Genomic DNA, 57,671 nt, shown 5'->3' with positions numbered 1-57,671 from the left:
AAGAGATTAGAGCGTCCCGGCTGATAGCCACATTGTCACGGCCAATAACTCGGGCTATGCGTTTGGTAGTGTAAAACTGCGCTATCAACTCTACGTACTGAGTGAACACCTCTATAAGCGCTTCTGAAATCAAATCAGACACTGTATTCAAGCGTGTACCAGATGCAGCGATAAGCGTCTTGGCTTGTTCTCCACTCGTGACCTTACTATTGGCCTGACCATTAGCGGAATCGAATACCCCTGGTATCTTCTGCAGCATCTCATCGTAATAGTTCAAACTGTTGAACACGGTATTAGGCACATTCACGCCCTGTAATTCCTTGACCGCGTTCATACGTCCTGCGGCTACAGGTAGCATCGCTGACGGCAATCCTCGCTGTTCTTGCCATGTGCGTGGTTTAGGAATTGCCCCCTCTTCATACACGATAGCGCTGCCGCCTTGTTTCGCCATCGTCTCGATTATGATCTCAGCATATTTATTTTTGAATATCTGCGGCTTAATCATATCGCGCATAAAGCCCTTGCCCCACGGATTGCCTTCCTGTGGGTACAGGGTGCGAGCTACAAACGGGTATTGACCGTGATCATATACGTATGCCTTATGCTCCAGGAACACGCCGGATGTCGATACGTAGATGCAATGTACGCCTTCCATGCTGCCTTGAGCCTTGGCAAGGTATTCAGATGGATCAATACCCTGCAGTAACTTCTCATTGGCTTGTTCTGTAAAAAGTTCCTTGTCCTCTTTACTCACTAGCTTCGGAAGTCCACGGTACCAGTACTCTATCAGTCCAGTCGTCTTATCACTAACCTGGGTATTAAGTGACGAATCACCAGTAGAATCATAAGCGTCCGTACTGAATATCTCAACTTCGGACGACACATTATCGGGCTGAACCTTGGCTCCCTGTACCTTCCACCGCTTTTTAAAGTATTCCAGCGGCTTGCGAACATGGATTATGATCGCTGACATATCCTGCAGATAAATGAAATCGTTGACCCTCGGATCCGGAAAGAATGTTCCCAGGTCAACTGGGAGTATATCGTTTCGCCCTTGGTATCGATTCAAACCTCTGCCACCTTCGACTGTCGGGTCAAAGATCGTCTTATAAATCAACGGCCCGTGAATCACACAGCGCCGTACAGCTCGAGTATGCTTGTGTCGGAATTTGATCTGCCGTAACTCATATGGCATAAAGTCATTCAAATCCCTAGCCTTATCCTCGTCACTGGGCTCCATGGCGCTGTAATCCGGAGTGGGCATCCAGCCGGTCAACTTGCCGACAATTGACTCCACCTGGCTAAACACAACGTTCTCCACGGCATCAGGCCGGAGCTTCGATACAGCCTCTGTCCGGAGACCGCGCCAATGATCGCCCATGTAAAAGCGCTGCTCCTGCTGCCAGATCGCCTCCATCGGCTGGCGGGCGGCTTTGAATACCTGGTAATCTTGGTGGACGGTATCCCATATCTGCTGTTGTTCTGGCGTATTTGGGCTTGTACTATCTTGCTTGTCTGTGGTGGCGTCGGAGAAAATACCTTTGATCTTATCGATTACACTCATGCTCCATCACCGCCTAAATCCGGGGATAACACCCTTTTTCATGTCTTGTAAGTCCTCGTCGTCCACGTCCGGAACATTCGGATCATCGTACCAACTTAAAGGCTTCCTACTCTCCACATTAGTGTGAGGATCATCTCTCGCCCGAGTCATAGACACGTATTCGGTGTAATTACGGGACATCAGTTTATCGGTTAGCTCTCTGATCGTCTTATCTTTATCACGCATCATCAAACACAAAAAACAGATGACTCCAAAGACCAATACAGCTAACACAATTTCCGTCATTGTGGCCCCTCCTTATGTAATTCGTCTGATAACCTTGTTCTTCCACATTCAGTACACTTCCATATAGACCTTTTGAACCCGCGATGTATAATCTCATCGCCGTGAATATTCCTTACAAAACTATATTTGTGTTTACAAAATAGCTTCTTAAATATCATGTTCAGCTCTCCCTTAACTTGCATATTTATTCGTCTTGCGACTCTTCGGCCAAAATCAAAAAGCCCACAACCACGCGGTTTATGAGCTGCTGCATAATCTATGCATAATTTACTTGCCTTTTAAAATTACATAAACCATTATGTACTAATGGTTGCGGCGTTTGGACATATTCACAAAACCTTGTCTTTTGTACACATGTCTTGCATACCTTATGCATTACCAGAAGCCCTGAACATCTGGCATATCGTCGTCATCGTCTTCGTCAAAGTCGCCGGATCTGTTAGGAAGAGATTCAGGGTTCGCTCCCCATGCCTCCTCACCTTTCGCTGGAGTCGGCTGACTCATCACCCAATATCTAAGCGCGTCCGGAATATGGTCAAGGCTGTGAGCAGCTACGTCTTCCACTTTCCGCTCATCATGCATCATGGCTGGGATCGCCTCGATTGCTTTCACACAGGTATCAAATATTTTTAACTTGGCTGTCTTGTAGGATTGTCCAGTTACGTGATCGATCGCATCATACACCTTGAGCCATTCACGCAGCCGTTTCCAACCATTGACGCGCTCTTTCTTCGCCTGGATAAGCGGAACATCTTTCTGCGCAAATATCTCGGCAGGCGTGATATTCTCTGTCTTAGCTTTATTCCAAAAGCTAGTATCAGCGACATTGTACTCAAACCTCTCTTTAACCGGGGTATTCAACCGAACCAGCTCAACCTGCTCTGATGTTAGTAGTTTAGATTGTGAGAGCTCCCTATACAGATAGCCAGTCCCATCAGGTGCTAATGCGATCCATAAGCATACAAACGGATCCGTGTATCCTTCGTCCAGCGCCCGATACCTTTTCCAGTCGCGCGGGATGTCGAAAGGCTTGACTACATGAATCGAGCGAGAAAACTCACCGAAATACTGGCCTGCGAATACATCCCAATCCCCTTCGAGCAGCTGCTTCCGCTCTACATCCGACAGCGCCATTAATCGCGCCAAATAGCCCGGATCCTCTTGGAGCAGGGATTGGTTGTCGAATACGTTAGCTGGAATAAACATTCTGCTACGAATGATCGGATCGCCGGCTTTCCTACCGGGGACGCCTTCTGGCCAGTAGAGTTGATTTCCATCATCATCCGTCTCTGGAACATGGTACAGTGTTTCTGGCGGTCCTAGTGAGACAAAACGCTTCTTAACCCAGGTATGCCCAAGCCCGCCCGGGTTCGTCGTACTGCGCACGCTTTTCGGATACCCGTTGGATCCACGGCAACGGGACAACATGTATTTGTACCAGGCTTCTTCAAATTGCGTGAGCTCCTCCCAGCGGATCACGTCATATTCAGCACCCTGATAGTTCATATAGTTGCTATCATTGTCCCAATATGCCAGCTCGATCACGCTGCCATTGATGAAGGTCCACTCATGAGATGAGGTGTTATACTTGCCCAGCTCCTTCGGATATACCTTCAAGGTCCGATTAATGATAGACCGCTGAAGATCGGGAAATGTTCTCCGGAAGATAACCTGCCTACTTCCAGGATACTGCATAGCGTATTTCAAAGCATCGAATATCGTGCCCTCTGACTTACCGCCACCTGCAGCCCCTCCATAAAGGATTTCATCGGCTTCGGCCTGGTGGAAAACCTGCTGACGTGGCTGCGGCTTATACGGAATAACCACTGTATTACTCATGATTTAGTCATCCCCGAATCAAAAATAACTTGAAGTGGACCGCCGCCCTCTCCACCAATCTCCAGCTTATCCTTAAACATACCGAGGTGACGGGCGATATTCTCAAGCGCCTTGTCTTGATCGTGGAACTTTATCTCAAGCCCTGCAGCCGTTGTCTTCGCTCCTGCGTACAACGCCTTAGCCTGCGGGCTCAAATCCCGTGTATCGTTAACATGAAGCTGCCCGTGCCCCTCTCCATGGCATTGAGGGCACTTAGGATGTGGACGTATCAACGGATCGAATCCATATCCACCAGCATCAGATGGAAGCTCAACATGCTTCTTCTTTTTGCTCTTTTCCGCTTCAGCCCGTGCTATCTTAACGGCTGCCTCATATTCCGCCTCGTTGATCCACTGGTACTGGTGATCAATACCAAAGCAATAACGGCAGCAGACACGGCGAAAATGGATAATCTCGTTTGGATCCGCGAAGGCAATATCCTTCCAGCGCTGCAAAACCTGTTCTGCTGATATCTCCACCTTAGCAGCTCGCTCATCCATTGCCTTCTGGATGGCTTTCTGAACCTTAACATTACTTAACAATCGGCTTGCCTGTTGCTCGGCCGTTTTCGGACTATAACCTGCTCTGATCGCTGCCTGCTTGGCATTGAGATCGACCAGGTATTCCTTGACGAATAATTGCTGCTTGGCCGTCAATGCCATCGCACTCAACTCCTCTCAGAGAAAAAATAAAAAAGCCGCCTATTGGCGACTAAGCTTACTCGATATTTATTTGTGCTGAATATGTATTTCCGTCATTTGTTTCTGTCACCTTAATGTCGCTTGTGGTGACTTTCGGCTTCCAATTCGGATTTTCTTTAAGTTGTTTCTCATAATACTTGTTCACTTCGCCCGCCGACTTCTTTATTGCTTTTGAAATTTCGTTCAAATCGCTCACCTCAAAGATATAATATCATAAAATTACCGACACCCGTTAAGATGCCGGCCAATGAAGGGGGAGAATACAAAAAAAAGGTGAATAATCCGAACGGCAGGATTTGAACCCACACTACTTGCTCCCAAGGCAAGCGTGCTACCCAAGCTACACCACATCCGGTTAATTGAATATGCGGGCAATGATTTCCACCTTGCAAGGCGCTGCACAGTACGGCTCATTTAGCGCCTATCATGCCTACGTTTTAGCGTCTACTGGTCTATCTGACCCTTTACTTAGGACACATCCCTTATAAAGTCTATTCCGCCACCGCATTTAATCTAAGAGACGCAACCGCCGAACCGTATAAAACCATTGACAGCTGCGTCTCTACACTTATCTCACACTATCATTTTAACAGGGGTTGACATGGCAAAAACGGTCATCCAAGGGTCAACAATGCGTCAACCTGTATAAATCTTTGAAAACTCTTCTACGGCCTGAGCCCTCCAACGATCAAAAGTCTTACGAGAAATATGCAGTTCCTCAGCGGCATCAAGGACAGGTATCCCGTCAATAAATCGTAACTTCAACAACTTGGCGTACTCTGGCTTGTACTGCTCTAAGGCCTTAAGAGCTATATCCATATTCTTCACTTCTGCCTGCAGATCCTGAAACTCAGCCAATCGTTCAAGTATCTCGTCAATATTATCTCTGACCTCGTACCCTCTTGCCGCAATAACCTTCTGAATTTTATCTTTCAGTTCCTGAAGTAGCTCACTATCCTCGTCATCCATAACATTCACAGGAACGGCTCGCTTCTGTGCTTTAATTCCAGCTGGATAACGTGTCATATAAGCATTTGCTGTCTGCTCCAACTTCTGCTCATGCTTACTCAAGTACATATAGCTTGGCATTCTCCGAAGACGTGCATGCAAATCTTGAAGCTGATCATCTTCGTTCAGACGTGATACTGTAATGCCTGCCCCGACGCTGTAAGTTGATAAAGCCTGTAATATTGCTTGCTTTTGTCTATAGCTAGAAAGCTGCTCAATTGCCCGTTGTTCGTTCATCCTCTGTCCCTCCTTTGCTGCCGTGCTTAGCTATCCGTACTGCTGCTATCTGCCTGATCATATTGTCGATCACGATCAATGCAATGAAAACTAATAAGGCCGTTAAATACGGATGTTGTACCGCATATTGAGTCATTTTTTCTTCACCCCTTCTTCGCCTTTGCATTTATGTTTATCGAAATATGATAGGGAATAACGTTTCCGGCACTTTTTACAAACTTTAAGCCTATACTGGTATGGTCTAGGATTCTTGTACATAGGCTTCACGCTGCTTTCTTCATGCATAACGTTTTGTTCTCCCTTCCATCCTCCACCATTTCGCCTTTCGCCCATGCCTCAGGCTATATTCTTCAGCAGCCTCCTGAATCAAAGAGAGAGACACTCCTGGTTCGTGGTAGATGATCTGCAATAACTCTGTATCCGTAGCCTGCTTCCAATTCATTTCGGCTTCACCTGCTTCTCATAGACTTCTTCCAACCATTCAGTCATCATGATCATTTGCTTCATAGCCAGCCGGTGGTCGTTATATTTCTTGCACAGAGCTCCAGCAGAGTCAGCGACCCATTGCCAAAACTCCGGTTTGTCCATGCCGTATTGCATAGCTGCTTGATTGGCCTGTCCGATCCACGCCTGTACATCCGCGAAGAATGCTCCGTAATCCATAGGCTACAGCTCCTCGATCCGGATGTAGATGCCAGGAAACGCAGCCCAGAACTTTTCAGCAATCAAACTGACTATTAATGCATCGTCCTTCCAGAAACCACAGGCTGTCATACAATCAAGCAGTAGCTTCTGACTGTTATCAATATCTGGCTTAGTATGCTTGTATTGCCCATCAGCAGCTTTGCCAGTGAGCGGGAAGCACCACTTCACGATTAACCGGACTCGATGAATATATGGCTTCGGCGGTACATGCTGTCCCAGGTGTGCCATCAGCTTCGCTCGAGCAGCCTTCAACTCTTCTGGTTCATAAAAGACAGGCTTATTATTTACAACTGCTACTTGCTTCTGCTGGTGTGTGATCGTCGGGACCTTCTTCATCGGCATAAAAAATTCAGTCATCCAAAACCATCTCCTCGTACAAGTTACACCGTAAACAATCATTTTCAGCAAATTCTTGAGGGTGCTTTGCTCCTTTACACAACGGATAAGGATCTTCGTTTTCTCTATAGCAACTAGGCTTCAACTTTTCATTACGTTCTTTTGATCGGCCCCAAATCTTCACCGTTTCTCACCTTCCATTTTTTTGCTTTTACTTTTGCGGCGGTTGCCTCATAAATTTAGGGGAAGGGGGAGGGGGATTTTTATACCCCCTCCCTTATTCCTTATATATTTATATATAGTGGTCTCCGCCATCGGCGGCGGCAATCATACCGTATCAAAATCCCCGCAACTTATTGCAGAATTGCAAAGACCATATTTCGCAAATTGCGGCAATCATTAAATAGTGATACTTGCAACATTTTGCAACGACCATAAAATCATGATTGCCGCCGCGATTATTCATCTTCTTTATCTTCCTTTTTGACTATGCGGAAACCGATTGATCGATCAATTTCATAACCGTATTTCTTGACCCAGTCTCTCACAGTACGTTCAGCTACCTCTTTTCCGGTCGAAGAATACCATGCAATGACATCCAATACCGTAGGTGGTTCCCCGAAATTGCAGTTATTCACTACTTCCTCAAATTCCTCGGCCTTGCTCCGGCGCTCCTGCTTTGCTCTATCCTTCCGTTTGTTGGTCGCCTTTTGCCACGGTGGTGTTGAAGATTCCCCTTCCGGATCGATGTCCTTCAAACTGCCGACATCATCCACCTTATGGATCGGATACTGGAACCACATGTTGACCGGCTCGAACTTGGCATACTCCCGTAATGTGCCCTCCACTCGCCATGCAGAGCGTCCTTTCACTGCCTTAAGTACCTGCTCTATGGTCGGCATGATGTTAGTCATGACCTGTGGCATAGCTCGCTTTGCGTGATCCTCCATCGTTTTGGCGCTGAGCTCGTCATCCTGTGAAACATGCTCCTGCAGATATGCAGGGTTATGCTGCTGGAACAACTGCTTGTACATGGCGCATATCGCCTTGTTCTCTTCCTGCTTCAGCAATGCTTCCGTTACATCCAACTCTACTAAGTCGATCAGCGCGTCCGGATCCCGGGCAAATACACCTGAACCAGAAGCACGATCCATTGACTTCTTATTGCCTTGCGAACCTTTACTGTGATGATGACAATAGATAACACTCGCGCCTAGTTCTGTGGCTACCTTATCGAACTGGTTCGTAAAGTGTGCCATTTGGTCAGCGCTGTTTTCGTCACCAGTAAGAACCTTGTAGATCGGGTCAATAATAACTGCGATGTACCCCTTCTTCGCTGAACGCCTGATCAGTTTAGGAGCTAGCTTGTCCATAGGGACTGTCTTACCACGAAGGTTCCAAATATCGATATTTCCGATATTCTGCGGCGGAAGCCCTAGCGCTTGATACACGTCTTTGAAACGGTGTAATGCGCTGGCCCGATCAAGCTCCAAGTTGACATACAACACTTTGCCCTGTGTACATTGCCAGCCTAGCCATTTGCTACCTTCTGCTATGGCTATACAAAGCTCAATCAACGCGAAGGACTTGCCTGCCTTGGATGGTCCGGCCATGAGCATCTTATGCCCCTGCCGTAGTACGCCCTCGATCAATGACGGGGCCAATGTCGGCATATTATCCCAAAAATCTGTTAGGCTCTCCGGATCCGGAAGATCGTCATTAATCCCCTCAATCCATTCATGCCATTCCGCCCAGCTTGTTTTGCCAATGTTCGTATCCACAATGAACTGCTTCTTGCCGTTTCGCTCGATGCCGGGCATACGAGAAAGCCGGGACGGATTACGATTCTGATTGTCTATATTCAGGCCGTTCTTTTTGCAGACATTGTATAGGTAGTCCACCCGTTTCCGATATTCGTCATAGTTGGCTGCTTCCACTCTTACAATGGCGTGGAGACTCTTACCACCGCTGTACACCATGACTGCGATCGGCAGCTCCAACTCACGCATGATGGCGTTCTGCTTCTCGATATCCATCGTGTCAGATTCAACCAAGGCATATCGAAATTCAGACACGTTCTCATTTTTTACACCTTTACCGTCTAGGGGATTGAACCTGATCCACGCACCTGCAGCTGGATCATAATCACCTAACACGCTACCGATATCACCGTCACATTGGTTAAGCAGCTGGATAAGTTCCCCGGCCGTCCGGTCCCATGCCCCTTTAGTGGGCAGATACTTGCCTTCATCGTTTTGCCAAGTGTCCACGACATAACCAACTTGCTCTGACGATTCGAACAATGTCTCAAGATAGGTTGTCAGCTGCTGCACTGGATTCCAAGCAGCCGGCTCATGAATCTCCTTGCCCTCGATCCAGTTTCGATCTACAACAACATAATCACCGCCGGAAATCTCGTCATCCCAGCTGAGCTCCCGATCTTCACGATCAGCAGACCGCGGCATCCATCCGTTGTCCTTCGCCATTTGGGTAATCGTGGCCCCGGTAACCGGATTGGCTGTACCCTCGAAGCTCGTCCACTTCTTGAAGCACTCGCCCGGATGGTAGCGTCCTCCGTCCCGTTTGCTCCAGTCGTCCCAATCACTAGCCGTGTAACCTTCATATTTCAGCGCCATGCCGACGTTGACCCATTCCTGGTAACTTAAGAAGGCGGGGTCAATGTAATCAAGCAATGCTATAAGATCGAGTTTATGTTCCATACTCATTGACCTTCCCAATTCCAAAGTCCCTGCTGCCCCTTGGCCGGGATAGGCTCAGTTATCCGTCGTACCGTGCGCAATTCCCAAGCGTAGCGCCCTTCCTCATACCAGCCAAAGGCGAATTCGTCTCCCTCAACGTGCATTGCTATTTCGCCATTCTGATTTACTGAGCCAGCAAAACTGTCTCTGGCAACTGTTATCTGATGCACTTCTTCCAAATTGCACACGGTCACTATTGCGCCAGTAGGAAGGTTATTCGCAGTGTATCCCTGCCGTTCCAGCGCTCTGCTGATCTCCGGCTGCATGCAAGCTTCCTTATCGATCTTCTTACCAGCATGTATTGCAATCAGCCCTCTATATTTCGTAGGCCAGCTCCGTGTCTCAAATCGTTTCTCGCCAAGTGCAATCAACGTCGCCCAAGGCTGATGAATTGTAATAGCCTTCATATTTATTCACTCCCCGTACTGTCCTAAATCGAACGCCTTTTTATTCCAGTTATAGCTTCAATATATCCAGCCAATTCAAGTTGTCGCTGTGCTTTCCGGAATACATAATCGATATTTTCGCCTGCTTTGATGGTTCCGTCAGCTTCAAGATGCTTATTCGGAATCCAGACATTCTGGTTAGTGCCACCAAGCGTAAAACGTTTTGCAGCGTATCCTTCATAATTTCGCTTGATCAGTTCGAGGCGGATCCCTTTATATGTCTGTATCATAAGCTATTCCCCGCGATACTCTTTCGGATTGACGCCATCCGGCACGCGCCATCCATTACCAGCGATCCGATCGATCAAGCGCTTGGCTGTTTCAAATGACCATGTACCAACATGCTCGAAGCCTCGCTGTTCCAAGAAACGGATCTGCTTCGGTGTGGTTAGACCTTCAGAACGGCGCTTGTCCAATCTCTCCAGCAGCTTCGTTGCCTTACCTGCGTTGTCGATTTCATCAGGCATAATTCCGAGTTTCTCGAGCGTCTTAACTTGCGCATCACTTGGTGGCGCCATTTCCCAACCAAATGAAGGTACATAGCTGGATAAGTCTTCTGCCTGAATACTCATTTCGAATTGCAGCGGATCCACTAGCTTACGCTTCCGACGCTTCATTTCTTCGAGTTGCTTGGCTAAGGCTTCCTCACGCTGCGCAATCACATCTTCTGCAGCCTGCTTCTCTACGGCTTCAAGATCCAGCGGAATGCCTGCCTCCTCGATCTGTTTGGTCATGGCCTGAGCGATTTCCTCATTCTCTGCGATCAGATGGGCCGGATGACACAACTCGTGCCGTTCTGTATGCCACAAGAAATCTAATAATAGTAATTCAGTTTTTCCAGGGTATAGCCGGGTACCGCGCCCGACCATCTGGCTGTATAAGCTGCGGACTTTTGTCGGCCTCAGTACGACGACACAATCCACGCTTGGGCAATCCCAACCCTCTGTGAGCAGCATGGAATTGCAAAGTACGTTATATTTACCCTTGTCAAAGTCTTCAAGGACTTCTGCTCTGTCCTGTGATTCCCCATTTACCTCGGCAGCTCTAAATCCGACCGCATTTAATATAGAAGTAAACTTTTGACTGGTTTTTACTAATGGGAGGAATACAACAATCTTCCGATCCTTTGCTACCTTCCACATTTCTGCGGCGATAGAATCAAGATACGGGTCCAAGGCGGTGCCCAGGTCACTGCTTTTGAAGTCTCCAGCCTGCTGCCCTACAGCGGACAAGTCCAGCTTAAGAGGAATTGTCATGGCCTTGATCGGGCTCAGGAATCCTTCCTTGATCGCCTTCGGTAGCGTGTATTCATACGCCAAGCTCTCGAAATAGCTGCCCAGGTTACGCATGTCGCCCCGATCAGGAGTAGCTGTCACGCCCAGAACATTCGCCTCTTTGAAATACTGCAGCACCCGTTGATAGCTGTCTGATATGCAATGATGCGCCTCGTCGATGATGATTGTATCGAAATGGTCGACTGCAAACTGCCGCAACCGCTTGTCTCGCATCATCGTTTGTACACTGCCAACCACAACCCGGAACCAACTGCCAAGAGATGTCTGTTCTGCTTTTTCTGTAGCACATCCTAATCCGGTAGATTTGGCTAACTTGTCGGCTGCCTGATCCAGCAGCTCTCCGCGATGGGCCAGGACGAGCACACGCTCGCCCAGCCTAACCCGGTCTTCAATTACTTTGCTGAATACAATTGTTTTACCGCAACCAGTCGGAAGGACAAGCAATGTCCGCTGTACGCCCTTTTCCCACTCCGACTGGATATTTTCACGCGCTTCCTGTTGATATTGTCTAAGTTCCATAGCCGCCTCCTAAAACTGACCAGGCGTGAAGCCTCCGCCTTGCTGCTGAGCGCCGGGGAATGGGGCCTGAAATTGTTGTTGCTGATTATATTGCTGCTGTTGCTGTGGTTGTTGGTTCAACTCTTCGTAGGAATAGAATGATTTCACTTGATTGTTAGTTTTCTCTTGACCGTCATTGCCCATGAACTTGTTAATCTCTAGTTTTAACCGCCCCTTGGAACCAACAACAGTTTGCCAATTCATGCGTAGCGGCTCACCTTTCTTCTTCTGTCCGATACCTGCGAAAAAATTAGATAGCAAACCTTCTGTTTTTGTATGAAGAAATAGATTATGGAAGATTACTACATTGCCGTGTTCTGGGGAATGTACTGTAATCTCAAGCTTAGCTTGGTTACAAGCTGGCATTTTGGCACTGCCTGCAAATCGCCCGCGTTCAAATTTCGTAACCGTGAAATTATAGTCACCTGCAGGAAGGAGTATAAAGTCTCCGCCATCCTTCTGAATCTCGTCATCCCAGCTAAGTTCTCGTTCGATGTTGTTTTGAGTAGTCATGTATAATTCCTCCTGAATGATTTATTAAAACGGTACATTTTCCCGTATTTCACAAATAATTGCGTAAACTTGATTCCATGCCGCTACCAGTACTCCTTCAACAAAATCCAGTGGATAATCTGCAACTGGCATATCCGCCGGAAGATACTGTCTCTTGGCTACCGCCGCCTGAATTTCTGCCTCGGTCACCTGATTTTGAATCATCAGATCACGTAGAGGGCCATAAATATTAGGATTAAGATCAGACTTTTGTTCCGATGAAGTTATCGGCGGTTGTGTCGGCACGCTTGCTGGAGACGCGGTTTCCATAGGTGGAGCAGTTTGAATAGGCGGTGGAGTCTGTGACGGTTGTGTAGGCGCCTGCTGCACTGGCTGATTGAAGATATGAGCAATATGGCTGTAATCCAATGGCAATTCGTCCGGAAGGCCGTGGCGGTTTTTCGCATCCCAAGCGGGGTGATGTGTGGTGTACATGGTCCGCGCCCCACCTTGAGCCTTATTCTTCTTGCCTTCTTTGTCAGTTGCTACGCTGAACGTTTTATAATTAATGAAGAGGACAATATCAGCCCATTCCTTGACGAGTGGAGCTGTTCTGGAACCTGTCTTAGCCCCCAACTTGAGTTGATAACGATCGTATGCCCCCATCTCGTCCGGCTGCTCAAATTTAATAATTTGCGCATGGGCGGTTAGAATAACGTGGATACCTGCCTCTACTACATCGCTTAGAAGATTCAAGAACCGCCCGATCTCCTCCGCAACATAGATATATCCCTTGCCGTACCCAAAGTCCTCGACACCGTTTTTGTTGTGAGCAGCACATACGCTATCAACGCAAAGCATTTCTGCCCAATCAACTGTGTCAATAACGAGTGAACCGAAACGAGCTGGGCCTTGCTGCTTTACCCATTGAGCCTGCTGCTTGAGCATTTCCCAGCTTGACGGTTTCGGCAGGCGTTGAACATTCAACTGCTTTGTCGAACCCTCTGTATCGATGAACACAGGATTTGGAAACTGAGCGGCCAGTGAAGATTTACCAATACCCTCTGGACCATACAGCACAACTTTTTGGGCAGTCTGAACCGTACCGCTAATAATCTCAAACATTAAAATTCACCCGCTTTCCAAGACGGTGCCTGAGCGTTCCATCCTTCGCCAGGATCGATCTCACCCGGAGGCTGCTGGAGTTGAATACCTTCCTGTCCTGCGACATAGCCGTCCTCGATAATGATGCTGCACTCCTCGCCTGTGCTGACACGGGTTGCAATCGCCTGTAAGCCTTCCTGCTCCAACCAATCTCCGAACTCACGGAGGCTATCCATATCCATCTGCTCAAGCTTGTCCAGCAGGATAAATCCGCAATCCGGTTTGAGCTTCCGCACGATGGCAGCGGCGACCTTGAGTTGATCGGCACCGCTCATGTTGTCCCAGCGCTGGCCGTTATAGAGCAGCTCTCCATCTTCTACAGACAGTCCTGGCAGCGGAAGATCCGCGTTGGTCAAAAGATCCGTTTTCTGCTGGCGTACTGCGTTGATTTCAGAAGTCAGCGTGTCGTATTGCTGGCGGTAATCTCCTGCGTCCGTTTCCGCTTTGTCCTTGTCCAGATTCGCTCGGACCTTCCGGTTGATCTCGTCGATCTGGCGAATGTTGGCTTCCAATTCTGCAGTAGATTCGTCGTGCAAGTCGATGGCGTCTTTCTGAGCAACGGCCAAGTCTGCCTCAAGTTGTTGAGACTTCAAGATGGCATCGTCAAGCAATCTCTTTAACCGCTCGACCTCTTCCTTTTGGCTGAAATGCGCTGCCTGAATCTGTTCCAGTTGCTGACGCTTCCGCTGATTTTCCCCGTTACGCGCTAGAATCTCCTGCTGCTGCCGGATCAGCTCCGAAGCGGAAATAGGCTCCTTCGGTGCATCTGGGAAATACGGTTTTTCCTTGGCAAACTTGGCCTTTTGGTCTGCTATCTGGCCGATAGCGTGCCGTCGGTTGTAAACCTCCTGCTCCTTCTGCTCCAACTCATGAAGCTGGTTACCAACGCCAATGATCTGCAGCAGAATGTTGGCCTTCTCTTTGCTTGTGGCGTTCAAGAACTTAGGAAGGTTGATTGCCAACTCTTCCACGAAACTATCCAGGAGCTGCTGTCCTGCTTTTTGCCCACTCGGATCGATGACCTTGAGGTCACTGTTTTTGCCCTTGCGCTCCACGACTAATCCGTTAGATAGAGTCAGCCGTAAGAACGGCGGCACTACTGATCCTTCCCGTTCAGCTTGGGAAGGGCGATACTTATTACCGCCCAAGGCCCATGCAATGCCATCCAGAACACTTGTCTTGCCTTGCCTGTTCTTGCCGCCGACTAATGTCAGTCCGCTTGCTGTCGGCTCAATCTTGACCGCTTTGACGCGTTTTACATTTTCGATTTCTAGCCTATTGATTTTAATCATTGCTTTCTCCGTCCTTTTTCCTTCTTATTGGAATGGCGTTTTATAATAGAATCGATATTATCAGTCATCGAGAAGATGATAGTTCCATTGCTAGATCTCAATTTATGCCAAGTCCGGGCTACTCCCCAGATATCTAAGACTTCTGCAGTTTCACCCGATTTCAACTTGACCACATCGCCTTTGAAGCAGATCATTACACCTGAATCCCGGTGATTTCCTCGAACACATCGGCGTCAAAGTTAGGAATGCTCTGAACAATGATCTTTTCATGATTGGATAGCGATTCCCAGAGATTAGCCCATGCCTGCTGATAATCAATCCGATTCCCTTCATCGTCAGTCACGCGAAGTCGCCGGCAGATATACCCAACTTCGCTATATCTGAATTCATCACGGCTAATAGGGCTTGGTTTATTGAATAGAAGGAATTCAGGTTCAATAGAACAAAATACACCGGAAGAATAATTGCATGAATTGAAATCGCCGCTGTTGTAGTAGCCGCTGTTGCTGTCGCCGCTGTTGTAGTAGCCGCTGTTGCTGTCGCCGCTGTTGTAGTAGCCGCTGTTGCGGTTGCCGCTGTTGCTGTCGCCGCTGTTGTAGTAGCCGCTGTTGCGGTTGCCGCTGTTGTAGTAGCCGCTGTTGCCTAATCCTGTATTCCCTCGGCCAAGGTTAACCATCTCCAGAACCTCATGCCAACTCAGTTCACGAACAATGCGGATTTTATTGGTTACAGACTTGTCGTCGCCACTTTCTACCTCTCCAAGCGCTTCGACCTCAGCAACCTTGTTGTCAATATTGAAATCGTAGTAATTGAAGCAGTTAGCCAGCTTCTCGCAAAAGTGAAATCCTTCATCGCAAAGCTCCATATGACCTTCATGTGTGAATGTTTTACCTACTTCGTACTGAAAGCCACGGCATGTCCAATCCGGATTGAACACTTTAAAACCCTTGACAATATTGTTTTCCATTGATTTTCTCCTTCTGTCAGTGTTACACTGACCATAGAATAGTTTGTTTTTTGCAGCTTCTAGCGGCTCCTACCCCGCAGGAAGCTGTTTTTCATTTAAGCGAGATTTCGTATTAATGTATTGATTTTCAAAACATCTTCGCAATTGCTCCGACTGTGCTGTGTCGGCCAGCTGCCGCAGATTACAGCAAACTCTCAAACGTTGCTTGCGACCCAAGTTCCTCACCTCCTTTCAAGCTAAGTAAGCGGTCCAAACACCGGATTGGTGCAGCCCTACGAACTTTTCAAATGTAATCCCGTAGCGAACATTTATAGATTGATGAACATAATAAGTACCAAGCTTGTCCAGCAAGTTATCTGGTATCAGCATCGTCGTTCACCTCCCTTCAAGGGTTTTATAGATCTTTGTCGAATATTAATATCAACAATTATTTTGTTGAGGTGAGTTTTTTGAATAATTCGATCGCAAAACTGATAAGGATGCAAGAACAAATAAGAGTTGCGATGTTACCAGCGATTAAAGCTCAAGAACAAATTTCCTCAGTTATTTCACCAGCCTTGAACCAAATTAACTTAGTTCAAGATTCGCTCCTTCCGTTGATTGAAACAATTAACAAAATTCAAGAGGATCAATTACGAGCTGCTAAAAAAGCTATTAAGCTTGCACATCTAAACTTAGAGACATTAAGTCCCACACTTGAAGCGCTAACTAAAGCTACAAATCATTTAACCAAGGTCCCTGATGCTGTGATTCCTAAAATTGATGAATTGTTTGATTCGTTTGAACCAATACTTGAAGCTGAAGAAATCGAAAAGCAGAACCAAAATATCAACATTACAATTAACTACAACACAACAACGACATCAGAAAAGTGGACATGGGATCGTATCTTATATCTCGTTCTTGCAGTTTTGCAGTTCATTTACCCGTTCTATTCGGAATACAAAGATTCTGTAGAGAAGAAGGAAGAAAAGGAAATCAGAATTCAGCAGCATAACGAAATAATTGAAAAATTCAATGAGCTAATATACACTATTCAACCTCTAATTTCTGAACATAACTCCGAAGAAGATGCTCCAGATCTTGATAATCCTGAACGATGATTTCAAATTGCTCAATCGACTGCTCATAACGTTGATTGAGTTTATTTTTTTCATAGACTGACCAGTAATTTAGTAGGATGACGATTGCAAATGCGATTATGAAAACTAGGTTGATCCGTCTATTTAACTTGTTGTATTTGTTCATTCTGCCCTCCTTGGATTTGAATGTAAAAGACATGAACCGGTCCGGATAACTCCTTTATCTGTTGCTGTGTCATGAAATCAGTTGATAGATTCACTCCGGGCGTTTCGCGATGCATGAAGTCAAGACGTTGTACAAACTTGCCTTTGTGATTGGCTTCATATCCCATGGTTATTCTCCTTCCGCATCATCTTCACGAGTCTGTCCAGCTATCACCGTCTTAGCTCCAAGCATTTTCATAAGGCATGTAGCCCCACAAACCAGATCGTGACCGATCTTAAAGACTGGCTGTCCGAAGAAAATCTCTGAATTGCATTCCGGATTAGCGCAATAGTCGATGACTTCAGTAGAAATGTGATTAGGCTGTTTGGTCATTGGTTCAATACCTCCCCAGGACGATAGTTTCTCGCTTCTTCTTCTCGCTTCCACCTATCAAGACTTACAGTACTAAACAAGTAGCGTGGACTCTTACTCCCTTCGGCTCCTACGGTGCGATGTGGAATCTTCTTTGCCTTGCAGAATTGCCGTAATGTATACTCCGACATGTGTAGATAATCCAGTGCTTGTGTAAATGTAAGTGTCCGATCCTCAGAAGCTGGAATTCGTTCCATGATTCGCTTTTCAGCCTCGGCTACATGAATGGCCACGATGTCAGCGATTGCTTTTTCAAGAGCCGTCATGAAGCCTCACACTCCCTCTCAATTACTGGAAGAATGCCCTCCCGCTTAAGTAGATCGTAGATAAACAGTCGGCCCTTCTGGGTCCACTTCGTACTCACCCGGGACTTGTCCGCATCTATTACATGGGTCGTTGTCTGGGTATATCCTTTGTCCTGATGCTTCGCATACAGAAGCCAGATGTCTCCTTGCTTATACTGAATGCCAAGCTCGTAAAGCTTCTTGTTCAGCGCTATTGCACTCATGCCGTAATCCTTGGCAATCTTCGAGACCGAGAGAAGCGATTTATTTTGTAGCACCATGTCATAATAGGAAGCTTTAGGCTTTAACTCATTGTTTTGCTGAATGAGGACCAGGTTCTCAGTAGTAAGAGCTGCTACCTTTCTTTCAAGAAATTCATGAGCTCGCTTAATGACCATTTCAGGACTGTTCCATTTACGTTCAAGATCAAGGAAATATTGCCGGGCTAGCTTCCCTTTTTCATTCCGTTGAATCATGCAGATCTCCTTAGCCATCTCGATTTTTATGTGATGGTCGGTGTACGTTGTTTCGTTACCTTGAGCTGTCGGTCTTTTTTGAACGATAGCTACGAAGTCTACATTTTCAGCGAAGCCGTATTCCAGCATCCGGGGAAACCAATGTCGGTATTCAGTCTTTACTTCCAGAAACTCGTGCAGATCACGACCGCTTACGAGTAAATTTCCATTCTCATTGGAGTGTGTTGGGATTAAATCAGTCATAAGCAAACCTCACTTTCTTCCTTCGGTACTATCTTTAGTTCGAGCCCCAGAGTATCGCAGACTTTCCGCATTGAATCTTCATTCCAGCGCCGATTTCCGTTCAGTAAATTATGAATGTACTGAGGAGAATGGCCTGACATCCGAGCAAGTTCGGAAGGATTCAACCTCTGATCTACGAGCCTATGTCTAACAGCGCTTGAAAAATCCATTGTATAGAATACCTCCTTTCTGGATATATTGTATTCTATATGGATAGTATTCGTAAAGGATTAAAAGTATCCAAATAGGATTATAATAAAGCAAAATGAAGAAAATATTGGATGATTCAAAGAAAATGCTCCTATTTGCTTCATTTTGCTTCAAATAAAACTTACATCCGTTTGATTTTTATCCAAATAGATGATATATTTAAGAAAATTAATCAATGAGGAGAGAAAATATCCGTGAAAGTACCATCTGATAGAATTAGAAAAACCCGTCGGTTTTTAGATTTAACCGGAGCTGAAGTTGCAGAGAAATTAGGAATTTCTACTCAGTATTACTACAACATCGAACGGGGGCGGAGAAATTTAAGCGCGGAATTAGCTATGAAATTAGCTGATATATTTGATGTCTCTTTGGATTATTTACTCGGTAAATCAATTTACGCCTTAATTGAAGAAAGACTTACAGAACTAAACATGTCTATAGAAGAGTTAGCAGAAATAACCGAACTTCCAGTTTCATATTTAAGAGGCCTTGATACATTACCGCCTGAGCCTTGGGACTATGAACAGGGAGAATTAGTTGATCGACTCTCCAGAGCTCTTAAAATGGATACTAAAACACTTGCAGAGGCATATGCTCGCCAAGAACCTCCCGTGTACGAGGGGCCCTCGTTAAAACCTAAAGAAGCTTTTGAGGAATTTCAAGATACAAAATTTGATAACGTAGAGACCAAAGCGCACCCAAATAGCGACGACATGACTGAAAAAGATATCATAACTCTTGCCGCCCACCAGGTCGGACATGAAGGAGCCTTAACAGAGGAGCAACTCGCACAGATTAAACTAGCCATGAAAATCGCTCTCGCTAAAAACGACAAGTAATTGAATCGGGAGATGAACGGATGATCAGCTATGAGGATCTAGCACAAGAAGTTCCTATCATCTTTGATGATAATGCGGTACTCCCCACGGGGTTAAAGGGGATTTTTATCGAATCTAGTGTGGCCGATATGATACTCCTCAACAAAACCATAGAGACCGACACTGAGCGAAAATGTATTTTGTCAGAGGAACTTGGTCACTACTATCTCACCGTGGGCGATATTACCGATCAATCAAAACTAGAAAATCAGCAGCAAGAGCTAAAGGCGAGGCAATGGGGCTATGATAAGCTCGTCCCGTTGTCCGCAATTGTACAAGCTTATCACGCTAGGATTAAAGGAAGGTTTGAACTGGCTGAATACCTAGGGGTTACCGAGGAGTTTTTACAGGCCAGCATTGATCGATACTTTAACAAATATGGGATATGTACAACTTGGAACAACTACATAATTTATTTCGACCCTCTAGGAGTTGCTGAAATGTTTGAGTAACCTTCGTGCTTTCCAGCCGTAAGGCTGTTTAAATATACCCGAAAATGGAACATACGTTCGAAAGGAGTCTTTAAATTGGCAAAAGGGAGTATTGAAAAGCGAGGAACCAACAGCTGGCGACTGCGGATCGACTTAGGTTACCACGCCGATGGTACCCGTAACCGCCCAAGCAGAACAATCACCGTAGAAGACCCTGCGCTGCTAAAAACAACAAAGAAATTACGTGAATATCTGGAAGATGAGCTTTTTAAGTTTAAACAAGAGGTTGAATCTGGTGAGTACATCAATCCAGAGAAAATGACACTGAAGCAATTTGTAAATAATGAGTGGGATCCGAAGTATGCCTGTAACACGGATAACTTATCCCCCCTGTCCTATGACACGTATAAGCGGCATATCAAGAACCACATCTTACCCAAATTTGGGCACATGTATTTAGATGAGATCAAGACGCTGCATATCGTGACATTTATAAGTGATCTAGGGAAACCCGGCGCACGTAAAGATGGGAAAGGCGAGTTATTGTCCCCTGGCACGATCCAGTACATCTATCGGGTGTTAAAAAACATTTTAACTCGGGCAAAAGACTGGCAGCTGATTAAATCAAATCCAGCAATCGGAGTTAAAAAGCCGAAAGTCGAGCAAACAGAGTTTGATTATTATGATGAAGACGAAGCTAAGGAAGTTATTAAGTGCCTCTACAAAGAACCAAGACGGTGGAGATTATTTATGTTAGGGGCGATGATCGGAGGGTGTAGGCGTGGAGAATTACTAAGCATAGAATGGTGTGATGTAGATTTTAACAATAAAACTATTGAAGTTAGAAATAGCATATCCCAAACAAAAAACGGCAAAGCAGTTGAAAAGAAACCAAAATCAAAAAGCTCAGAGCGCATCATAGCCATGCCTGAGTGGTATATGAATGAGCTACGTATACATGAACGTGAGTGGAAAAAAGAGAAACTACAAGTCGGTGACAAATGGATCGGTGGAGATAGACAATATGTATTCCATGCTGGATTCGGGAAACCGTTCTACCACACCTATCCATCTGAATGGTGGGATAAATTCACGATACGACACGGAGTTAAGAATATACGCTTACATGATCTTCGACACTCCAGCGCGACATTATTAATCGAGGCAGAGGCATCAATGAAAGCTATACAAAAGCGACTAGGCCATTCCAAGTATCAAACGACAGCCAACATCTATACTCATGTTACAAAAAAATTAAGCCGCGGAACAGCAGAGAAGTTTGATAAATTTGCCCCGGAAAATATTTCGTCCCCAATTTGTCCCCAATCTGCAAATTAGGTTCGTCCAATCCTATTCTGTCGCCCCTAAGAAAAAGTAAAAAGCCCTTGATATACAAGGACTTTTCGGCCATGCGGTAGAGAGGACTCGAACCTCCACGGGCGTACGCCCACTACCCCCTCAAGATAGCGTGTCTGCCATTCCACCACTACCGCATATTATTAACTTTTTCAGCAACTCTTTTATTATACACTGAAGATCTTGAAAAGTAAACAAAAAAAATTACTTAAGGCTTATTGCGCAAGCCCGTTCATCCAAAAGGATTTACAGGCCTGCATTGTTTTGCTCGGCGCATTAGAAATGCTAAATACATCTATTTATCACAAGACTGGCTTCTTCGGTAACGTGTGAAATCGATGTACTCCTTGATAAACTCTTTTTCTTTCTCAGACAGCACAAGATCGTTTCCTAGTTCATCCCATGTATATGTCGCTGCATTTTCCTTGAAGTGCAATTGATTCGGTTCCTTGCCCAATATGAGCCAATCCAGGCTAACATCGAAGAACCCAGCAATCTCAACCAGTTTATTGGTACTCGGTGTCGATTTCCCTCTTTTCCAATCTCCTAGATTCCCCGTACTGATGCCTAGCTTCTCGCAGAATGATTTCTTGGTCATTCCCTTCATTTTAATTAATAATTCGATTCGATCATAAATGGATTGCATATACAACCGCCTTCCAAATATTCGTCTTAAGACGCATTTCAGTAATTTTCTTCTTGCGAAGTAACGCAAAGACGTATATACTTTTCTTTATGCAACGGAAATTATAGCATAATGGTAATTGTACCATTAATTCCATGCCATTTACTATGGACTCCTCATGAACACACACCGACGGATAGTTATCCCCTCCAGATCCAACTTAAGCAAACCTATACCCCCCTAGAGTTCAACAGAAGCAGTCCCATCTCAAATAGAGGGAGCGACTTTATTTTGCATAACTCAGGCATCCACTTTATAGAAATTATCGATTTGCTGAGACAGGATATCGCGATTATCGATCCCCAAGGCTTCATCGTATCCGTCAATCGAGCCTGGTATCTGCATTCGCTCGAAACAGGCGTCCCTGAATCCTTCGAATGGACCGGGGTTAATTTAGCGCAGATTTACAACGCTCTTGCTGAGGATGAGGGGCATCCTCCCCATGAGCTAGACGCCGTGCTGGATGGCACGAACCCATTCCTCTACAAGGAATTCAAGTCCTCGTCCCGGCTTAAGACGAAATGCTTCACATTGGAGGCTTCAACGATCTACTCTCCTAACGGAAATTCCGTCAAAGGGGGCCTCGTCTGCCTTACTGATGTTACACAAAGCAAATTACTCGAGCAAAATCATCTAAAGGCACTGGCGCAAATCTGTACACTACACGGTCTACTTCCCATATGTGCGGTATGCAAGAAAATTCGTGATGAGCATGATATCTGGAATTCCATCGAAAGCTTCCTGGAGAAGCATACAAAAGTCGAATTCACCCATGACATTTGCCCGGAATGTATTCGGCGCCTATACCCTGAATACTCCTCTCTGCTGGATAAATCATCCTGTTCTTGATCTCGATAAATGAAAGGGCTGTCACTGACAGCATCAAAAAAGCGCCCCTGCCAATAGCATGAAGCGCTTTTCTTCATTTTAAGTTGTCACACGACGCAGCATCGGGCTGAATAGTGAAGGCAGCAGTGATACATGTCCCTCATCAGGAACTTCGGTCATCGAGACGAACTTTGGACCATATTCATCTGTCGTCAAGAGCTGGTACAGCTTATTAGCATCACTAACCATATTGGGCTTCTCCTGACTGCCAACACTCAAATGCAGCTCAATCTCCGTCTCACGAAGTGTCATATGCTCCCTATTATTCTCCCATAACTGAATCAGGATATGATTCTTCCACCAAATCGATGGACTGGCAGCAAAATAACGGCTGAATGAACTCGGACGCGTAAATAACGTATATAGAGTCAGGAACCCACCTAGCGAATGGCCGAATAGTGACTGCCTGGAATGGTCAATCGGAAATTCTTTCTCGATTAGCGGCTTAAGCTCATATTCGATAAAATCGAGGAACGCCTCAGCACCGCCCGTGAGCGGCCAGGCAGATCCATCAGGCCTTGCCGGCAACTCACCGCTATCAGCAAAGACCGTGTAATCGTAGAAACGTTCTTGAGTCACGATTGGATCGCTGGAGTGATACCCTATACCTACGATCACAAATGGATCCATTCCGTGCGGGCCTCTGGTCTGCAATCTGGCTGCTTCCGCCAGTGAACCGAAGGTGGCATTGGCATCCAATGTATAGAGCACAGGATAACCCCCGACAGGCGATGGGCTCATCGGCTCGGCAATAAAGATGCGATAATCTCGGTCAGCCACTCCGGAATGGAAGTTCCATACCTGCGTACCGGGTATTTGCATCTTCCTCCCGAGCATTTGCTTGGATGGGAAGTCCCTCTCTGGATTACCGAAGAACCACTTCAGGCTCTCTGGGAATTGCCTCATCATGAACAGATCGTCATGCGTACCTTCCGGTTCCACCTCCAGCTTCAGCTGAGTTGAGCCCATTCCTCTATCATGCCACAGTTGGTGGGCCTCCTTGGTATATTCAACCATATGTCGCTGCCGCGTCTCTTTATAAATTCCTTCCTTATCTCCAACCGACATATACACGCGCTGATGAGTTTCAAATCCATCATGCTCCCGGATGAAATCTAGCACTCCTTCATACCAGAAGGAGGCCGACAGCAGACCGAGCCGTCCGAAGGTGTCTGGCCGCCAGCAACCGGCGAAGAGGGAGATTAGTCCGCCAAGCGAACCGCCGATGATCGCCGTCTCCTCCGCCTGTCTTTTTGTTCGGTAATGACTATCGATATAGGGCTTGATTACATCTGCAACCTCATTTACATAGTCCTGTCCCCGGCCGGCGAATGGCGAGAAACCATCTACCAGCGCGGCCGCAGGCCACGGTGTATATTCGTCATTACGCGAATGCGGCTCTATACCAATCAGAATAACCTCAGCCAACTGGCCGGATAAATACAAGTGATCCAAATAGTTAAGGCAACCGCTGAATAACTCGCCTCCGTCCTGGACATACACCGCCGGATAGCGGCGCCATGTTGTCACATAGGATGGCGGCAAATGGAGGACCAGCTTCCAGTCTCCAACATTAAGCCGCTGATATCGTTCCATACTCTCCTCCCATGTCTTTCCTTATCCCCTAGTTCGAAGTAATAAATAAACGAAATACGGCACGCCGATGATAGACACGACAATACCAACCGATAGTTCTGCCGGTGCAAATACAGTCTTGCCAATAAAATCACCGATCAGCACCATAATCATGCCCACCAACCCGCTGACCGGGATGAGACGCGTATGTCGCAGACCTACAAGCTGCCGTGCTAGGTGGGGTGCAATCAAGCCGATAAAAGCGATACTGCCCGATACGGCAACACTTGCACTGACCAGTCCGATGCTACAGAGCAGAAATATGTTTTTCTCCCGCTCAACATGCAGCCCCACGCTCTTCTGACTGTCCTCACTAAGTTGAAACAGGTCAAGCTTATAAGATCGAAGACAGATTATCGGCAGAAGTAGCAGCCATGGCAGCATTGTGACGACGAACTTCCAATTCGCATTATGAAGGCTCCCGGCAAGCCATACGACGGCCATCTCGTAATCATTCGGATTCATCTTCAGGGATATATACATCGTGAGTGCCCCGAAACCTGACGCAACGGCGATACCGACCAGAATTAGCCGCTGCGGATCGAGTCTGCCCTTCTCTTTAGCGAACACATATATCGCTGCGGTAGCCAGCAAGCCGCCTGCGATGCCAAACATCGGCATCAGCATGACTCCAAGCCAACCTGTCACCGTAATAACTCCCTGGAACAGAAACATGAACAATACGACGGCCAAGCCAGCTCCGGCATTAATCCCTAATATCCCTGGATCGGCAAGTCCATTCCTCGTTACCCCTTGAATGATCGATCCAGCAGTGCCCAGTGCGAACCCAACGAGCGCTCCCAATACAATGCGCGGCAGCCTGAACTCGAATACCACAAGGTTATGTTCTGGTCGAGAGTCTATCCCTAGCAGGGTCTTGATAACATCCAGCACCGACATGTCGAATGTGCCGTTAGTCAAGCTGAGATAAGCAGCCGCAACAGCAATTAGAATACCGACAGTTAATACTGTCCAGAATCTTCGCTGCGTTATATTACTCACGGTGGGCACCTCCCCTGGTCTTGATCAGATACAGGAAGAATGGCACACCAATCAAAGAAGTGACTACTCCCACCGGAGTTTCAAACGGATAGTTAATAAAACGGGCTACAATATCACATGTCGCCAGGAAAATGCAACCAAGCACTCCAGAGACCGGAATAATCCAGCGATAATCAACACCCGAGAGGAAACGCGCGATATGAGGAATAATCAGGCCGACAAAGGCGATTTTCCCGGCCAGAGCAACGGAGACTCCGGTCAACAGTACAGTCGCGAGAATAGCCAATGCCTTGATGATCCAAGTGCGGATGCCCAATCCCTGGGCTACCTCTTCCCCCAAAGAGAGGGCTGAGATATACCTGGAGATTAGCAGCGCCAACGTCAGGCCGACCAGTGCGAACGGGATGCTAAGTCGGATTAGCTCCGGGTCCATTTGATGTAATCTGGCGTTATACCAGAAGCTGATATTTTGCGAGACTTGGAAGTAAGTCGACATCGCATGGGCCGTTCCGCTAAGAAAGGTTCCAATGATTGAACCGAGAATGGCCAGTTTGACCGGGCTAAGCCCGTTAGGAATAAGCCAGGCTAACCCAAAGACGATGGTCGTTCCCAAGGCAGAGCCAATCAGCGAACTGGTGATATATAAATTGGGGCTGGCATTCGGCAAAAATATCATGCACAGTGTAACCGCAAATACGGAGCCGTCCGATACCCCCATGATCGAGGGCGATGCGAGATAATTCCGGGTCATGCCCTGCATAAGAGCTCCTGAGACAGCGAGGAATGTTCCAATCAGGATCGACCCGACGACACGTGGAAGAAGGGAGCTTATAATGATCTGATGATCAACATTGTCCGGATCAAAAGCAACAATCGCGTTCCATACCTCCGCTGCCGTAATGCTCTTGGCCCCATATAAAATTGAAGCAAGGATCAATAATACAATGGCTGCCGGGGCCATTCCAAGAATGACCACCGGCAGCGTTCGTTTTAACCGCATCGTCAACACGCCTTATATTAACTGTAGTATTTTTACTTGGTAAGATTGGCAACCGCTGCTTTCAGGAACTCAATCTTGCTATAAGCCGTTCCCCCTTGGGCAAGCGGGTCGACGATGTTCACGAACACCTTACCGTTCTTGAATGCATTCAGACTTTTCATAATCGGATCTTGCTGGAACTCATCCAATGCTTTTGGCGTGTCCATATTCTCATCCGCCGAGAATTGAATAAACAGATAATCCGGATTCATCTCTGCGAGCTTCTCCTTCGAGATCAGCTCCTGAGCCTTGGCAGCTTGTACTTCTGCCGGAACGGCCAGACCGAGATCCTCATACAATACCGGGTTGAAGAATACCGCTGCCGGATAAATGTACACTTCCCCACCGCGGATCCGTACCGCCACGACCTTCTTGTCCTTCAGACTATCTCCGATTTGCGACTTGGCCGCATCCAGATCGGCCTTGTATTTGGCTATTTCCTGCTCAGCCTGCTCCTCTTTACCACTAAGCTCTCCGAGCAGTCTCAGATTCGCCTCCCAATTCGTGGATATGTGGGAATACGGGATGGTCGGAGCAATCTTCTCCAGCTTCTCATTGACCTCCGGTTTGAACTTGGTCGAAGTCAGGATGACATCTGGCTGAAGAGATAGAATTGTCTCAAAGTTCGGCTCCATTTTCTCGCCGACAGATTTCGCTTCTGTAGTGATTGATTCGAACAATGGAGGGAACTTTCCAGAGAATGAAATGGCGCCGATTGGCTTCACATCGAGCACGATTGAATCCTCCATCGCTTCAACGGCACCCGTAATAACAATTCGTTCAACTTTGGGCGGAAGTATATATTCCTGATCCAGATATTTTATAACTCTTGTATCCGATGATGCCGGTTGCTCTGCTGCTTCCGCAGGCTGCCCCGCGGCAGTTTGGTTAGTATTTTGCGCTGCTGGAGACCCCGAGGACGAATTCTCCTTGCCGCAGGCCGACAGGACTACCGTTAACGCCAGAAATACCCCTAATAACATATTGAATCTTTTCATATTCTCTCTAACTTCTCCCTTCGACAACTCTCGCCTTAATTGATAATGATTATCATTATTGATAGTAAAGGAGGAGTGCCGAATGTACCATGGACAAATTCCCGAATTAGCATGGACTTTTTCCAGTTAGCAGCTCTGTTGCAGCTTCTGCCATTTGCTCCATCGCAGTCGGAGAATGTTCCCGCCACGGATAGGAGTTAATAAGATGCATCGTCCCCTCTCTAACCGCCTGAATGGACATCCATGCCGCCGAGGATGATAACTCCCTCCAATAGGCCAATGTCTCCGAGTCTTGTCGGACTAGGACAAAAATATGCTTTGCCTTGATCATCGCCAATTGATCTATAGTCAACGATGCAAAGGGTTGTGCCTCTTGAAGATTAGGGGGTGTTTCGCAGCCCAGCAGCTTGTAGAGTACTTCATGCACAGCTCGGCTGTTATATAATGCAAGCTGATCATGGAAGACGCGCACCACAACTGCTGCCGGAGGCTGCATATACTGAATGATCCGAAGTCTCAGCCGAATAATATTCCGTTCAAAGGATTGCAGCCATTGATCTGCCTCCGCCTTCCTGTCTAGCAGCGTGGCCAGTGTCATTAGCTCTCTCTTCCAATCCCCTGTCTCCAATGCCAGCTCATGGAGCGGGGCAATCTGCTCTAATCTCTGTTTCTCCCAAGGCTCCAGCCCTTGGATGCATATAATCCGCTCCGGCTTGGCCGCTACAAGCTTCTCAAGATTAGCCTCTTTATTATGATTTTGCCGATAGGCATCCAGATGAACAGGGATATCCGGGCCAAGGGTATGATACCGCTCGGATGACCATTTAGGATGCAATGGAGCCGCATAGGGGATAATCTGCAGCGGAGTCAGATATCCAAGCAGCGAGGTAGAGCCGTATAAGGCTATCCTGTTGCTCCGCTCCTTCATGTATGCCGAAGGGGACAAGCCCATCTCTTTTTTGAATTTTCGGCTAAAATAGAATTCGTCCTTGTACCCCACCAACGGGGCGATCTCCTTCAACAATGCACCTGAACTAAGCATTAACTGCTTCGCCTTTGCCATTCTTACCTGTGTTACATAATCCATGACGCTGTGTCCGTATGTCTTCTTGAACATATCTGCAAAATATTTCGGACTGAACTCTGCGACCTCAGCCAGTCGTTGTATCGTCAATTCCTCACCATAATGCTCCTCGATATACGTTCTGGCCTTTTCAAGCACTTGCGCTTTATCGATTCCAGCCGCATTCCCGCTCCCGGCCGCCAGTTCGTACAGCAGCTCCTGGAAATCAAGCTGGGCCTGACACTGCTTATGTGACTGACTATGATGAAAATTCCTATGCACTTTACGGCTTACCGCCTTCAGGTTCTCTGCCGAACATACAGCCAAATTGTCCTCCCAGAGCGTACAAGATCCCAAATCTGTTATCTCTTTTATAGATTCCTTATATGAAGCATCCGCCTGATAGAGACTAAAATGGAATACGGCTGCTGTCACGAGATCGCACCTACGGCTCTTCGCTCCAAAGGTTCTTCCGCAAGGACATAGCTGAACACCGCCCTCACTAAGATGAACCGTCCGCCCCTCCAACTCGAGATTGAGCTCGCCCTTTAACACTATAATTAACGCATTTTGCATAGCCAGTTGCTGCTCCAGATTCAATCCGGTCTGGTTATAAAAGTCCGCATGCCACAGTCGGACCATCATAGCCTGAAGATCTACTCGTTTATGGTTTGCATTGGTCATCATTTATGTACCGCCTTTATTAATTGAGAATGGTTATCATTATCATGTAGATATCATACCATAAACGCCAGTCTGCGATAAGGACTTTCCATACGACTCTCTTCATTCCTATTAAAATAAAAAACAACCCCACTCCTTGTAAGGAATCAGGTTGTTCATAGAAAATAGAAAAAGCACCCGCCTCAGCGAATGCTTCTTAACTGTATGCGGTAGAGAGGACTCGAACCTCCACGGGCGTACGCCCACTACCCCCTCAAGATAGCGTGTCTGCCATTCCACCACTACCGCATATAACATGGTGACCCGTAGGGGATTCGAACCCCTGTTACCTCCGTGAAAGGGAGGTGTCTTAACCCCTTGACCAACGGGCCATATTTAATTAGGTTCCAAAAGCAGCGACAAGAAAGATTATAGCAAGAACTATTAAACATGGCAAGATGTTTTTTTAAATATTTTTACACCTTCACACCAGAAATAAAAAACTCCCGACACCGTTATGCAGCGCGGAAGCTTCAACTCTGAAGAACCCTTCTTATCAGGATTCTCATCTCTTGTAAATGAAGTTATTCAAAACGGAGAGAGAGGGATTCGAACCCTCGCACCGCTTACGCAGTCTAACCCCTTAGCAGAGGGTCCCCTTATAGCCACTTGGGTATCTCTCCAAGAAATGGCTCCCCGAACAGGACTCGAACCTGTGACAACTCGATTAACAGTCGAGTGCTCTACCGACTGAGCTATCAGGGAACATTGAATAACTATCAGAATAAATCCAATTTTATTACGCTTTCATCAGAAAGTCAAGATAGCGTGGCAGACTTTTGCTAGATCACACAATAAGCAATAAGAGGACAAGCTAAGCCAAAAAAAATTTAAAATTCTCCTCATCCCCCCTTGCTAAATTCCAAATGGTGGATATAATAAAGTCAACGTCAAAATAATTTTAATGTTAAATAAAATTGAACGAGTTAAATATTTTACCGAGAGGGAGATATTTATGCCTGAAGCTGTTTTGATGAAGGAAAAGAAACTCTCCAGTCTGCTTGCTCATAAAGAATTTACCCTTTATCTTCTTGCCAGAGTTATCTCTCACTTTGGCGACTCCATCGACTCGATCGCTTATAGCTGGATGGTCTACATGCTCACAGGATCGAAAATCATGATGGGTACTTTGTTCGCTCTTAATTTCGTACCTGGCATTCTGTTCAATTTCTTCACTGGAGCCCTAGTGGATCGCTGGTCGAAGCGCAAAGTCATTGTCATCACCTATTCTTGCCGCGGCCTACTTGTCATTTTTACAGCACTGTTGTATTGGCAAGGATGGCTACAACCCTGGCATCTGTATGTATTGACCTTTACGATCTCCACCATCGAATGCTTCTCGCATCCCGCGGAAATGGCGATCGTACCTTCCCTGCTTCCAAAACATAAACTATTAAGTGCCAACTCTATCTCCACCTCCGCCACAAGAACTGCCGAATTAGCCGGTCTTGCAATTACTGGCGGCATGATCGCCTTCTTGGGTATTTCCGGAGCAATCTTGCTGGATGGAATCACCTTCTTCACAGCCGCTACGCTGATAGCCTTTATCCGTGTCAACAAAGAAGAAACTGGAGAAGATGCATCTCAATCTTCAGCTGCGAAGACCTCTTTTATTCAGGAAATTAAGTTTGGACTCAAGTTCCTCTTCTCGAATCGGATGATCGTCACCATTGTCATCTGCGCTGCTTATGTTAACCTATGTCTCGCGCCCTATAATGTATTGACTCCGGTCTATGTAGCAGAAATTCTCAAATCCGGACCACAAGGGCTAAGCATACTCGGAATCGGCATGATCAGCGGAATGATCGTAAGTGCACTGTGGATTAGCCACAAGGGCACCCAGTTCAAGAAAAGCCAGCTTATCATCTTGGGTTATTTGATGCTCGGTCTAAGCTATTCTCTGTTGTATCTGCCTACCTTCTTTCAGGTCCATTCACTTTATTTTGCCGTCGTTATCACTTTTTGCATGGGGATGTCGGTCTCACTCATCAGCACGCCGGCCACTACTTACTTTATGGAGACGGTACCGAAGGAGCTGTTGGGCAGAGTCGGAGCTATTTATAGCATGATCTGTACGATAGCAATACCGATTGGCAGCTCTCTGGCCGGATTTTTAGGGGAATGGATGAAAGTCAATCTTTTATTTCTCATCTTCGGTCTATTGATGATCGTTCCGTTCTTCTATTTACTCAGCCGGCGTAGCTTCCGTGAGATCTGACGGCGGCTATCCAGCCGCTACTATCTTGTACTTTCCCTTGCATGAGTTATACTAAAATGAAGCAGTTATATGAACTTATTAGATTCCAGGGGGAACATCGTGAAAAAGGAACTCAAAACTTTAGAAGAAATCCGTATATACTCCGATCCCTATCGCATTCAGATTCTGAATGAATTTATAAGCTTCAACAGACCCGCAACGGTAAAAGAAGTGGCCGACGCTCTTCATGAAGTGCCTGCCAAGGTGTATTATCATGCCAAAAAGCTGGAGAGCATCGGAATGCTTGAACTGGTAGATACCAAGCTGGTGAACGGAATTACAGCCAAATATTATGAACCTTATAAAGGCCAGGTCATCATTCGCAAAAGTGAAGTTGATGATACGATCAAGCAGGTCTTCCAATCGGAGGCCGAGAAGTTGGTCTCGAACTTCTATGATGAGAACAAGAAGCGTTTCCTGCAGAATTACAGTGGAAGCATGTCAAAAGGAAACTTATTTAATAACAGTAGCATCTATTTAACAGAGCAGGAAGCCGAGCAATTGTTCTCGATGATTAATGAATTTTGTGAGCAGCATGGCCACCTTTCCCCGGGAGAGGGTCGCGTGCGGTACGAGATGTTCTTTACTCTATTTCACAATCCAGATATCAAATCCAAATAAAAAGAACCATCGTCTCCATTGTAGGAATGATGGTTCTTATGCTTATTCCTATTTAATTGCTCCAGCTTGCTCTTCGTCCGTCTTGTTCTCATATCCGCGAAAGCGAACTGGCTTCGTCCATCCTCCGGGTTGCGCTTGCCTTCCCTGACGCATTTTTGCCGAAATTTCTTCGCCTTTGATACTGCCATATACATCTCACTCCTCATCTGTTAATAGCTCTAGTATAGCATAAAACCGCATCCCTATATTGTATGCAGCTTCAATACGCCTGAACAACGGCCGCAGCGGTACCTTGCAGGATCCACCTTACGTTTGCGCTTATACTCCATTCCACAGCGGACACATATTAACTTATAGCGATAGGGCAAGGTCCGACGTTTAGCAGCTCCCGGCAGCGACTGGCAATAACGGCTTCCGTCTACCTTTTGCAGCAGTGCCTTGAATTCAGGGTCTCGGTGCTTGTATCCTTTGCCCGATATATGAAGATGATAGTGGCACAGTTCATGCTTAATAATCTTCTCCACCTCATCCCGGCCATAGGTCTGAAGCTGTGCAGGGTTAATCTCAATATTATGACTTTTTAGAAAATATCTTCCCCCGGTCGTCCTTAAGCGCCTGTTAAATGAAGCTTGGTGGAGAAAAGGTATACCGAAACTGCGCAGTGAGATTTCCTCGACCCATTCCTGAAGCTGTTTGTCGTCCATAGTTGCGGCTTCTCCTCTTGGTATAGTAACTTGTACTACTTTATCATAACACGCCGGTCATCATGCTGATTTTACTTGAATTTTAACTTCCTCTTAGGCTACACTGTCAAGTAGTAATGACAGAATAAAGGAGATTATTCGCGATGCCTTCAATGAGATACGTCATTTTGCAGCAAAATAGCGATCTGAAATTTGTAGAAATGCCTGAAGAATATGCCTATCAGCTGAGCGCACTTAACCTGCGACTGAACAAGGAGATCGCCAAGTTAACTGCCGCCAATGTGCCAAGCCTGCCGCTGGCTGTTGCCGAGTGCGACCGTCTTGACCTGCTGCAGCCATCCTTGCAAATTATGAGTGGAATCAATTATATCAATGAGTTGGAGTCCGCCTTCGCTTCCATCCAGGAGGAGAATTACCCGCTCATCTCCCTGCTGACCGAGATTCGCGCATTGCAAGCCCAGCTCGAGCAGTGGTACGAGGAAGAGGAACTTATTTAACTTTTATATAAGTGATTAACAAGGCCGCTTTTCAGCTCCGAAGCCTATCCTTCCGATGTGTGTTTTTTCAAAACGCTTCAGTTGGATGAAGCTAGGGACGTAAGGAGCGCAGCGTACGTAGTTTGTACGTGAGCACCTGAGATGTTTCCGTAGGGAACATGACTTCGTAAGCATTTGCTTAGGCCCGGCTGAATTCAAGATTCGATGCCGAATAGGCTTCTCAGTGTGACTTCGAGATCAAAAGCGGCCTTTTTGACTTCCTCATTCTAATAGATGTTCAAAAAGGCCGCTTTTCAGCTCCGAGAAGGTTGGATGAAGCTAGGGACGTAAGGAGCGCAGCGTACGTAGTTTGTACGTGAGCACCTGAGATGTTTCCGTAGGGAACATGACTTCGTAAGCATTTGCTTAGGCCCGGCTGAATTCAAGATTCGATGTCGAATAGGCTTCTCAGTGTAACTTCGAGATCAAAAGCGGCCTTTTTGACTTCCACTATAGTGGCGGACCTGCACTTTTTCCGGCATTCCCCCATATGCTAAACGTACTAAGCATGCCGGAGGAGGAGATATCCTTGCCAACTTGGCTAAGTAATCAAATTATGCGAGCCTTTAATAAACGGGATCGCCGTCAGATACGATTACTCAATGATTGCTGGTTCTTCTACTATAACCGTCAATGGACCAATGGGACCTCAAATCAACTGCCCCGTTCCAAATCATAGCCTAATTAACCGTCCACTATAGACGAAAGCCCGCCATCATCTGGCGGGCTTCTTTCACATCCTATTGCGGACTGTTGGCAGAATCGTTAGGCTTGCGCATGGTCAAGCCGACTCTTCCCTTCTTCAGATCAACATTCAAGACCCAGACGGTCACATTATCTCCTACCGAGACGACATCCATTGGGTGCTTCACAAAGCGATCACTAAGCTGGGAAATATGCACGAGACCATCATTCTTGATTCCGATATCGACAAAGGCACCAAAGTCGATCACGTTGCGTACGGTACCTTGCAGTTCCATACCTGGCGTCAGGTCCTCGATCTTAAGCACATCGGTGCGGAAAATCGGTAGAGGCAGTTCTTCACGCGGATCACGGCCTGGACGCTGCAGGCTGTCGATAATATCGCGCAGTGTCGGCACGCCGACTTCCAATTGCACGGCAACCGCCTCTGGCTGTAGAGTGGCCAGCTTGCTATTTAATTCTTTCGAGCCAAGCTGTTCCATTTCTACACTCAGCTCAGCAAATAACCGCTCCACTACTTCATAGGATTCCGGATGAATTGGCGTACGATCCAGCTCGAAGCTGCCATCGTTAATACGCAGGAAGCCGATGCACTGCTCATAGGTTTTGGCACCCAGCCGCGGCACCTTCTGGAGTTCCTTACGGCTCTTGAACCTGCCGTTCTCATCCCTATATTTCACGATATTCTTCGCAATGGTTGCATTTACGCCAGATACATAAGACAGCAAGGAAGATGAAGCCGTATTAACATCAACACCAACATGGTTAACAGCGGATTCCACGACATTCTTCAGGCTCTCATCGAGATGCTTCTGAGATACGTCATGCTGATACTGCCCAACACCAATCGCTTTGGGCTCGATCTTAACCAATTCGGCAAGCGGGTCCTGTAGACGCCGTGCTATCGAAGCTGCGCTGCGCTCTGCCACATCCAGATTTGGGAACTCCTCCTGAGCGAGCTTGGAAGCAGAGTATACACTAGCACCCGCTTCATTGACGATCAAATAAGCAAGCTCCTTATCCTTGTTATTCCTGCCTGCGATCACGTCAGCTACGAATTGCTCCGTCTCCCGTGAGGCTGTGCCGTTGCCAATGACGATCAACGATATCCCGTATCTGTCGATCAACTGGTTGAATATCTCCTCAGCTTCCCGCTTCTTGTTGTTCGGCGGCGTCGGGTAAGTAACAGCAACCTCCAATAGCTTGCCGGTCTCGTCAACGACAGCGAGCTTGCAGCCCGTACGGTAGGCTGGGTCGACACCAAGCACCCGCTGACCGCGTACCGGAGGTTGAAGGAGAAGGTTACGCAAATTACCTGCAAAGATAGCAATCGCCTGGCCCTCAGCCTTCTCCGTCAATTCAGCGCGTACTTCCCGCTCAATCGAAGGGGCGATCAGCCGCTTGTAAGCATCCTCAATGACGGAATGAAGTACGGCCTCTACCACTGAACTGCCCTTGATCCAGCGTCCGGCAATATGACGATGAATCGCTTCTATCTCCACTTCTAGCGTCACCTTCAGCACATTCTCACGTTCGCCGCGATTCATAGCCAGGATGCGGTGGGAAGGCATCTTCTTCGCCGCTTCCCGGTAGTTATAATACATCTCATACACCGACTCTTCTTCCGGCGTCTTCGCTTCTGATATCATAAATCCGTGATCCATCGTATAACGGCGGACCCATGCCCGGGTTGACGCTTCATCGGAGATCTCCTCAGCAATGATATCCATCGCCCCCTGAACGGCTTCCTCTGCAGTCTCAACGCCCTTCTCAGCATCGATATACTGAGCCGCCTCCTGAAGCAGGTCCCCTTGCTTCGGCTGAGCCAGTATCCACTTGGCCAGCGGTTCTAGCCCCTTCTCTTTGGCGACACTTGCCCGCGTCTTGCGCTTCTGCTTATACGGACGATACAAATCCTCGACTTCCTGCAGCTTCACTGCGTGTCCAATCGCCGCAGCCAGTTCATCGGTCAGCTTGCCCTGCTCATCGATGATCCGCAGCACCTCACGCTTACGTTCACCCAGGTTGCGTAAATATTGCATCCGATCGGCGATATCCCGCAGCTGATTCTCATCAAGCTCCCCGGTCATCTCCTTCCGATAACGGGCAATGAACGGAATGGTGTTGCCCTCATCCAATAATGATGCTGTCGTCCTCACTTGCTTCAGGGACAGATTCAGCTCCTTGGCAATTTGGCGGACAATTAGCTCCTGCTCCTCTGCCCCTGAATGATCCTGATTTACCGTTGTAGTTACTGTCATATCCGATTGTGACAAGTGCGATCCCTCTTTCGTCTCAAAATACAATTGTCTCTATTATCACAAACTTTCCGGCTCATTTCCAGCGTGTTGAGCTTTCACCCAACTAGCTGCCGGATAAAATAATAAAGCACCGGGCTCCCCCGATGCTCTATCGCCTTATTCTAGAAATTGGAGTAAATAGCGTTGTCCACGCTTCCAGCGTAAATAATGAAGACAAACAAAATGATGAAAAGCAAAAGCCCATAAATAATAGTTCCGATAATTCCACAAACAAGTCCGGCAATTGCCAAGCCCTTTCCTTGCTCATATCTCCGCTTGAGTTCTTTTAAAGACAAGCTAGAGAAAATAATCGCCATAATCCCCAGAAGAAAACCGACGTAAGGAATCAGGAGTGATAAAATTCCCAATACCAAAGCCGCGATCGACTTGCCGTTCGTCTTCTGAACAACCGGGGGTCCCGGTGGAAACGGCGGTGGGTAGTTATTCATCGTTGAATATTGATACTGCTGATCTGACGGATTTCGATCCATTCAATAAGGTCCTCCCCAAAAATATATAGCTACATTATAACAGATATCCCCAGTTTCGGAGATGAAAAAGTCCAATAATTTTCTTTTTTTCAGCAAAATACACCTCGTGTCAGCCTCCAAAACAGGAAAATATTGTACCTTCTCCTTTCAGCAAACATTCAGCCTCTATTCAGATTACATTCAGCCTAGCTTCACTCTCCTTTCATATTCGCCCAATAAAATAACTGTGAGCCGCTTAATGTCGTTCGAATCATATGAAGAAAGCTGAGTGATTCTATTTGAAGAAGAAATGGTTATGGATTGTAATTGTAATCGTTATATTGGCGCTTATCGCCGTTGCCCTATCGCTGACGCTCCCGTCCAAGAACAACGCGGCAGAACCTCCGCAGCAGAGGACGACCAAGGTGACGAAGGGCAATATTACAGTTAGCGTCTCCGGATCAGGCTCCGTCATCTCCACGGATAGCGAAAGTGTCCGCACCAAGGACGAGGGTAAAGTAAATAAAGTGCTCGTCAAGACCGGTGACGTCGTTAAAAAGGGGCAGACCCTGTTAACCTATGAGGCAGTGGATTTGTCCAGCAACCTGGAGGACCAGGAGACAAATCTGCAGACGCAAAAATGGGATCTCGAGGATTTGCAGGATCAATATAAGCACAAGGTACAGGACGGTGCCTCTGAAGAGGAGTTAAAACAGATCCAGAAATCAATGGATAAACAGGAATTGAATATTACGAAGACAGAGCAGGATATCGCCACGATAAAAGAGAACATGCTTCCTCCCGATCCGTTGACTTCTCCGATTGCCGGGACGATTACTAGTGTCAACATTACCTCTGGCGAACAAGCCAAAGCGGGGAGCGAATTATTCGTCATTACCGACTATCAAAATTTAAGCGTGAAGACCCAGGTCGATGAACTTGATATTCCCGAGGTTAAAAAGGGCATGAAAGCGCGTCTCCAGTTGGACGCATTGCCAGACCAGACCATCGAAGGCACTGTCTCCGATATATCGAATGAAGGTTCAGCCTCTAACGGCGTATCCCTCTTCGATGTCACGATCAAGATGAACCCTACAGATGGTACGCGCGTCGGTATGACAGCAGAAGCAACTATTATAGTGAATGAGAAGGAAGATATTCTTAAATTACCAATCGAAGCTGTTCAGAAATTAGGTGAAAAATATTTCGTAATACTCCCATCCACGGGTACTGAGACAGAATCGAATATTCCGGCAGCAGCGGATTCGGCAAATGCCCGCAGAGCGGGAATTCAAGATAAAGCAGATGTCAGCGCTGAAAGCGGGAACAGTTCCAAAGCAGCCCCAGAAAATCCAGAGGATCTGACGGACAAGCAGGGTAGCTCAGGAACCACGAGCAATTCTAGGAACGGAAGACGAAGCATGTTAGGAAATACAAAAGAAGTCGAGGTTGGCGTTCATGATGAAAATTATATCGAGATCGTCAGCGGTTTAAATGAAGGCGACGAAGTCGTCATTCCAACCATCATGGCAGACTCGACGGATAATACTGCCAGGGAGCAATTCATTCAAGGCGGAGGGGCCGTTAGATTTGGTGAAGGCAGCTTCCGCAGCGAATCCGGCGGAATGATGCCAAGCGGTAACTTTAACGGAGGCGGCTTCACAGGCAGCAATAGGTCTAGCAGCGGGGGCAGTGCTCCTAAAGGCGGTGGCCAATAATGCCAGGTACAACATCGATGCCTCCCTTGATTGAAGTGAACCGGCTCGGACACGGCTATATGATGGCTGGCGAGATGATGAAGGTACTTTCCGATATTTCCTTCACGATTAATTACGGAGAATTCGTCGCAATAATCGGCCCTTCAGGCTCCGGCAAATCTACGCTCATGAATATGCTCGGTTGTCTGGATATCGCCAGTGAAGGCTCCTATCACTTGGAAGGCGTTGATGTCAGTAAGCTGTCCGATAACAAACTAGCCAAGATCAGGAATGAGAAAATCGGCTTTATCTTTCAATCCTTTAATTTATTGTCCAAATTAACAGCTTACGAAAATGTGGAGCTTCCGTTGATATACCGGAATATCCCGCATAAAGAGCGAGCGAGAATCGTTGAGGAATCGCTGCGGACGGTCGGCCTTGAGGACCGCATGCACCACAAACCGCCGCAGCTCTCAGGCGGTCAGCAGCAGCGTGTCGCCATCGCCCGCGCCATTGCCGGCAATCCCCCGCTTCTATTGGCTGACGAGCCTACAGGAGCGCTCGATAGCAGAACCGGAATCGAAGTAATGGAGCAAATGAAGAAGTTGAATGCCCTTGGTCGTACCATCCTAATTATCACGCATGATCTGTCGATTGCACAGCAAGCCACAAGAATCATTCATATCCAAGATGGCAGAATCATTGACGATCAGAGGGAGGCCATATGAATCTGCTGCAGAGCATCAAAATGGCTTGGAAGAGCATCATTGGCGCCAAGGTCAGATCACTGTTAACTATGCTTGGAATTATCATCGGCGTATCATCGGTCATTATTCTCGTCTCGGTCGGCCAAGGAACAACCTCACAAATTACTTCCCAACTGGAAGGACTGGGGACAGATCTGCTGACGGTAAATATTATGGGCCGGGGAGCCTCCACCTCTCTCTCGCTTGAAGAAGCGATGGCTCTCGGACAAATCGAAGGAGTTAAGGCCGTGTCCCCTGTCATTAGTGATTCCGTAACCGTTAAGAAAGAGACTACCAATGACACCATATCCGTCGAGGGGATTGTTCCTTCCTATGAGGACGTTAAAAATTTCCATGTCCAATCAGGTCGCTTTATTCTCGATCTGGACAATGACTTCCGGATGAAGGTCGCTTTAATAGGCAGCGAGGCGGCGCAAACCTTCTTCGGAAGCGACAATCCGGTCGGACAGACGATTCAATTGAATGGTTCCAGCTTCAAGATCGTTGGACTGCTGGAATCCAAGGGCTCGAGTCTTACAGCCTCTAACGATAATAAGATTCTGATTCCCTTGACGACAGCTGAACGAACATTAAGAAGTGGAGGCATCCGCTCGATTACCGTTCAAGCCAATGACTCGAAGCTGATCAGTACCGTCAAGTCATCCCTGGAAGCCGAGCTGAACAAGAAGTTCCAGAATGCGTCCAATTCCTACAGCATCTTTAACTCTCAGGACATGCTCGATACGGTAAATTCGACGACCCAGACGCTCTCCCTTGCTCTGGGAGGTATCGCAGGAATCTCGCTCTTAGTCGGAGGCATCGGGATCATGAACATTATGCTCGTCTCAGTGAGCGAAAGAACGAGAGAGATCGGGATAAGAAAGGCCATCGGAGCTAAGAAGCGGAATATACTCATGCAGTTCATGGTTGAATCCACCTTCCTCAGCGGATTTGGAGGAGTCGTGGGCATTGGGATAGGCTATTGTGTAAGTGCGCTGATTGGGCGTTATACCTCCCTAACTACAACGGTTCCTGTCTACATCGTGATGATCTCCTTCATCTTCTCCTTGTTCATCGGCATTATCTTCGGTATGATCCCGGCGAACAAAGCAGCCAGGCTGCGCCCAATCTATGCCTTACGCAGTGAATAAATTAGCTGCCTTACAGAATCAACATAAAAGCTGGCAACCGTATCTTCTACGATGCCAGCTTTTTGATGTTCGATATATAAAGAAAAAAGCACCCGAGACTTCGGGTGCTAGCTTGAAGGCCTTCGCCTCCAAGCTGTATGATTAAAAATCAATCAAACCTAGACTAATCAACAATGCATCATTTACTTTCTTCATCGTCTCATCGTCTAAATGTGTGATTTTGTCGGTTAATCTTTGTTTGTCGATCGTTCGAATCTGTTCCAGCAAAATGACGGAATCACGATCAAATCCGTGCGTCGCTGCATCAATTTCAACGTGAGTCGGCAGCTTTGCCTTTTGAATTTGAGCTGTGATGGCAGCAACGATCGCCGTTGGGCTAAATCGGTTGCCGATATCGTTCTGGATGATTAGCACCGGTCTTACCCCTCCCTGTTCAGAACCCACTACTGGGGAAAGGTCTGCAAAAAATACGTCACCGCGCTTTACGATCAATGGTTACACCCCGCTTACTAGGCGGTCCAGAGTGATGTCTGCATCTTCCTCTGCTTGGAACGCTTCAGAGGCCATGGATAGGTTAATTTTAGCCATTTCCATATAACCCCGCTGCATCGACTCGCGGATAAATCTCTTCTTCCGCTCATTCAGATACAGCTTCATGGCTTGCCGAATCAGTTCGCTGCGATTGGAATTCTCCATCGCTACGATCCCATCTACCTCCTGTAAAAGATGATCCGGTAAACTGATCATGATTCGTTTGGTATTGTGCATATTGGCCACCTTTACTTCCACCCCCAAAACCTTATCGACCCAAAACCCTTGTGTTAAAACACAGTATAGCATTATTCAAGGGAATTTATACAAGAAAATATATGCCGAGAGTATATCAAGTATGCTGCATATCATTATAAACAAAAATGATAGTACCGTACACACCTGATTCTTTCCATATTTCTATCATTCGATAACCTAGGCATAAAATCCTTCCCAGTCATAAAAAGTTTTGTTGGTTTTTGTCAGGTTTTTACGAAAGAAGCGGATTTAGTACTGATTCTGTCACGCCTTTACGTGTATACACCCGTGCAACTCGATGGGCCATCATACATACCAATTCATAATTAATCGTTCCAAGCAAGTCAGCCAACTCTTCGGCGGTAATTTCCTCGCCCAATTGCTGACCGATGAGTACAACCTCTTCGCCGGCTTGAATTTCTTCAGCATTTTCAGCCAAAGATTGTAATGACACCATACATTGATCCATACAAATCGTTCCTACAACAGGGACACGGCGTCCGCGTATCAATACCTGCGCCTTACCGCTCAACATCCGGGAATAACCATCAGCATAGCCGATTGGAAGGGTAGCAATCCGCTCTTCCCCATCGGTGATGTATTTGGCTCCGTAGCTAATGGCCGAACCGGGCGGTACTGTCTTCACCCAGACCGCCTGCGTCTTCAACGACAAGATCGGCTTCAGCTGAACCTGCTCCTTCACAACTTCATCTGAAGGATACAGACCATATAATGCGATACCGATTCGAGCCATCTGGCAGGTCAATTCCGGTAAATCGATTGCGGTAGCGCTATTACCCGTATGTATTATAGGAATATGCATTTCCTGATCCCGAAGCGCATCTACCACGCCCTGAAAACGTTTGTATTGTTCTAATGTATAGCTTTTGTCTCTTTCATCCGCGGTTGCAAAATGGGTAAACAGCCCTTCCACTTCCACATGCGGCATTTGCATCGCCCGACGAATAAAATCAACGGCTTCTTCCCCCGGCTGTAGACCAAGACGTCCCATGCCGGAATCAATTTTGATATGGACCTTCAGCTTATTCGTAAATTCTGCAGGATCCAGCGTCACAATCGTATCAAGTACTTCCTCACTGAACACGTTAAGCGTAATATCGTGTTCCCAAGCGATCCGCACTCCTTGCGGAGGCGTGTATCCAAGAACCAGTATCGGCAGGGTAATTCCCGCATTTCTTAGCTCCAATGCTTCATCCAAGAATGCCACGCTAAGATAGTCGGCTCCCAGCTTCTCGAGCTCCCGGGAGATCGGAACCGCTCCGTGTCCATAAGCATTGGCCTTTACGCAGGCTAACAACTTGATTCCTTCAGGCAGTCTGCGGCGAAATGCTTCATAATTGGCACCGAGTGCATCCAGATCTATTTCCGCTCGTGTGGGTCGATAATTCACTTGCACTTTCAAGTCACCTTCTCCATTGTTTTCAAAAAGTCCATGCCAAACGATACAATTATCGTAATGTTATGAGGTTCCCATGTCAATTCCGCTGCAAGCCCCATATTTGCAATTATGTGAAGTAATATTTTGGACAATGACAAAAAAAAGACGGAAATACGTTCTCCCGCCGGGATAATACACCGTCAGGATGAACCGCAAACCGCCTTCTCCCCATTATTTACCTGTCTGATCCTGCATCGAGGATGCGATCTTCACCATTTCCGTAACAGGCAGATTATCGCTTGTAATTCGGAATTCAAGTCCATCAATCGTCCAGGTCAAGGTCTGTAGATCATCGCCTGCGAGCCAGCCTGTTGTGAATCCTAAGTCCACCACTTCACTTGGAACAAGTGATGTAGCTCGATCCGCCGCTCTTGTCTCGGAAATCGTAAATTGATAAGCCCCTTCATATCTTTGTATGACAATGCTGCGATCACTATCTTCTACCGCCTTGCTGTCACTGTATACTACTCCTTCTGGTAAATAAGTAGGAACGATGACCCCGAATGGTTCCGAGAGGGCCGGAGAAGATGGTTCCTCAGTCCCTTGCCCGTTCGCCGCGGCATCCGGTGAGCCTGTGTCCATTCCTGCCCCAGTCTCGTCAGCCGACGGTACTTTCTCAATCAGCATTCCGTTCTCGTCTACCTCAAGCATAGTTCCCTTTGCATCCTGCGCAGCTGCATCCAGATTACGCTGCATATCGAATGACTTGTCGTCAAATTTGGTATTGAAATCGAACTTATCGAATTTCACTTCCACAACGACCTTTGCCTGTGCATCCGACACTTGAACCTGCTTCGGTGCGTAGTTCTCCTTGTTCAGCCAAATCTTCTGGCGTACTAAGGCATGAGTGTTGTAATTCGCAGCCACATCGAATACATAGCTGTCCTTATCGCTTACAAACTGCCGTGAGCTATCGCTTAGAATGCTGCGTATCAGCGTCTGGTATAAATACACCTGACCTTGGTTCTCCGGCCAGTCGCTCTGGAAGCGGAAACTCTTGTTGAGGCTTGGTGTCAGCACATAGACGCCTTGGTCGTTGCGCAGCACGATCTGAGTGATATTCTTCTGCGCGTTCGTGAGTGCTATCCGGTAGTAGGATGGCTTCTGATGCCATACCTCTACCTTGTATTCCTGTGGACTATCGCCGGTATACAAGGTCATCGTCCCGGATGTCTGGTAGCTCTCCAGTTTGGTTACGACTTTGTCCAAATCCTTAACGACACCTGCGGCGTCTTTTTTCCCGCATGCGGTCATTACGATGCCAAACACTATTATGATTGTCAGCATCCACGTGATCCGACGCATGAGATCATCCCCTCTGCAGTTTGATTTCCTAAACTGATACATGTCTATGAGGGAACTTGGCCGATTATGCAGACTAGCTTGACAAGCCGGCAAGGAAGTATGTGTATTGACTAGAGCGAGGCAAATGGAGTAAACTCCAGTTATATTCAACAACTGTGAAGAAGGGTAAGTAAATTTGCGTTCCAGGGACATGCAGAGAGCCGGTGGAAGCTGCGAACCGGTGTCCAGCGCAATATTGAATGGCCTTCCGAGTTGCTAACCGAACCGCCGCTGTAGCATAGTAGGCTTAGCCGGGCTTCCCACCGTTATCAACGGGAACGGTATCCAGGATTTCATCACTTGATATCTTTCGTACCGTGAAGAGAAATCGCCAATCAGGAACTGTCAGACTCTACTCAAGGTAGCCTAGTTCTGATGCGCGGTGAATTAAGGTGGTACCACGATAACTTCGTCCTTATTGGAGCGAGGTTTTTTTGTTTTTAAGAGCTTTGTTCAACACGTACTTTAAGGAGGTGATGACCATGGAAGATGGCTGGTGGTGGCAAGCAGATAACATGCAGTTGAATAGTTGCAGCTTTGGCTGCGCCATATCCATAACGGTCATCCCTCAGGATGGCTGTCCCCATGACAAGGAGGAAACTATCCATGAAAGAACGTATCCTAACTGGCGACCGAGTAACCGGCAAGCTCCATCTTGGGCATTATGCAGGAAGCCTGCAAAACCGCGTTGCTCTGCAGAGTCAATATGAATCCTATATCCTACTGGCCGATGTACAGGCATTGACAACCCATTTCGCAAATCCCGAGAGACTTCGTAACGCGCTGAGAGGCATCACGCTCGATTATTTAGCGGTCGGCATTGATCCTGAGCAATCTACGATATTCGTCCAATCGATGATTCCGGAGATCGCCGAGCTAACCGTCTTCTTCTCTATGTTCGTTACCGTCAATTCACTGCGCCATAATCCAACGATTAAGGCCGAATCCAAGAACAGCGGTCTGGACGAAATGTACTACGGCTTTCTGGGCTATCCCGTCAGTCAAACTGCAGACATCCTGTTCTGCAAAGCCACGATTGTGCCTGTGGGCGAAGATCAACTGCCCCATCTGGAATTAACTCGTAAAATTGCCCGCCGGTTCAACGAGTTGTATCGACCGGTATTTGCGGAGCCGCGTCCGATCATCAGCGAAAATCCCCGCTTAATCGGTACGGACGGCAACGCCAAAATGAGCAAAAGTCTCGGCAACGCGATCGAGCTTGAATCCACATCGGCAGAGGTTGAGCTGAAGATACGCAAAGCCGTGACGGACCCTTCCCGCATACACAAGCATGATCCCGGGCATCCGGATATTTGTCCAATCTACGCCTATCATCATGCTTTTCGGCCTGAAGGGGCCGCCGAGATTCACACCGAATGTACCAAAGGAGCGATCGGTTGCACCGAGTGCAAGCAGCGACTTTGCACGGCGCTGAACACCCTTCTGGAACCGATGCGTGAACGCCGTTCTTTCTACGAATCCAGACCGGGCGATGTCGATGATATCCTCAGCTCCGGTACGCGTAGAGCCCGTGCGATTGCACAGGAGACCATGCAGGAAGTTCGAGAAGCGATGAGTATGAACTATTTCTGATATATGAACGATAAAGAGGGTGTCCCTGGGCCATGGTCATGGCTTGAAGGGACACCCTCTTGGATGAATTACTGGTTCATAACGACATAGATCATCTTCGCAACTTCCGCACGGGTAAGCTCGCCCTGCGGGTCAAATTGATGATTCCCTTTGCCATTGATCACATTTTGCGCCTGCAGACGGTTTACCGCTTCCTTCGCCCAAGCTGAGATCTCAGCACGATCTGTGAAGACCGTATCTACCGTGCCTGCCGAGGATTTATGCAAATAAGACATCCAGCGGTCTATAACAACAGCTGCTTCCTCGCGAGTAATCTCTGCCTGTGGACGGAATGCGCCGCCGCTTCCTTGGATCAGTCCAAGCTCTGCAGCTACTGTCACATAACCTCCGTAGTAGGCGTTCGACGCTACATCGTTAAATGGCGAAGCTCCTTCTTTCGCTTGCAGCCCGGATGCCCGGACAAGAAGCGTGACGAAGTCGGCACGGCTAATCTCCTGATTTGGCTGGAAATGCTGCGAATCAACGCCGGTAATCACATGCTTGGCCGTCAGCTTCTGAATGAATTCCTGGGCCCAAGTACCTCCAACATCCGCAAATGTCTTATGGTACTCAAGTACAGCGAATGAAGATAGCTGATCCGTTGTAAATTCCAGGCTGCCTTGATCAAAGGTACCGCCTAAATATACGGCTTGACCACCGGAAATCCGATAAATGCCGGCATAGTCCCAGTTAAGCTGTTCTGGAGCGAGCTTTCTCTCTACCTTAACCGGCCCACCCAGGCGCTCAATTGGTATCTCTTGGCCTGCTTTTACAGCAACCATTCGCAGTGTATATACAATATCCGTGGAGAGATAATCTGTATTACTGTTCAAAACTTTCTGTAAATCGGTCCGAAGAGATGCATTGCTGATCGTCTCGATATATAGAGTCACCTTGTCCGCTTCGATTGCATCGCTCGTCAGTGACGTTGCCGGAATCGTGAGACGGATAGAACCGGCTTCAACACGAATCGTCAGCTTGCGTTCTTGTAACTGTCCCAATACAGCTGCGTCCAAATCGAGCTTGGCCGCCTCACCCGCCTCCTGCAATTGAATTAGGATTGTTCCATCTGTGGCTTGAATGGCCCGTTCCAAAACCGGCTTACTGACCGAATAAGTCCCATCTTCCCCTGCTTCAGCTACAATAACTCCATCCTTCAGCTGGCTTGAGGAATCCGGATTTGGAGTAGTCCCACCATTGCTGCCTGCACCCGGAGCAGTTGTTCCCGGATTAGGAGTTGGGTCCGGCTTTGGCTCAGGCTTTGGATCCGGACGGCCCGGGTCAGTTGCGCTCCCTGTATAGAACCCCCAGATATCGGAGGTGGCGCTGCCGCTGAACTCGTCATTTGCTCTAACATACCACTGATAGTAACGATCAGAGGTAAGGCCGCTCCAGGCCACTGAAGCATTTGCACCGCTCTTTACCTGCGCCTTCTGACCGATAAGCTGGTCGGTATAGACCTTCACACCGATATAATCCGTAGCAACGCGCTTCGTCTTCGGCTGTAGATCGAGATCCAGCGAGAACTCGTCTTTGCCTGGGTAAACTTCCGGATCATAATAGTTGTAATCATCTAAGTAAGGCGAGTAAGTCTTCATGTGCAGCTTGTTATTCTTCATATCGAACTGCATCAAGCGGATATATCCGAGTCCACCTTCCTCTGCTCCCTGATAATCGGCCAGCATTTGATACACCTTGCGGTCGCTGATACCGTCCCCATTATCATCCAGCTCATCAATTTTCAGCTGTGCGTCATGATAATGACCACTCAAGGCAGCAATCACGTTCTTATTAGGCTTAATCACCTTCTCGAAGATTTGGTCTGCAATCGGAGCACGATTGTTCGATACGAGCAAGTATTCATGCAAGGCCAGAATCGCCTTTCTCTCCGGATATTTCGCGACGACCTGATTCATCCATTCGATCTCTTTGTCACCCAATCCCCAACCCATATAGACGATGATAAAATCATTGCCTCCTGCGGATACAAGATCATAGTGACCTCGGTTATTATCGTATGAGCCAACGAATGTCGGCATCTTCTTGAATCTGTCCTCGCCAAAGTATTTCCAGTAGTTCGTATAGTCATTTTGCTGGTGGCCTACATCATGATTGCCAGCCAATACACCATAAGGAATGTTGGCATCCTCCAGCACCTTCATATTCTTATCCGCTTCCAGCCACTGATATTCCTGATATTCCTTATCGACGATATCCCCGGTGTGAATCACGTATTTCAATTTGATCTTGTCTTTATTTTCGGCGATCCACTGCACATTCTTCTGATAAATATACGGATAGTCCTGTGAATAATACTGTGTATCCGACATCCATAAGAAGGAGAAATCATAAGGGTCTTCACTGACCGGTCCTGATTTGAAAGTGGCAATCTCATCCTGAACCATAATCTGTATCGTATTGGCCTTCGCCTGATTGATCATGTAATCACCAGCCAGGACAGTAGCGCTAAGCTCAAAATCCTCTGTTCCGGCAATCTTGTAGCCAAGCTGCTCCCATTGCTGAGCAGGCTCACTCCAGGCATACAGACTTACTTTCCGACCTTCAAGAGAATGCCCATTCCATACGATATCAACTTGATCGGACGGCTTGATAGACGGATCCAAAGTTATCTCAAAACGCTGATACGGGAACTGATCCACCGCATCATTCACCAAATACTTGCCGTCCACAGCACGGATATCCTCATAATCCTGAGCAGTCAAAGCCTTCTCACCTTGTGGAACCATCACCTTTGGCGGTTCGGTATCGGAGGCGTTCTTATAGCCAGTGAATCCTTCCGAACGGTTTCCGTCATATTTGAAGCCCCGATAGAAGAATACATCCATTGGATCTTCGGTCGGGTCCGTCACATTCACGGTCAGATCAGGACGAAGAGATACCTTCTCCTGGCCCTGCTGCGGAGATACGAGCTCCGGCTGGTTCGGATTCTCATTCGGCACACTGAAGCGAATCGTCTTTTGCGACTTATTGCCTACTTTATCGGCAGCTTCCAGAACGAGAACATGCTCTCCACCCTTTAATTTTCCTGACGAAGTAGCATAAGGCAAGGCGATGGATTGATCATCCAGCTTCGCATCAAGCCAATCTATCCCTGCTCCATGATCCTCCGCGATCGCATCAATTGTAAACTCACCGCGATATTCCTTGCCGTCCTCTACAGTGGCCTGAATCGAAGGAGCAGTATTGTCAACAATAACCGTGGACGTTAATTTATCTGTACCATGCAGCAACTCAACCGTATGCTCTCCATCAGCTACTTTGCGGGTATCCCAGGAGTAAGCCTTGGATTTAAGCAGCTCTGGCGTCAAATTGAAACGGAAGCCAATCCATTCTTGTTTACCAGCGCTGTCTCCCATCTTGATCTCTTTATCACGCACCGCATAGTTAGGATCCCAGATTTCTGTGCCATCAGCGAGAAGCAGCCTGACATTTTTAATCTCGAAATCATCCTTGTTCTCCTCTACCCGGTCATCAAATGGCGAGGACTTAGACCCGGCGCGAATATAGATCGTATTATCGTCTCCCAATTGAAGACGGCTGGCTTCTATCGGGAATGATAGGGTCGTGTAACTAGTGATTGGATCCATGAATGTATATAGGATCGTCTTGTCTTTTAATGCTGGGTCGCCCATCGTAATCGCATTTTTAAAATAATAGTCTACGCTGTTCGCTTCAAATACGAAGTAAGCATCATGCTCAAGTGCCGGGATGGTATCCTGCTCGTTCAAGGCTTGTCCATTTATGCGAAGCTGCAATTCACCTGGGCCTGCTTGTTCAGCTGTCCCTTTGAGCGTCATCTCTCCGTGAACAACATCTCCATCTTTCACATTCAGACGAAGCGGAGAATGGTCCGGACCGCCAACCACGTTAACCCGTACTGTACTGGACTTGGTCTCATTCGTACCGTCCGAGACTACAAAATAGTATTCAATATAAGACCGGCCTATTAAATCGGCGGATGTTAATTTATGATGATACAGCTTGTCGTTATAGTCCTCTGTCAGATTATGTCCGACATATTCAGGCTGCTTGTCAGAGCGGATAAATACCTGAACAGAAGCTACCTGACGATCATCCTTGGCAAAGGCCTGAAGGTGAAGCGCATCCGCCTGATCGACTTCAGCTACTCCAGTCATGTCTTCTACTTCCGGTTTGATCGTATCTGGAACCACATGAACTGGAACTGCTGGCACCTGTGCATGATCTACGCTACCCGGACTAGGTGAATTGATGCCTGAGCTAATCTTAATCATCGTCGTACTGCCATCTACAGGATATTTGAACTCGATTGCCTTATCTTCTTTCGTCTCATCTCCCGCAGTTCCGCCATCATAGACTATAGCGTTATTATAATAAGCGGCCGAGATTTCTCGCTCCGTGTTGGTCTTGATCACGACGCCTCTGGAGCCTGAGTTGGCCATTCCATCACTCTGGATTAGGAATAGATTATCATTCATTACTAGATTGGTATGATAGAAATTGTTGAAATCGTCTACTGAATAACCGCTGTTCATACTATTGATGATCCAGAAGACCACCGACTTCTGAGCTGGAATTACAAAATCAGTTTTGGTCGAGGCCCACTTCACGTCAGATCCGACGCCCTTGTCAGGGTAGCGATAATAGATCTTGTAATTGTTGAAGTTTACTGGCTGATCGGTATTGTTATATATTTCGATAAATTCATAAGCATCGGAAGAAGTTCCCGTTACATTCGTTGAGTTCGGTACAAGCTCTGTCACCAGCAACTGAGGTGCGTGATCCGCATTAAATTCCGGGATATTCACACTTACAGAATAGTTCTCTACCAAGCTTCTGGCTCGGATTTTATAATCCAGTCTAGACTCTACCAGAGCAGCTGCCGGAATCGTAGCGCGATACTGCTCGCCGCCCGGATTGCTCATGGTAACTACTGTATAACGTGCCTGTGAAGGCGTTTTGTACAGCAGTTGGACTTCCGGAATAGGATTGACGCCATCAGTAAGATTCTTTACTGTAGCCAAGATCTCCAAGTCCTGAACATTTACGGCCCCCGCCGGAGAGTGAATAATTTCAGGCTGAGTCTCTTCCGCTCTTTGAGTCAATTGTTCATCCTGCACAATCCCTGGCGTTGCTGGGTTCTTCCCGGCGGTTGGAAGGAGAACCATCTCCACACTGTTTGTATCCGGGAGCTGGTACTCAATCCCCTTATTTACCGAGACATGTTCTTTATCGTAAGAAGCCGAGACGATAACACTGTTATCAACTACACTACGGATTTGGATATTGCGGGATGCGGTATTGGCCATTCCCCCGTTACCATTGATCCGGAATAGATTGACCCCTTCTACAAGATCAGCAGCCGCATTGAAATTACGGATAAAGTCCCTCTCATCAATCGACTCGTTCACCCCATTCATAACCCAGAAAACAATAGGTGAATGTGCTGGAATCGAGATACTAGAATCCGGTATCCACTTATCTTTATTGTTATAGAAGAAATAATAATCTTGACCGAATTGGATCATGTTGTCTGTGTTGTTATATACCTCTACATATTCATAGGCGTCTGAGCCAGATACATTGTCGGTATCCGGTACTAACTCCGTGATTAACAGTCTTGGAAAACTATTATCCTCTTCTGTCCCGCCGTCAGTCTGCTGTAGTTCAACGTGGTATGTCTCTGACTGAACTGACGCTCCATCTTGTTCGATCGCTTCGATATAGTAATCGAGCTGTTGACCCTCAAGGCGATCCGCCGGGATAACCGCCTTATATGTACTATCTGCTATCCAATCTAGCGAAATCGGCGCTTGGGGCTGTGCATCGACCGCATAATACACTGCAGCCGTTACTGTTTGTCCCTCACTATTAATAACAGCTTCGACCGTATAATCTTGCTGCTTATATGCAGCAGTAGGGACATGATTAATCTTCATCTCCATTGCGTTGGCCAATCCAGCCGGAACGACCAGCCCCATTAGTAAGCAACTCATGACGAGTAGTGAAATCCACCGTGTGCCTCGTACTGTAATCTTCAAAATCCTAACACTCTCCTTAGTCCGTAATGTAAGCTCGTTTGATGCCTTTCTTCTTTCGACACTTCTACAAGGGTACAACTGGTGTATTTGGACAGTGTTAAGGAATTGTTAAAAATATATCTACTAAAAACTAAATGATATTCAGAAATTCATAGAATCTGACCTTCCTAAAAAAACATAACCAGCGGATATCTACTCCGCCGGTTTCGCATTCCATTTTAATATATTCTTTTACGGATCCTCATAACAAGAGGATGATAGCTAGCAAATCGAATAATGCGAGTGGCAAAATGAACGGGAAGAAAGTAGCGTGCGCCTTGCTACCCTTATTATGAACCCCGCTAACCTTAAGCAGCAGTTTCTTGTCCGAGACCTTAATGATCGTCCCGTACAGAACAGCGCCCGTCTTTGTCTTGATCTTAACACGTTTATTCACATATTTTCGAGCTTCTCGATAACCGACTGATGTCGCCAAATGCGCTCACCTCCTGTGGTCTTGGCACAATATATGCGCACATCCCCAGGGGAGTGTGGGCTAACACCGACAACATCGATATGTTATTAGGCCACCGATACGAACAGCCTCTGATATTTAAGCACAGTAACGAAATTCAAGCCTTTTAAGCGGTCCGATGATCGGTATACCCACTGGTTCGTTGCAGTTGCCGATGTGCTCTGAACAAGAAGGGGATGCCGCACGCCGTCGTAAGCGCCAAAATGGCGAAGATCAGCGCTGCAGAGGCAGCACCCAAGGAATTAAGCAGCAATCCGCCAAGTAAAGGAGCCAATACATTCCCAAAATTGTTAAAGCCAAACATACCAAAATAGGAGCCCCGTAATTCTGGTTTGGCAATGCGATCGACGAGTACATCTGTCATGGTAAACATCAGCACCTCCCCGATCGTGAATATCACAACCCCAAGCATAAAAGTCCATATCTGATGAAAGCTGCCAAATACGATCATGCTTATAGCAACTAGAAGATTGCCTGCTATTAGGGGAAGCGCCGGGGAGAAACGACTGGCGAATTTGACGATTGGATACTGCACGATCAGCACCACTACTGCGTTCAATGAGATCATGTAACCGAACCATCTCGCACCGTCTGTGACATAGGGACTCATCTCCATATACTGGGCAAGCGTGGAATCAAAATATCCGTAACCGAGCACACAAAATATCATGCCAATCAACACATACATGAAAGTACGGTCTTTGCCAGTTACTCGGAAAGCCTCTGACAAGGTTAACCTATCACCGCCTGAAGGCATCGCCCCTCCAATCTCACGATAAGCAAGAAACTGTACGACTAGTAATATGCCATAGCTCAGATACACTATACCCGCGATAAGAAAGCCCAAACCCGATTGTGTCGTTCCTAACCACATGCCGAGCAGCGGTCCAAACACTACCCCGATATTGATGGCCGCATAGCGGAGATTGAAGATGAGTAACTTGTTCTCCCGTGGTGTAATATCGGCTAGCAGGGCCCTGGAGGTTGGCTCGAACATAGCACGGCATAACCCGTTCAGGGCGTTCATCATGAAGAAGACCCAGATCCGGTCTGCTGCCGCAAAGCCGAAGAAGACAAGCGACCAGCCAAATACCGAAATGAATAGAACCGATTTTCGCCCGATAACATCAGAAATATATCCACCATAGAAGCTGGCGAAGACACCGATCAGAGAACTGACCGCGACGACCGCCCCCGCTTCTGCCGGAGTCGCATGCAGAAATTTAATCAAATATATCGATAGAAATGGAATGCTCATCGAAGTGGCCATCCTGCCGAAGATCGTTCCGGCAATAATGGTCCAGCATAATGGATGGATCTGCTTCAACTGTATATTCATTGGATGCCCCTCTTTCGCGAAGTAGTCTATCAGATTATTCCCCCTTCACTTGGTTTCTGTCAATAAACAAGAAAAGGGCCTGGTATCCCGACTTTCAGGTCCCAGAACCCCATCTATCTATGTCTTGCCGCTCTCTCTAGCAGGAATCACGATCTGCACGGTCGTACCGATTCCACGTCCGCTCCCGATTGTAACCCCGTACTCACTGCCGAAATGAAGTTGAATTCTACTATGCACATTGCGGATCCCGAAGCCGGTGTTGAGCCCTTCAATCGGATCAAAAATCTGTCTAATCCGTTCTGCTGACATCCCTACTCCGTTATCGATAATTTTGAATATGATCTGTTTCCCTTCAAGACGGCCGACGATGCGAATATGTAGAGAATCCCCCATCCGGGCATGCTCGAACGCATTCTCTATAAAAGGCTGTAATATCAATTTAATCGTCTCATATTTCCCGATGGCCGGATCAATATCATAATCAATTGTTACCGCATCGCCGAATTTCGTCTTCTGAATGCTCATATATGCCTCAGCCTGCTCTAGCTCGCTGTGAACGGGAATCAAGGTTCGCCCTTCATTCAAGGACAGTCTGTAGAACTTGGCCAGGTCGAGTACCATTTGCTGCAGCTTGTCGATCTCACCAAACTTAGCCAACCTGCTGATCGATGACAAGGTATTATACAGAAAATGCGGATTGATCTGCGCCTGCAGTGATTCCAGCTCAGCCTCTTTCTTCTCGATCTGGGTCACATATACTTCTTCGATCAGATGATTGATATTTTGTCCCATCTCATTCAAGGCCAAAGCGATTTCTGAGAACTCATCCTTCCCATGATACCCCATACGCTTATGCAGCTCGCCTTCACGATAAGCATTCAGTACAGAAACAACCTTATTCATCCGAATCGAGAAGTAGCGTGAAATAAACATGCCAGCAAAAGTAAATACGACAAGACAGAACAGACAGATCGCGATGATGAACGCTTTCACCCGAGCCGAGTCACGCTCCATGACTGTCATCGGCACGTAAGCGACGAGTTCCCAATTCTGATTACCGACATTGTCCTTAATAACCAGGTAATTATCTTTATCCACTGTGCCGTTCACCTGATCGATCATATCCGGCATTTTGCCGGACAGGTACATAATATTCCCGTTCTCATCCCTAATTAGAAGAGCGCCGCCATCGCCAATCTTCGTATAATCCACTGCTTGGAACAACTCTTGCTTGCGTACGCTAAATCGCATGAACCCGACTTCCTTTAAGTTTAACGGATTCTTCATGTCAACCAGGCGTCTCAGCAGTGAAATCCGACCCAACTCATAATCGCGCTCCACCTTCTGCCAGACCATGGTCTGTCCTATCTTCTCCTCAGGGAAGTTCCGATGCCAGTTCTTGTCCTCTATACGGTCCAGATGATACAAATTATAGGTCTTGATCCGCTCTAATAGATCTGGGTTCTCATTTTCAAAAGAACCATTGTATTTTTCGGGGAGCGTGTCATTGTCAAGAAATATGTACATAGCGATATTGAGTCCCGTCGCATTCAGCGCAATATCAAATTTGGGCATGATAATTTTCGTAATCCGCTCATGGTTGTCCCATCCCATCTTATAGCTCCTGAGCTCGTTACTTAACGAATAATCGCTATACAACATATTAGAGATGCGTTCTACATCGGACATTTTATATTCAATATTATCTTTGATCTGGGTGATCGTTCCCTGAATATTGCTCCTCGTCTGCTTGAGGATTGAATCCTGGTACATCGTATGGGAGAAATAACCGATCGCGATGACCGGTATAATGATAAAGACCATATATGTCAACATCAGCTTATACCCAAAAGGTATAAACTTCATACTTTTCTGCAATTTTGGGGCTGACATACTCACCCTCCGTTATCATTCTCGTTTGCGATACTCGGCCGGTGTCATTCCGAAGGTCTCTCTGAACTGCTTGCTGAAATACGGGATGTAACGGTACCCAACCTGGTCAGCAACCTCGTAAATTTTCAGTGTCGGATCCTTCAACAGCTCGCGTGCCCGTTCCATGCGCATCGTGATCAGCACCTCGCTGAAGCTCTTGCCCACCTCTTCCTTAAATATATACCCTAAATAGTTCGGGGAAAAAGAAAACTGCTGCGCTATATCTTTCAAGGTGATATTTTCACGCAGCCGTCCCTTGACCATCTTCATAATTTCCCGGATCAGCCTGCTGTTCTTGGACGCTTCCTTCTCGTGAATCATCTCGGAAATTTCAAATACGCGCCTGATTAACCAGGAACGAATATCCTCCATCATTTCAAACTCTAGTACAACATCGAGACTATCCAACTCCATCCCTAGCATCTCGAACAAGTCCTCGTCTATGGTATGTAAATATTGATCCAATTTGAATATGATGTAGGTGGCCAGATTGTAGATCGTGAACTTGGATCGCAATGTCGATGCAGACAGAAATAAATTATCAATCTCATCGTGAATTTTAACTAGATCATATGTAACCATCGCCTTGAACAGAGCATCGAGCCGTATGTCGAGCGTTCTGGCATCTTTGAGTTCTGGCGCCTTGCGGACATTCTCATACCTAATCAATTGGCCACGCCCGAAGAACATCTTGCCGTCCAGCGCTTCAAGCGCCTGCTTATAGGAGATAGGCAATCGAAAAATATCTTCGACCTTCCCTCCTAAGCCGATCGTAATGGGTACAGCTATTTCAAGGTTCAGAGCAGTACGCATTTCTTCCATGCTTCGCTCTAGCAGCGGAGTATGAAGCACTACCGCCAGCCGGTTCCTTGACAATTTGCACCAATGCATTCCTTGATCCTGGATAACCTCTTGCAACTGCTGCAGACTCCAATCCGGCAAGGAGTGAGCGACTGATTCTTGTACCTTGTTCCATTCATTCCGGGCAGACTTCAGATTAAGCTCATCAATCTCCAGCACCGCTACGCATAGTGGAGCTTCAAGGTAATCCAGCCCATAGGCTGAGACCAGCTTCTTCATCTGCTCGTTGGTTCCCAAGACCGGCTCGCCTTCAAGCAAGCGGAGCAGCAGATCATTCTTAGCCATCGGCTTCAAATGTTGGAACTGCTCCTCAGTCTCTTTACGACGCTTCTCCTCCCTGAGCTCCTCAATAATGCTCTTTAGCGAGGCGACCAATTCATTATCGTCCATAGGCTTGAGCACATAGCTGCAGGCTTTCAGCGACAGAGCTTGCTTCACATAATGAAAATCCTGATAACCGCTTACGAAAATAATCCGTATATTCGCGCTCTTCTGAATCGCGATTCTAGCCAGCTCAAGACCGGACATATTCGGCATATTTACATCGGTGACCAGAATATCTATCTCCTGCTGTTCCAGCACTTCACAAGCGGAAAATCCGTTGCTTACTGCCGCAACGACTTCAAGCCCCAGATCAGACCAGGGAATAAACTGCTTCATGCCTTCCAGGTCCAGTATTTCGTCATCAGCCAACAATACTTTATACATGCTGACTACGCCTCCTGATGATTGGTTGTATATTCCAGTATACTCTGTCCTATTCTTCCTGAATAGATATCCTTATGTATCTACCCCATAACTTTACGATAAATGTAGCAAAGAAGGGACCCATAATACGAGTCCCTTCCAGTTTAATAATTAGTTGCCGTTAATAAGTGCTTTATTCTCATTCCATTTTTGCACGTAGAAGTCCATCACCTTCTCGAATCCTGCAGCCATCGAATCATCGTGTGCTCTGTCCAGAAGCGCAAGCGTCTCTTCATCCGACTTCGTATACAAGGTTTGTGCTCTTGCTTGTAACCAGATATCCTTTACACGCTGGTAGGCAATACCTTCCTCAGTATCCGGCAATGGCGTCATATTCACGAACTCCGTGGCATCACCCTGAGTCTTCCACGTAATTTGATACTGCCAGTACGTTGCCCAGTTCCGCTCATCTTCTGCTAATGTCGATTCGTATTTCCCCTTTGTATCATCGGCAAATACAGTGTTACCTACCCACATAAACGGATCCATTTCCGTCTGATACTTCGTCAACTGATCTCTTTGCGTTACATACT

General features: G+C 47.0%; 57 protein-coding genes and 6 tRNA genes (2 of these 63 only partly in view). 13 read left to right on the top strand and 50 right to left on the bottom strand.

Annotated features, from left to right (window positions below):
• The 19 genes from ABD014_RS06170 to ABD014_RS06080 all read right to left on the bottom strand — a co-directional run.
• On the bottom strand, nt 1–1,564 hold the 5' portion of the coding sequence (locus ABD014_RS06170; RefSeq protein ID WP_343858781.1) for a portal protein. 509 nt of this gene lie to the left of the window's left edge; only the first 1,564 of its 2,073 coding nucleotides appear in the window; its start codon is at nt 1,562–1,564; its stop codon lies beyond the left edge, outside the window.
• A 6-nt stretch (nt 1,565–1,570) separates the two neighbouring features.
• On the bottom strand, nt 1,571–1,849 hold the full coding sequence (locus tag ABD014_RS06165) for a hypothetical protein (protein ID WP_343858779.1): 279 nt from the start codon (nt 1,847–1,849) through the stop codon (nt 1,571–1,573).
• Between the two features lie 375 nt (nt 1,850–2,224).
• Entirely contained in the window at nt 2,225–3,688 is a 1,464-nt protein-coding gene (locus tag ABD014_RS06160; RefSeq protein WP_343858777.1) for a phage terminase large subunit, read from the bottom strand.
• Nucleotides 3,685–4,389 carry a terminase small subunit gene (locus ABD014_RS06155; RefSeq protein WP_343858775.1) on the bottom strand — a complete coding sequence of 235 codons (705 nt, stop codon included), beginning with the start codon at nt 4,387–4,389 and terminating at the stop codon, nt 3,685–3,687. The genes ABD014_RS06160 and ABD014_RS06155 overlap by 4 nt, the downstream gene beginning before the upstream one ends.
• Nucleotides 4,390–4,709: 320 nt before the next feature.
• A tRNA-Pro gene (locus ABD014_RS06150) sits at nt 4,710–4,783 on the bottom strand.
• A gap of 281 nt (nt 4,784–5,064) precedes the next feature.
• Nucleotides 5,065–5,673, bottom strand: a complete 609-nt coding sequence (locus tag ABD014_RS06145; RefSeq protein ID WP_343858773.1) for an ECF-type sigma factor — start codon at nt 5,671–5,673, stop codon at nt 5,065–5,067.
• Nucleotides 5,651–5,809 (bottom strand): hypothetical protein, encoded by a 159-nt coding sequence (locus ABD014_RS06140; protein ID WP_343858771.1) that lies wholly within the window; start codon nt 5,807–5,809, stop codon nt 5,651–5,653. Before ABD014_RS06140 ends, ABD014_RS06145 begins: the two co-directional genes overlap by 23 nt.
• Nucleotides 5,810–5,950: 141 nt before the next feature.
• Nucleotides 5,951–6,115 (bottom strand): hypothetical protein, encoded by a 165-nt coding sequence (locus tag ABD014_RS06135; protein ID WP_343858768.1) that lies wholly within the window; start codon nt 6,113–6,115, stop codon nt 5,951–5,953.
• Nucleotides 6,112–6,336, bottom strand: a complete 225-nt coding sequence (locus tag ABD014_RS06130) for a hypothetical protein (protein WP_343858766.1) — start codon at nt 6,334–6,336, stop codon at nt 6,112–6,114. Before ABD014_RS06130 ends, ABD014_RS06135 begins: the two co-directional genes overlap by 4 nt.
• A gap of 3 nt (nt 6,337–6,339) precedes the next feature.
• On the bottom strand, nt 6,340–6,735 hold the full coding sequence (locus ABD014_RS06125; RefSeq protein ID WP_343858764.1) for a RusA family crossover junction endodeoxyribonuclease: 396 nt from the start codon (nt 6,733–6,735) through the stop codon (nt 6,340–6,342).
• A 437-nt stretch (nt 6,736–7,172) separates the two neighbouring features.
• Nucleotides 7,173–9,434: an AAA family ATPase gene (locus tag ABD014_RS06120; protein ID WP_343858761.1), complete on the bottom strand. Its 2,262-nt coding sequence runs from the start codon at nt 9,432–9,434 to the stop codon at nt 7,173–7,175.
• Between the two features lie 2 nt (nt 9,435–9,436).
• The gene (locus ABD014_RS06115) at nt 9,437–9,880 is read right to left on the bottom strand and encodes an ASCH domain-containing protein (RefSeq protein WP_343858757.1); all 444 of its coding nucleotides are present in this window, start codon (nt 9,878–9,880) and stop codon (nt 9,437–9,439) included.
• Nucleotides 9,881–9,903: 23 nt separating this feature from the next.
• Nucleotides 9,904–10,149 (bottom strand): hypothetical protein, encoded by a 246-nt coding sequence (locus ABD014_RS06110; protein WP_343858755.1) that lies wholly within the window; start codon nt 10,147–10,149, stop codon nt 9,904–9,906.
• 3 nt (nt 10,150–10,152) lie between these two features.
• Nucleotides 10,153–11,733: a DEAD/DEAH box helicase gene (locus tag ABD014_RS06105; RefSeq protein ID WP_343858753.1), complete on the bottom strand. Its 1,581-nt coding sequence runs from the start codon at nt 11,731–11,733 to the stop codon at nt 10,153–10,155.
• A 9-nt stretch (nt 11,734–11,742) separates the two neighbouring features.
• Nucleotides 11,743–12,285: a hypothetical protein gene (locus ABD014_RS06100; RefSeq protein ID WP_343858751.1), complete on the bottom strand. Its 543-nt coding sequence runs from the start codon at nt 12,283–12,285 to the stop codon at nt 11,743–11,745.
• A gap of 24 nt (nt 12,286–12,309) precedes the next feature.
• Nucleotides 12,310–13,389, bottom strand: coding sequence for an ATP-binding protein (locus tag ABD014_RS06095; protein ID WP_343858749.1), 1,080 nt, complete (start codon nt 13,387–13,389; stop codon nt 12,310–12,312).
• Nucleotides 13,389–14,720 (bottom strand): AAA family ATPase, encoded by a 1,332-nt coding sequence (locus ABD014_RS06090; RefSeq protein WP_343858748.1) that lies wholly within the window; start codon nt 14,718–14,720, stop codon nt 13,389–13,391. The genes ABD014_RS06095 and ABD014_RS06090 overlap by 1 nt, the downstream gene beginning before the upstream one ends.
• Nucleotides 14,721–14,913: 193 nt before the next feature.
• Nucleotides 14,914–15,687 carry a DUF7666 domain-containing protein gene (locus ABD014_RS06085; RefSeq protein ID WP_343858747.1) on the bottom strand — a complete coding sequence of 258 codons (774 nt, stop codon included), beginning with the start codon at nt 15,685–15,687 and terminating at the stop codon, nt 14,914–14,916.
• A 231-nt stretch (nt 15,688–15,918) separates the two neighbouring features.
• Nucleotides 15,919–16,056: a hypothetical protein gene (locus ABD014_RS06080; protein ID WP_343858745.1), complete on the bottom strand. Its 138-nt coding sequence runs from the start codon at nt 16,054–16,056 to the stop codon at nt 15,919–15,921.
• Between the two features lie 80 nt (nt 16,057–16,136).
• Between ABD014_RS06080 and ABD014_RS06075 the strand changes: the two genes are divergently transcribed.
• The gene (locus tag ABD014_RS06075) at nt 16,137–16,790 is read left to right on the top strand and encodes a hypothetical protein (protein WP_343858743.1); all 654 of its coding nucleotides are present in this window, start codon (nt 16,137–16,139) and stop codon (nt 16,788–16,790) included.
• Nucleotides 16,791–16,909: 119 nt separating this feature from the next.
• Here ABD014_RS06075 and ABD014_RS06070 read toward each other — a convergent pair whose 3' ends face one another.
• From ABD014_RS06070 to ABD014_RS06050, 5 genes are read right to left on the bottom strand one after another with little or no spacing between them, the layout of a single operon-like run.
• Nucleotides 16,910–17,101, bottom strand: a complete 192-nt coding sequence (locus tag ABD014_RS06070; RefSeq protein ID WP_343858741.1) for a hypothetical protein — start codon at nt 17,099–17,101, stop codon at nt 16,910–16,912.
• A gap of 2 nt (nt 17,102–17,103) precedes the next feature.
• Nucleotides 17,104–17,307, bottom strand: coding sequence for a hypothetical protein (locus tag ABD014_RS06065; RefSeq protein ID WP_343858739.1), 204 nt, complete (start codon nt 17,305–17,307; stop codon nt 17,104–17,106).
• Nucleotides 17,304–17,612, bottom strand: coding sequence for a helix-turn-helix domain-containing protein (locus ABD014_RS06060; protein ID WP_343858737.1), 309 nt, complete (start codon nt 17,610–17,612; stop codon nt 17,304–17,306). The genes ABD014_RS06065 and ABD014_RS06060 overlap by 4 nt, the downstream gene beginning before the upstream one ends.
• Nucleotides 17,609–18,349: a phage antirepressor KilAC domain-containing protein gene (locus ABD014_RS06055; protein WP_343858734.1), complete on the bottom strand. Its 741-nt coding sequence runs from the start codon at nt 18,347–18,349 to the stop codon at nt 17,609–17,611. The genes ABD014_RS06060 and ABD014_RS06055 overlap by 4 nt, the downstream gene beginning before the upstream one ends.
• Nucleotides 18,346–18,558 (bottom strand): helix-turn-helix domain-containing protein, encoded by a 213-nt coding sequence (locus ABD014_RS06050; RefSeq protein WP_343858731.1) that lies wholly within the window; start codon nt 18,556–18,558, stop codon nt 18,346–18,348. The genes ABD014_RS06055 and ABD014_RS06050 overlap by 4 nt, the downstream gene beginning before the upstream one ends.
• A gap of 234 nt (nt 18,559–18,792) precedes the next feature.
• On the opposite strand from ABD014_RS06050, the gene ABD014_RS06045 reads away from it, so the two are divergent.
• From ABD014_RS06045 to ABD014_RS06035, 3 genes are all read left to right on the top strand, one after another.
• Nucleotides 18,793–19,437, top strand: coding sequence for a helix-turn-helix domain-containing protein (locus ABD014_RS06045; RefSeq protein ID WP_343858727.1), 645 nt, complete (start codon nt 18,793–18,795; stop codon nt 19,435–19,437).
• A 20-nt stretch (nt 19,438–19,457) separates the two neighbouring features.
• Nucleotides 19,458–19,928 carry an ImmA/IrrE family metallo-endopeptidase gene (locus ABD014_RS06040; protein WP_343858725.1) on the top strand — a complete coding sequence of 157 codons (471 nt, stop codon included), beginning with the start codon at nt 19,458–19,460 and terminating at the stop codon, nt 19,926–19,928.
• A 75-nt stretch (nt 19,929–20,003) separates the two neighbouring features.
• Nucleotides 20,004–21,245: a tyrosine-type recombinase/integrase gene (locus ABD014_RS06035; protein WP_343858723.1), complete on the top strand. Its 1,242-nt coding sequence runs from the start codon at nt 20,004–20,006 to the stop codon at nt 21,243–21,245.
• A 72-nt stretch (nt 21,246–21,317) separates the two neighbouring features.
• Here the strand turns inward: ABD014_RS06035 and ABD014_RS06030 are convergent.
• A tRNA-Leu gene (locus ABD014_RS06030) sits at nt 21,318–21,400 on the bottom strand.
• A gap of 158 nt (nt 21,401–21,558) precedes the next feature.
• On the bottom strand, nt 21,559–21,909 hold the full coding sequence (locus ABD014_RS06025; protein WP_343858720.1) for a helix-turn-helix domain-containing protein: 351 nt from the start codon (nt 21,907–21,909) through the stop codon (nt 21,559–21,561).
• Nucleotides 21,910–22,179: 270 nt separating this feature from the next.
• Here ABD014_RS06025 and ABD014_RS06020 point away from each other — a divergent pair, with 270 nt between their 5' ends.
• Entirely contained in the window at nt 22,180–22,797 is a 618-nt protein-coding gene (locus ABD014_RS06020) for a hypothetical protein (protein WP_343858717.1), read from the top strand.
• Between the two features lie 78 nt (nt 22,798–22,875).
• On the opposite strand, the gene ABD014_RS06015 is transcribed toward ABD014_RS06020, so the two are convergent.
• The 9 genes from ABD014_RS06015 to ABD014_RS05975 all read right to left on the bottom strand — a co-directional run bounded on the left by ABD014_RS06015 (nt 22,876) and on the right by ABD014_RS05975 (nt 30,001).
• Entirely contained in the window at nt 22,876–24,432 is a 1,557-nt protein-coding gene (locus ABD014_RS06015; RefSeq protein ID WP_343858715.1) for an alpha/beta hydrolase, read from the bottom strand.
• Nucleotides 24,433–24,453: 21 nt separating this feature from the next.
• The gene (locus ABD014_RS06010; RefSeq protein ID WP_379338153.1) at nt 24,454–25,464 is read right to left on the bottom strand and encodes a FecCD family ABC transporter permease; all 1,011 of its coding nucleotides are present in this window, start codon (nt 25,462–25,464) and stop codon (nt 24,454–24,456) included.
• Between the two features lies 1 nt (nt 25,465).
• Nucleotides 25,466–26,473: a FecCD family ABC transporter permease gene (locus ABD014_RS06005; protein ID WP_343858709.1), complete on the bottom strand. Its 1,008-nt coding sequence runs from the start codon at nt 26,471–26,473 to the stop codon at nt 25,466–25,468.
• Between the two features lie 32 nt (nt 26,474–26,505).
• Nucleotides 26,506–27,510 (bottom strand): iron-hydroxamate ABC transporter substrate-binding protein, encoded by a 1,005-nt coding sequence (locus ABD014_RS06000; protein ID WP_343858707.1) that lies wholly within the window; start codon nt 27,508–27,510, stop codon nt 26,506–26,508.
• A 106-nt stretch (nt 27,511–27,616) separates the two neighbouring features.
• Complete coding sequence (locus ABD014_RS05995) at nt 27,617–29,260, bottom strand: AraC family transcriptional regulator (protein ID WP_343858705.1); 1,644 nt, start codon at nt 29,258–29,260, stop codon at nt 27,617–27,619.
• Between the two features lie 202 nt (nt 29,261–29,462).
• Nucleotides 29,463–29,545 (bottom strand) — tRNA-Leu (locus ABD014_RS05990).
• An 8-nt stretch (nt 29,546–29,553) separates the two neighbouring features.
• Nucleotides 29,554–29,628: transfer RNA gene (locus ABD014_RS05985), tRNA-Glu, on the bottom strand.
• 202 nt (nt 29,629–29,830) lie between these two features.
• A tRNA-Ser gene (locus ABD014_RS05980) sits at nt 29,831–29,919 on the bottom strand.
• Nucleotides 29,920–29,925: 6 nt separating this feature from the next.
• Nucleotides 29,926–30,001, bottom strand: a tRNA-Asn gene (locus tag ABD014_RS05975).
• Nucleotides 30,002–30,251: 250 nt separating this feature from the next.
• Here ABD014_RS05975 and ABD014_RS05970 point away from each other — a divergent pair.
• Both ABD014_RS05970 and ABD014_RS05965 read left to right on the top strand, forming a co-directional pair.
• A complete protein-coding gene (locus tag ABD014_RS05970; protein WP_343858704.1) occupies nt 30,252–31,514 on the top strand; it encodes an MFS transporter in 1,263 nt (420 codons plus the stop codon).
• Nucleotides 31,515–31,613: 99 nt separating this feature from the next.
• Complete coding sequence (locus ABD014_RS05965; protein WP_343858703.1) at nt 31,614–32,174, top strand: ArsR/SmtB family transcription factor; 561 nt, start codon at nt 31,614–31,616, stop codon at nt 32,172–32,174.
• Here ABD014_RS05965 and ABD014_RS05960 read toward each other — a convergent pair.
• Together ABD014_RS05960 and ABD014_RS05955 are read right to left on the bottom strand one after the other, a co-directional pair.
• The gene (locus ABD014_RS05960; protein WP_251408676.1) at nt 32,147–32,362 is read right to left on the bottom strand and encodes a hypothetical protein; all 216 of its coding nucleotides are present in this window, start codon (nt 32,360–32,362) and stop codon (nt 32,147–32,149) included. The genes ABD014_RS05965 and ABD014_RS05960 overlap by 28 nt on opposite strands.
• Before the next feature lie 54 nt (nt 32,363–32,416).
• The gene (locus ABD014_RS05955; RefSeq protein ID WP_343858698.1) at nt 32,417–32,878 is read right to left on the bottom strand and encodes a SprT family protein; all 462 of its coding nucleotides are present in this window, start codon (nt 32,876–32,878) and stop codon (nt 32,417–32,419) included.
• A 143-nt stretch (nt 32,879–33,021) separates the two neighbouring features.
• Between ABD014_RS05955 and ABD014_RS05950 the strand changes: the two genes are divergently transcribed.
• A complete protein-coding gene (locus tag ABD014_RS05950; RefSeq protein WP_343858696.1) occupies nt 33,022–33,375 on the top strand; it encodes a hydrolase/acyltransferase in 354 nt (117 codons plus the stop codon).
• Between the two features lie 568 nt (nt 33,376–33,943).
• Complete coding sequence (gene cmpA / locus ABD014_RS05945; RefSeq protein ID WP_343858694.1) at nt 33,944–34,093, top strand: cortex morphogenetic protein CmpA; 150 nt, start codon at nt 33,944–33,946, stop codon at nt 34,091–34,093.
• Between the two features lie 61 nt (nt 34,094–34,154).
• On the opposite strand, the gene ABD014_RS05940 is transcribed toward cmpA, so the two are convergent.
• On the bottom strand, nt 34,155–36,377 hold the full coding sequence (locus ABD014_RS05940; protein WP_343859703.1) for a Tex family protein: 2,223 nt from the start codon (nt 36,375–36,377) through the stop codon (nt 34,155–34,157).
• 161 nt (nt 36,378–36,538) lie between these two features.
• Nucleotides 36,539–36,907 (bottom strand): DUF4190 domain-containing protein, encoded by a 369-nt coding sequence (locus tag ABD014_RS05935; RefSeq protein ID WP_343858691.1) that lies wholly within the window; start codon nt 36,905–36,907, stop codon nt 36,539–36,541.
• Nucleotides 36,908–37,185: 278 nt separating this feature from the next.
• Here ABD014_RS05935 and ABD014_RS05930 point away from each other — a divergent pair, with 278 nt between their 5' ends.
• The 3 genes from ABD014_RS05930 to ABD014_RS05920 are packed head-to-tail and all read left to right on the top strand — an operon-like array spanning nt 37,186 to nt 40,480.
• Nucleotides 37,186–38,604, top strand: a complete 1,419-nt coding sequence (locus ABD014_RS05930; RefSeq protein ID WP_343858689.1) for an efflux RND transporter periplasmic adaptor subunit — start codon at nt 37,186–37,188, stop codon at nt 38,602–38,604.
• On the top strand, nt 38,604–39,311 hold the full coding sequence (locus tag ABD014_RS05925) for an ABC transporter ATP-binding protein (RefSeq protein WP_343858687.1): 708 nt from the start codon (nt 38,604–38,606) through the stop codon (nt 39,309–39,311). Before ABD014_RS05930 ends, ABD014_RS05925 begins: the two co-directional genes overlap by 1 nt.
• Nucleotides 39,308–40,480 (top strand): ABC transporter permease, encoded by a 1,173-nt coding sequence (locus ABD014_RS05920; protein WP_343858685.1) that lies wholly within the window; start codon nt 39,308–39,310, stop codon nt 40,478–40,480. The genes ABD014_RS05925 and ABD014_RS05920 overlap by 4 nt, the downstream gene beginning before the upstream one ends.
• Before the next feature lie 141 nt (nt 40,481–40,621).
• Here the strand turns inward: ABD014_RS05920 and ABD014_RS05915 are convergent, their stop codons facing one another.
• The 5 genes from ABD014_RS05915 to ABD014_RS05895 all read right to left on the bottom strand — a co-directional run bounded on the left by ABD014_RS05915 (nt 40,622) and on the right by ABD014_RS05895 (nt 44,680).
• Nucleotides 40,622–40,972, bottom strand: a complete 351-nt coding sequence (locus tag ABD014_RS05915; RefSeq protein ID WP_068779893.1) for a type II toxin-antitoxin system PemK/MazF family toxin — start codon at nt 40,970–40,972, stop codon at nt 40,622–40,624.
• Between the two features lie 3 nt (nt 40,973–40,975).
• Entirely contained in the window at nt 40,976–41,257 is a 282-nt protein-coding gene (locus ABD014_RS05910) for a CopG family ribbon-helix-helix protein (RefSeq protein ID WP_082790021.1), read from the bottom strand.
• A gap of 244 nt (nt 41,258–41,501) precedes the next feature.
• On the bottom strand, nt 41,502–42,686 hold the full coding sequence (gene alr / locus ABD014_RS05905; protein ID WP_343859701.1) for an alanine racemase: 1,185 nt from the start codon (nt 42,684–42,686) through the stop codon (nt 41,502–41,504).
• Nucleotides 42,687–42,899: 213 nt separating this feature from the next.
• Entirely contained in the window at nt 42,900–44,033 is a 1,134-nt protein-coding gene (locus tag ABD014_RS05900; protein ID WP_343858680.1) for a LolA family protein, read from the bottom strand.
• A 479-nt stretch (nt 44,034–44,512) separates the two neighbouring features.
• On the bottom strand, nt 44,513–44,680 hold the full coding sequence (locus ABD014_RS05895; protein ID WP_343858678.1) for a hypothetical protein: 168 nt from the start codon (nt 44,678–44,680) through the stop codon (nt 44,513–44,515).
• Here ABD014_RS05895 and trpS point away from each other — a divergent pair.
• The gene (gene trpS / locus ABD014_RS05890) at nt 44,679–45,665 is read left to right on the top strand and encodes a tryptophan--tRNA ligase (protein WP_343858676.1); all 987 of its coding nucleotides are present in this window, start codon (nt 44,679–44,681) and stop codon (nt 45,663–45,665) included. The two genes, ABD014_RS05895 and trpS, sit on opposite strands and share 2 nt — an antisense overlap.
• 68 nt (nt 45,666–45,733) lie before the next feature.
• Here the strand turns inward: trpS and ABD014_RS05885 are convergent, their stop codons facing one another.
• The 6 genes from ABD014_RS05885 to ABD014_RS05860 form a co-directional block, all read right to left on the bottom strand.
• Nucleotides 45,734–51,745, bottom strand: coding sequence for an S-layer homology domain-containing protein (locus tag ABD014_RS05885; RefSeq protein ID WP_343858674.1), 6,012 nt, complete (start codon nt 51,743–51,745; stop codon nt 45,734–45,736).
• 241 nt (nt 51,746–51,986) lie between these two features.
• The gene (locus ABD014_RS05880; RefSeq protein ID WP_343858671.1) at nt 51,987–52,220 is read right to left on the bottom strand and encodes a hypothetical protein; all 234 of its coding nucleotides are present in this window, start codon (nt 52,218–52,220) and stop codon (nt 51,987–51,989) included.
• A gap of 145 nt (nt 52,221–52,365) precedes the next feature.
• The gene (locus ABD014_RS05875; RefSeq protein ID WP_343858669.1) at nt 52,366–53,598 is read right to left on the bottom strand and encodes an MDR family MFS transporter; all 1,233 of its coding nucleotides are present in this window, start codon (nt 53,596–53,598) and stop codon (nt 52,366–52,368) included.
• Between the two features lie 117 nt (nt 53,599–53,715).
• Nucleotides 53,716–55,491: a cache domain-containing sensor histidine kinase gene (locus ABD014_RS05870; RefSeq protein ID WP_343858666.1), complete on the bottom strand. Its 1,776-nt coding sequence runs from the start codon at nt 55,489–55,491 to the stop codon at nt 53,716–53,718.
• A gap of 15 nt (nt 55,492–55,506) precedes the next feature.
• On the bottom strand, nt 55,507–57,099 hold the full coding sequence (locus ABD014_RS05865) for a response regulator (protein WP_343858663.1): 1,593 nt from the start codon (nt 57,097–57,099) through the stop codon (nt 55,507–55,509).
• A 150-nt stretch (nt 57,100–57,249) separates the two neighbouring features.
• Nucleotides 57,250–57,671, bottom strand: partial view of an extracellular solute-binding protein gene (locus tag ABD014_RS05860; protein WP_343858661.1) — the end only. It continues 1,252 nt past the right edge of the window; the window shows 422 of its 1,674 coding nt (coding positions 1,253–1,674); the start codon falls outside the window, past its right edge; the stop codon is at nt 57,250–57,252.

It is taken from the genome of Paenibacillus motobuensis (genome assembly GCF_039521865.1).
GTDB classification, from domain to species: domain Bacteria; phylum Bacillota; class Bacilli; order Paenibacillales; family Paenibacillaceae; genus Fontibacillus; species Fontibacillus motobuensis.
Note: the sequence above shows the minus strand (reverse complement) of the source record. Positions and strands in the feature narration are given on the sequence as shown.

Bases quoted from the DNA above. Each gene is read 5' to 3' on its own strand.
- ABD014_RS06065 (WP_343858739.1), bottom strand. From the start codon at position 17,307: ATGACCAAACAGCCTAATCACATTTCTACTGAAGTCATCGACTATTGC.
- ABD014_RS06125 (WP_343858764.1), bottom strand. From the start codon at position 6,735: ATGACTGAATTTTTTATGCCGATGAAGAAGGTCCCGACGATCACACAC.
- ABD014_RS06070 (WP_343858741.1), bottom strand. From the start codon at position 17,101: ATGGGATATGAAGCCAATCACAAAGGCAAGTTTGTACAACGTCTTGAC.
- ABD014_RS05935 (WP_343858691.1), bottom strand. From the start codon at position 36,907: ATGGATCGAAATCCGTCAGATCAGCAGTATCAATATTCAACGATGAAT.
- ABD014_RS05970 (WP_343858704.1), top strand. From the start codon at position 30,252: ATGCCTGAAGCTGTTTTGATGAAGGAAAAGAAACTCTCCAGTCTGCTT.
- ABD014_RS06160 (WP_343858777.1), bottom strand. From the start codon at position 3,688: ATGAGTAATACAGTGGTTATTCCGTATAAGCCGCAGCCACGTCAGCAG.
- ABD014_RS06130 (WP_343858766.1), bottom strand. From the start codon at position 6,336: ATGGATTACGGAGCATTCTTCGCGGATGTACAGGCGTGGATCGGACAG.
- ABD014_RS06165 (WP_343858779.1), bottom strand. From the start codon at position 1,849: ATGACGGAAATTGTGTTAGCTGTATTGGTCTTTGGAGTCATCTGTTTT.
- ABD014_RS06015 (WP_343858715.1), bottom strand. From the start codon at position 24,432: ATGGAACGATATCAGCGGCTTAATGTTGGAGACTGGAAGCTGGTCCTC.
- ABD014_RS06120 (WP_343858761.1), bottom strand. From the start codon at position 9,434: ATGGAACATAAACTCGATCTTATAGCATTGCTTGATTACATTGACCCC.
- ABD014_RS06050 (WP_343858731.1), bottom strand. From the start codon at position 18,558: ATGGATTTTTCAAGCGCTGTTAGACATAGGCTCGTAGATCAGAGGTTG.
- ABD014_RS05900 (WP_343858680.1), bottom strand. From the start codon at position 44,033: ATGCGTCGGATCACGTGGATGCTGACAATCATAATAGTGTTTGGCATC.
- ABD014_RS05920 (WP_343858685.1), top strand. From the start codon at position 39,308: ATGAATCTGCTGCAGAGCATCAAAATGGCTTGGAAGAGCATCATTGGC.
- ABD014_RS06110 (WP_343858755.1), bottom strand. From the start codon at position 10,149: ATGATACAGACATATAAAGGGATCCGCCTCGAACTGATCAAGCGAAAT.
- ABD014_RS06025 (WP_343858720.1), bottom strand. From the start codon at position 21,909: ATGCAATCCATTTATGATCGAATCGAATTATTAATTAAAATGAAGGGA.
- ABD014_RS06090 (WP_343858748.1), bottom strand. From the start codon at position 14,720: ATGATTAAAATCAATAGGCTAGAAATCGAAAATGTAAAACGCGTCAAA.
- ABD014_RS05960 (WP_251408676.1), bottom strand. From the start codon at position 32,362: ATGGCAGTATCAAAGGCGAAGAAATTTCGGCAAAAATGCGTCAGGGAA.
- ABD014_RS06040 (WP_343858725.1), top strand. From the start codon at position 19,458: ATGATCAGCTATGAGGATCTAGCACAAGAAGTTCCTATCATCTTTGAT.
- ABD014_RS06000 (WP_343858707.1), bottom strand. From the start codon at position 27,510: ATGAAAAGATTCAATATGTTATTAGGGGTATTTCTGGCGTTAACGGTA.
- ABD014_RS05955 (WP_343858698.1), bottom strand. From the start codon at position 32,878: ATGGACGACAAACAGCTTCAGGAATGGGTCGAGGAAATCTCACTGCGC.
- ABD014_RS05865 (WP_343858663.1), bottom strand. From the start codon at position 57,099: ATGTATAAAGTATTGTTGGCTGATGACGAAATACTGGACCTGGAAGGC.
- ABD014_RS06140 (WP_343858771.1), bottom strand. From the start codon at position 5,809: ATGACTCAATATGCGGTACAACATCCGTATTTAACGGCCTTATTAGTT.
- ABD014_RS05870 (WP_343858666.1), bottom strand. From the start codon at position 55,491: ATGTCAGCCCCAAAATTGCAGAAAAGTATGAAGTTTATACCTTTTGGG.
- ABD014_RS06155 (WP_343858775.1), bottom strand. From the start codon at position 4,389: ATGGCATTGACGGCCAAGCAGCAATTATTCGTCAAGGAATACCTGGTC.
- ABD014_RS06055 (WP_343858734.1), bottom strand. From the start codon at position 18,349: ATGACTGATTTAATCCCAACACACTCCAATGAGAATGGAAATTTACTC.
- trpS (WP_343858676.1), top strand. From the start codon at position 44,679: ATGAAAGAACGTATCCTAACTGGCGACCGAGTAACCGGCAAGCTCCAT.
- ABD014_RS06005 (WP_343858709.1), bottom strand. From the start codon at position 26,473: ATGCGGTTAAAACGAACGCTGCCGGTGGTCATTCTTGGAATGGCCCCG.
- ABD014_RS06145 (WP_343858773.1), bottom strand. From the start codon at position 5,673: ATGAACGAACAACGGGCAATTGAGCAGCTTTCTAGCTATAGACAAAAG.
- ABD014_RS05940 (WP_343859703.1), bottom strand. From the start codon at position 36,377: ATGACAGTAACTACAACGGTAAATCAGGATCATTCAGGGGCAGAGGAG.
- ABD014_RS05995 (WP_343858705.1), bottom strand. From the start codon at position 29,260: ATGATGACCAATGCAAACCATAAACGAGTAGATCTTCAGGCTATGATG.
- ABD014_RS05950 (WP_343858696.1), top strand. From the start codon at position 33,022: ATGCCTTCAATGAGATACGTCATTTTGCAGCAAAATAGCGATCTGAAA.
- ABD014_RS05925 (WP_343858687.1), top strand. From the start codon at position 38,604: ATGCCAGGTACAACATCGATGCCTCCCTTGATTGAAGTGAACCGGCTC.
- ABD014_RS06105 (WP_343858753.1), bottom strand. From the start codon at position 11,733: ATGGAACTTAGACAATATCAACAGGAAGCGCGTGAAAATATCCAGTCG.
- ABD014_RS06135 (WP_343858768.1), bottom strand. From the start codon at position 6,115: ATGAATTGGAAGCAGGCTACGGATACAGAGTTATTGCAGATCATCTAC.
- ABD014_RS06115 (WP_343858757.1), bottom strand. From the start codon at position 9,880: ATGAAGGCTATTACAATTCATCAGCCTTGGGCGACGTTGATTGCACTT.
- ABD014_RS06095 (WP_343858749.1), bottom strand. From the start codon at position 13,389: ATGTTTGAGATTATTAGCGGTACGGTTCAGACTGCCCAAAAAGTTGTG.
- ABD014_RS06085 (WP_343858747.1), bottom strand. From the start codon at position 15,687: ATGGAAAACAATATTGTCAAGGGTTTTAAAGTGTTCAATCCGGATTGG.
- ABD014_RS05895 (WP_343858678.1), bottom strand. From the start codon at position 44,680: ATGGATAGTTTCCTCCTTGTCATGGGGACAGCCATCCTGAGGGATGAC.
- ABD014_RS05875 (WP_343858669.1), bottom strand. From the start codon at position 53,598: ATGAATATACAGTTGAAGCAGATCCATCCATTATGCTGGACCATTATT.
- ABD014_RS06080 (WP_343858745.1), bottom strand. From the start codon at position 16,056: ATGCTGATACCAGATAACTTGCTGGACAAGCTTGGTACTTATTATGTT.
- ABD014_RS06100 (WP_343858751.1), bottom strand. From the start codon at position 12,285: ATGACTACTCAAAACAACATCGAACGAGAACTTAGCTGGGATGACGAG.
- ABD014_RS06060 (WP_343858737.1), bottom strand. From the start codon at position 17,612: ATGACGGCTCTTGAAAAAGCAATCGCTGACATCGTGGCCATTCATGTA.